Raw genomic sequence first — 41,023 nt, forward strand, 5'->3', positions numbered from 1 at the left:
AGTGCGGTAAAATTCATTTTTTTAGATTATAAACTCCTTATTTTCTGATGTTTGTTTTTTTGGAATTTTAAATTTTTAGCAAATGTCACAACTCAGGAACAATCCATTTTTTGGGGTAAAAATGAAAAAATCAGACGTTGATTTATTATAAAAGTTATGAAAAAATACGGATTAATAAATCATATATTATCATAATTTTTCTGCGTTAATCTGTGTCTGATTTTTTTAACGTTGATAAAAAACTTTACTGAACTTTGAAAGTTTAGTAAAGTACCCCATTGTTCTATATCAAAGGAATTAATAATTCAACTCTTGTGCCCGAAGCGTTTCCGTTGGCATCTTTAAGGTCGGTATATGTTATTTCGATATTCATGTTTTTTATAGCATGAAGAATATCCATGCGCTGCTTGTTTATTGCAGTACCGAATGATTGATGTTTTATGTTTTTTATCCGTTTTAGTTCCATTGCTTTTTCACGTCCTATGCCGTTATCTTCTATACTGCATAAAATATATTCTTTTTCATTAACTTTCTTTAAACTGCATTCGAGCAGTAATTTCTTTTCTCCTTCTTTTGGCACAAGTGCGTGTAGTATGGCATTTTCGATATATGGCTGAATAAGCAAAGGAGGTATTTCATTTTCTTCGGGGTTTATTTTTTCTTCAATTTTTACTTCGAAGCTAAAGCAATCATCAAACCTTAGCGATTCGAGTTCAACATATAGTTTAACGGCAGTTATTTCATCATTTATAGGTACAAGCTGACTTTGGCTGTTTTTTAAAATCAACCGCATTAAGCTTGCAAACTTACTCAAGTATCTGCTCGATTCGAGTTTTTCGTTTTTTAAAATAAAATTATTTATTGAATTTAATGAATTGAAAATAAAATGCGGATTCATTTGCTTGCCCAATGCCTGAAACATAAAATGATTGAGGTTTTTTTCGAGTTTGTTCCGGTTTTTTATATTCCTTATTGTTATAATATATATTGATGAAATTATTATAAAAATTACAAATACAACTATAGTTCTGAACCACCATGTTTGCCAGTATGGTGGATTAATTACAAAATCAATAGTAGCAGGTTTGCTGCTCCATACTCCATCTTCGTTGCTTGCATAAACTATAAATTTATATTGCCCATGTGGTATAAAGGGATATGTTATTGTATTTATAGTTGAATAATGCCAGTTATCATCTATGCCTTGAAGCTTGTATTTATATAAAAGTTTTCCCGCATTTCTGTATGAAAGTCCAACAAATGAAATATTAATGTAATTCTGATTATATTTTAAAGTATAATTACTTTTAATGGAAGTATCCTTTTCCATTATGCGCATTTTTGTGATATAAACCGGAGGCGCAATTTTATTGGTTGAAACTTTGTAATAATTAAATATTGTTATTCCCTGTTTAGTGGCAAGATAAACATTGGAATCATTCACATAAACTTTATTGATTTCATTTGAAATCAATCCTTTTATGGTTGTATAATTTTCAATCTTAAAATCATTTAATTTTACCGTATTCAAAATTATTTTATTCAATCCATTAAGTGTAGCAACCCATAATACTTCTTTGCTATAACATAATGAAGTGATTTTGTTGCTTGTAAGTCCGTTTTTAATTGAGAACTGTTGTTTTAAAGAATCGCCCGATAATACTAATACTCCGTAATCATCTGTTCCTACAAAGACCACGCCATTAATCTCACAAACATCGTTTATTCTATTTTTTAGGAGTTTGTTTTTATTTCCATAGTTAACATATTTATAAGTAATATTTTTATTTGAACCTTTTTCATGTAATTTCCACAACCCGTTTATTGTTGCCAACCATATTCCACCATCTTTGCTTTCGGATAGTGAATATGTTTTTAGTTCAAAATCCTGACATAAATAACTATCATAAATAATAATATCATTATTAACTTTAACTAAACCATGATTCACACCAAGAAATAAATATTTGTTTTTTAATAAAATATTATAAACAATATAAGAAGGTTGATAAAGTGAAATAGTCCTTTTATCTACTTTATGTTTATTAAAGTAACTGTATAAAACATTATCAGTTACATTGCGAATTTTTTTTAATTTTCCATTAAAAAAATAATATAAATATTGTGAAGTTCCAAACCATATTTTGTTGTTTAAAGTATCATTATAGAAACAATATATATCAGATTTAACTTCATCGGGAACTTGTTTATATTTTAATTTGTGTTTATCTATTGACATTAAAATACCATTACTCTTACCTGCTTTAAAAGAATTATTTTTTTTAAAAATAATGCAATTAACATTATTATCGGTATTTTTTTCATCAAAATAATTTTGTATTTTAAGTGAAGGAATATAATAAACTCCATCATCGAGTGTTGTAACCCACATACCCTTTTCATTATCTATTAATGTTGATGAAACAGATTTTCCGGGAAAATAATTTTCAGGAGGATTATCAAAATCACCTTTTCGATAACAATGTAACCCATTTTTATAAATCGATAGCCAAATATTATTTTCAATGTCCTTGCTCAACCATGTAATAAAAGAAGGGTATTTTATTAGTTTATCAAGTTTATAATTTTTAATAATGTGTAAGTGTGAACTATAAGAATATAAAAAAAGATTTGTGTAATTTTCAATAAAAAAACTCAAATTATTAATTTTTTTTTCAGGTGAAAATGGAATTATAAATTTAAAATTGCTATTAATTTTATGTATAGATATTCTTGCTTTTCCTTTTATGACATGGTCAGTTCCCACCTGATAAGTTTCTTCTTTTTTGGGAAGCAACACGCAAGGTCTAATTAATCCAAAATCATTTTTTGTAACATTTCCTTTATCAGTAATTTCAATTAAGCCATAATAATGTACACTAATAAAAACATGTTCATTTTTATTAACTCTAAATCCTAACTTAACATAATTTGGAGTTTCCTTAAAAACTTTTTGCAGTTGTTCATTGTATTTATACTTATATATTTTGCCATTATAGTAATACGAAAGTTTGCACGAAACCGATATAAACCATAATCTTCCTTTGTAGTCCTCGTATATTTCGAGAGTTGAATTTTCAGGCAATCCGTTTGAGGTATTAAAGTTTTCGAATTTATATCCATCAAATCTGCTCACACCATTGTTGGTTGCAAACCACATATAACCCTGCCTATCCTGAATTACATGAAAAACTTCCGACGAAGGCAAGCCGTCTTTTACAGAGTATTGTTTAAAAAGAGGTGTTTGTGAATATGAAAAAAATATAATCCAGATAAGTAATATAAACAGACAAATTCTTTTTGACATAAAGCTAAATTTGGTTCTATAATGGACATTGCAGGTAATAAGAATTGCTACAGATTATTCGCTTTTTTTTTCTTTTTAAGATGCTCATGAGAACGCTTCGGTTAAGTTCTTAGATTATAAAATAATTATTTTTGTTACTAAACTTTTAAAGTTTAGTAAAGCTTAATAAGAAAAATTTAATTTATTTTACAATCCAATGGATTACCACACAGGAATTTTTCAACATCAATTGCAGCCATGCAACCCGAGCCGGCGGCGGTTATTGCCTGACGGTAAATTTCGTCCTGAACATCTCCTGCAGCAAACACTCCCTGTACGCTTGTTTGAGTAGTTCCGTGTTTTGTAATTATGTAGCCGTTTTCATTTGTCTCAAGTTGACCTCTAAAAACTTCGGTGTTTGGATGATGTCCGATGGCAACAAAGAATCCCTGAATATCTAGTTTTACTTCCTTTTTATTTTTTAAATCTTCAAGCAATAACCCTTCAACAGCATGTTCGCCGAGAATATCCTTTATAATATGACTGTAAAGAATTTTAATATTAGGAATTTTTGAAATTTTTTCCTGCATATATTTTGAAGCACGGAATTCATTTCTTCTGTGAATTAAATAAACAGTTTTGCAAATTCCCGCAAGATATGAAGCTTCTTCAGTAGCAGTATCGCCGCCGCCTACAATAGCAACATCCTGTTCTTTGTAGAAAAATCCGTCGCACTGGGCACAAGCAGAAACTCCGAATCCAGCAAGTCTTTTTTCCGATTCAATTCCGAGCCATTTTGCAGTTGCACCGGTAGCAATAATTATTGTTTCTGCTAATATTTGTTTATTATCATCAGTAAAAATCGCAAAAGGTCTTTTAGAAAAATCAACCTTGGAAATTAATCCGAACCGTATTTGAGTATCAAATTTTTCTGTTTGCTTCTGCATAAGTTCCATGAGTTCCGGTCCACCAACACCACGCGGAAAACCAGGAAAATTTTCGACATCAGAAGTTATGGTTAATTGTCCGCCGGGTTGTAATCCCTGATACAAAACAGGATTTAATCCGGCTCTCGCTGTGTATATAGCGGCAGTATATCCGGCAGGTCCGGAACCTATTATCAGGACTCTTATTTTTTCAATCTCTTCGCTCATGATTTTTTACAGTTTAACAATTCAGCAATTTAACAATACAATTTATGTTTTTATTTAACCAATTCATTAAAGTAGCTAAGATATTTATTTTTCTGCGATTCGAAAGAATATTTTTCTTCAACGGTTTTTCTTCCGTTAACTCCGAATTTTTTTCGTAAATCTTCCGAATCTATCAGTAATGAAAGCTTTTCAACCCATTCTTCATTTTCGCATGCAAGATAACCATTAACACAATTTTCAATTATATCAGTATTAACTCCTACGGGCGACATTATTGCAGGTATTTCCAAAGCCATATACTGAAGTCCCTTGAAACCGCATTTTCCTTTTGCCCACTCATCATCGGGAAGTGGCATGATGCCGATATCAAATTCACTCATATCTTCAATTTCTTTTTCTTTGCTCCATTTGCAGAAAGTGAATTCAACTTCGTTTGAATGAAAAGGAACGTCGGAAATCATTTTAAAATAAACTTTATCGTTGTATATTTCTTTTATTTTTTTCAGAAAGGGAACAGCAAGTTGAAGATGTTTCAAAGTAGTTGAAGAGCCAGTCCATCCTATACAAATTCTGTTGTCTTTTTTAAAAATCGATTTTTTTTTATAAAGAAAAGCGTCAATTGTTGTGGGAACAATTTTAACATTTTTGTTTTTTTGCAGTGCAAAATCAGCGAGGTATGAATTACCAACAAAAACCATATCTGAAAGTTGGGTTATTTCAGATGTTTTCATGGGATTTTTCAGCCATGCAAGATTATTGTTGCCTTCGGAAACATCGTTAAGCCATATTGCATCGTCGAAATCAAGAATTATTTTTGCTTTTGATTTTTTAAATTGTTTTTCAAAAAATGTTGTTCCCAGCATAAATGCTTCGCGATAGATGAAAATAATATTAAATTCCGAAGCCCGCTGTAAATCTTTTAACCGGTGAAAAAAACTTTTTAATAATATTCTGAATTTTTGAAAATATTTACTTTTTGAATAAAAAGCAATATCATCTTTTTCGTTAATTATATATGAAATTTCGTAATCGTAACCGTTACTTTTAAGGAAGCTGAGATATTGTTCGAAGCGAAATCGTTGTCCCGGAGACCTTCCCGGACGATGAGGTGCTATATATAAAATCTTCTTCACTCCAAATAATAATTCTGATTATACTTTAATTTTAAGGTTTGCGAGCAGCGATTCGAAAAGAATTCTGCCGTCGGTATTAAATAATTCTTCGTCTGATGCTCTTTCGGGATGGGGCATCATTCCGAAAACATTTCTGTTTTTATTGCAAATGCCTGCAATATTATCGAGTGAACCATTAGGGTTTGAAGCATCGGAGCAGATTCCTTTCTCATCACAATACCTGAATAATATCTGGGCGTTTTTTTTAAGGTTTTCGAGAGTTGTGTCATCAGCGTAAAATCTGCCTTCAGCATGAGCAATAGGTATTTTAAGGGGCTTTTTTAAATCAGTTTCAGAAGTTAAAATTGTATTTTTTGTTTCGGTTTTTATATAAATATTTTTACAAATAAATTTCTGATTTATATTACGCAGCAAGGCACCCGGCAATAACCCCGCTTCACAGAGGATTTGAAATCCATTGCAAATGCCCATGAGATAACCGCCGTTTTTTGCGTATTCAATAATTTTTTCCATTATCGGAGAAAACCTTGCTATTGCTCCGGAACGAAGATAATCGCCATAAGAAAAACCACCAGGAAGTATTATGAATTGGCAGTTTTGAAGGTTTGTATCTTTGTGCCAGAGTTTAACCACTTCTTGCTTCATGATGGTTTCAAGCACATAAATAATATCCTGGTCGCAGTTTGAGCCCGGAAAAATAACAACACCGAATTTCATTTTATTTTAATTTTGTTTCAAAGATAATAAAAATTGAAAATTAAACAATTTAGCAATTCAACAATGCAACAAAAAACCAGTTTTCAAATAAATTTAAAAACAACAACAGCAGACACAATGAGCCATAGTACTGTTTCTGCAAATTTTTTGTTTTTATTTTCCATGAGATATTTAGAAATAAAAATTGTAACAGGAATATAAATCAGCAAGAAATGAGTTATTGATTTTTTATTAAGAAATAAAAAAGTAATTATAAAAAATAAGAAAAACCATATTAATATGGAATGAAATTTCCGGAGTTTTATGATATATTCCGCAACACCCCTGATTTTTTTAATCCACGAAAAAACTATAATTAAAGTTATTATTAAAATAAAAATAAAATAAATATCAGCAATAAAATATATTCTTGAAGTTAATGTTCCGTAGAAATGTGAAGTAAAAAAATAATCAAGTTTATCGAACCAGAAATAATAAGTAAGTACAAAGCAGTAGGGGAGCAGGAATCCGGAGAATAAAATGAACAATTCCCTTAAATTTGTTGAACGCAGAATAATCAAACTTATAAAAGCAACCGGTAAAATAAAAGCCGAGGGAAAATAAAAAAGTGAAGCAATTGAGATGAAAAACGAAGAATTGAAAATGTTTTTATCACTTTTTTCTTCTTTTTCATAAAAAAGTAAAGTGGAATTTAATGCAAGCAGAATAAACAAATTTGCAATAATAACAGGATTGAAATTTATGAATGTATTGTTGCTGCATAAAAGTAAAATATAAATAAATGCTGTGAGATAGCTGTTTTTTATAAATTCGAGATTTGTAGCAATATTATTGATGATTAATGCCTGTGAAATAATTAAAATTATTCCTGTTAACATTGAAACAATTTTAAATGAGTTTATAAAACCGGCTAATATCTCAAAAAACGGCATTGCTCCCGATGTATTTATTTCGGCAGGTTGGGCAAATGACAGCAAAAACAAAATAATAGCAACAAGAGGAATGAAGATAAGAGTAATAGTATGACTTGAAGAGAAAAATTTTAACATTTTAATATTTCAATATATCTAATTTTGTTAAAGGTCGTTTATTTTTGTGCCATATAAAATCTTTCAGATATAAGTTGCTTCTGTCGTTATTTTTGGGTGGATGAAGCACAGCTTTTGGTTTGCTGATGAATTTAATTCTTTTAACCTTTTTGTCTTTAAGATAAATTATCAGGTTAGCTGCTTCGGCTTTGTTAATGCCCATATACAATCCTTTATCATCTTCAACATAATAAATAGTTTCTCCGTTGCCGTTTACCATAACTTTATACAACTGATTATTTTTTACATAACCGAGCATGTTTCTTCCTTTTATCTGGTTATATCTGCCTGTGTCTTTCTGCGAGATTATAAATGCATTTTCATTCATGTATATTGATTCTATCTCTTTATTTTTTAATCTTATTTCGGTGTATTTTGCTGTAAGCTGATTTTCATCTGACCATAAAATAGGAGTAATATAAAGTTTTATTATGGAATCACTGAGTGCATATACAAGCGAATCGCACATTCCCTGCATATCCGATTTGAAAAACTTTGCTTTATGATAGGCAAATAATGTTTTGTGTTTTTTTGTTGAATCGGAAACTGATTTTAAAGTATCGGCATGGAGAAAAAGCGTGTCTTCTTCCATAATCTGACTTAAAAATGTTTTTCCTGTAATAAATAAATTTCCTGTTTTTTCATAATACTCCGAATAATCTCCGGTTACAGTTATTTTCTGCAAAGTATCAATTAGAATTACTTTGCCAATGGCTTTTCCAAAACCTTTATTTCTGTCGAAAAATAAACTGTCGCTTTTTATTGTTTGCTCTTTGCTTATGAGGTATGCATTTTTGTTAAACTGCGATATATCTGTATGTGAATTATACCAACCGTTTTCACAATAAATAAAATCCGAATCGCTCTTAATTGTTGTAGGACCCAGAAAATACGATGTTTTTGTTGCAGTATTATAAAGTAATGTATCACATTTAGTAACGTAATCGGGATTTATGAGCACTACATTTTTTTTAAAATAGAATTCATTTTTACCGGAATAAAAATAGCCGTAAGTGCTTGTCAGGGTATTTTCTTTGTCAACAATCTTTCCGCCGGTTGTGTATATTCCGGTGTTTTTGTTTTCATCAAATGTTAAATGTGTAGTAGTAAGAGTAATTTGTTTGTCTTTTAATATCACGTTACCTTGTATGTCGGCAATTTTTGTGTTGCCGTTATAATGAAGTATGTCGCCATATAAATTTGTAGTGTCGCTTTGCCGTACGTGAACTTTGCTGTATGCTATTAATGTATTATCTTCGCTGTTTAAATGAGCACTGTCGCAGTAAATATATACCTTGCCCTGCCACATAACCACATTCCCAATTAATCTTTTTATATTTTCGCCCATGCTTTTGTCAAATTCAAGCGAGTTTGCATTAAATTCAATTTTTTGCTTGTTTTGCGCAAAAGCCCAAATGCTATGCAAAAATAAAATGACTGTTATAAAAACAATAAAATATTTTTTACTTTTTTCCACTAACAAAATTGCTTTCTGAAAAATGGTTATCAAATCAATTAATAAAAAACAAAGATAATTGAATTTTATTATTTGGGAATATATTAGATTTTTTCGGAACTATTACAAATCTGCTAAACCACTTGCGAATTAAATTACTTGCTTATAACTTTAAATTCGGTACGTCGGTTGAGCTGTCGTCCTTTTTCGTTATCATTGGGAGCAACAGGTTGTGTGAAGCCATATCCTGCAGATGTCAATCTGCTTTTATCAATACCTTTGTTTAGCAAATAATCAACAACTGCTTTTGCTCTGTTTTCGGATAGTTTCTGATTATATTTGGCATTTCCTTTATTGTCGGTATGTCCGGAGATTTCAATTTTCAGAGTAGGCATATCCTGCAGTAATTTCAAAACTCTATCAAGTTCGGGAATTGAGGCTTTGCGAAGTGTTGATTTATTAAAGTCGAAGAAAATATTATTAAGAACGACTTTTGTTCCTGCTTCAATTTTCTTTAATGCAAAATCTTTTTTAACTTCAATGTATTCATAAGACAAAGGAATGTTTACATTTTCAGAGCTGAACATGTATCCATCGGCTTTTACGGTAACGCCGAAATTTTTTCCTGAAGGAATTGTAACAAGATATTCTCCGGTTTTATTGTCCGCCTGAATTGTAGAAATAACTTTATTTTGTTCGTTGTCGGTAATTTCAATTTCAGCTTTTATAGGTTTATTATCTGCAGCATCGGTAACAATTCCTTTAAGTCCTATCATTGATTTTTCCCTTATTTCAACAGGTTTTTCGAGCATAACTTCGCTCACAGGCTGGGCAATTGATGCGATTAAATTATCCTCCTGACTATTTATAACCGGTTTATCGGTGATATAAGTTATTTTATAAATATCGCTTCCGCCGATTCCGTTTTCCCTGTTTGATGAATAATAAGCAAAATTTGTTTTGTTGCCGAAAGCAAAATAGGTAAAATCATCACACGGCGTATTAACAGGAAAGCCCAAATTCTTGGGCTCAGACCATTTGCCATTTTCATTAACCGATTTAAAAACATCGAACCCACCCATTGAATTATGTCCTTTGGAAGAAAAATACAGAGTTTTACCATCAGCAGTAATGAAAGGAAATTCTTCGTCATAAACAGTATTTATAGTACTGCCGAGATTCAAAGGTTTTGTCCATCTGCCTTTTTCGTCTTTTGTACATAAATAAATATCGCTTCCTCCTATACCATCTTTTTTATTACTCACAAAATATAATGTGTTTCCATCAGGTGTGATTGCAGCGGAAGATTCGTGATTACGTTTTGAGTTAATTTCTTTACTCAACCTATCGGGTCTTGTCCAGCGTTTATCTTTATAAAATTCGGAAATATACAAATCACCATGTTTAGAGCCGTCATAAATGAGCATAATTTTTCCATCGCCCGACAAACCTGCAACAGCACTATTATCTTTTGCATTAGATGAATTGTCGTAATTTTCAGCGTTGCTCCATAATTTATTACTCATTTTCGTAACAAAAATATCTTCAAAATATTTATTATCAACCCTGCATATTTTTTCTCTGTTATTTTCTTTTCGTCGTGATGTGAAAAGCAAAGTTGATTCGTCGGAAGTTAGCACGGGAAAATAATCATCATACTTTGAATTTACAACACTGCTAAAATTATCAATAAAACATTTTACGGGAGACTTTGCCAGTATTTTTCCGTTTTCACATTCTGTAATTTTTTTATCAACATTATTGTTTGGATTTGCTACTCCATTTTGGTTTATATTTTTTTTATATAAATTGTATTCTTTAATTGCATCGTCCCACTTCATCGAAAACTGGTATGCTTGTCCAAGGTAATAATGCGCTTCATTTAAAGAAGTTTCATTAAGTTTTATAGCTTTAATTAAAAATTCAGTGGCTTTGCTTTTTTCATTTGTACACAGATATGTTTTTCCTATTTTTAAATTAAGTGCTGCATTGTTGGGATTAAAGTTATTTGCCTGCAAATAACATTCTAATGCATTATCATAATCTATTCCGCCAAGTTGAAAATATTCATCGCCTTTTTTTATTTGCTTTTTAGCTTTTCTTAATTCACCTTTTTTATCATGAAAAATGCTTTTTGTAAATTCTACATTCTGTGATTTTACAAAAAATCCGGTAGTTAATATTGATAAAATAAATATTATTCTGGTAATAATTTTCATCTGTTTAAATTTTGTAAGTAATTAATAATTCTGCTGTTAATTTGCTGTTCTGTTTTTTTAGCTTTTTTAGTTACTCGCTCCCGCAAAAGTCCACCCCCTCAACCCGCTCGTGAATATCCATGCATTTCTTCGTTGAAAATAGCACTGAATTTTTAATCATTTACGGTTTGTGCAACTTTTTTTGATTGCATGGATATTTCATAAAAAAATAATTTAAAGCATTAAAATATAGGACAAATCTATATTAAATTTGTTAAATTAACAAGAACGAAAAAAAATTAGTTCTATAACGTTTTATATAAATAAAAAAACCACAGATTCACGGATTTTAAAAACAATAATTTTAAATCTGTGAATCTGTGGCAAATTTATTTTTTACTTTATTTCAAGCGTACTCCCGCTTTGTATTTCAATATCGTTTTTTAATAAAACATCATTTGCGCTAATTTTTAATTATTTTTTTTGTAACTGATAAATTATTATTTAAAATCCGAACAAAGTAAATACCGCTTTTAAAAGAAGTCATATCAGTTTTATAAGTCGTAATATCTTTTAAATTTATTTTTGATTCAATAATACCAAGCATATTATAAATAATAATACTTCCATCAAATAAACTGTGAAAAGTGAAATTTAATTCTTTCTGCACAGGATTAGGTTTTATTTCAATTATATTATTTTTACTTTTTTCTATAACATTAACTGAAAAATAAAAACAAGTATCTGTTGCCTCTTGAAGTTTATTTTTATAAACATATTTTCCATCCTTGGAAACGCATAATAACAGACGGGGAGGTTCAGAACAAGAATAACCACTTGCCTGAAAAAAAACACCGAAAGTTGGTCCTATTCCTTCAATAAAAGTCAATTTTTGTTCTGGCCAATCAACATAATTAAACCTTATTTTTTTGCAACTATTTTCATAATAAACAGAATCAACAATTGCAATTGAATCTGTAAAAGTATTAGGGTTCATTTTAAATGTATCACCAACATTCAAATTCAAATCCATCGACAAGTATTCTTTTTCCTCATAAGAATCATATAACCACAGTTTACCATTAAGTGTGTCTTCATTTATAAAAAGACATTTATTATAATAAGAAGCTAAACAAATGTTTCCTCCATCTGCAAATACTATTTTTTTATACTTTCTAGTATTTATTATAGTATCAGAACAGATTGTATCTGGACATACGGTAAAACTATATGTTGCGAATCCATCACAAATTTCAACCGAAATATTCCATTCAGTAAAATTTTTTCCGTATATTGATTTATACGTTTGGCTAAACGCATTTATCGAAATCAATAAATTTATTGTAACGATAAGGCAAACAATAAATATTTTTTTCATAATATTTGATTTTAAAATTAATAAAATTATTTAGTTTATATAAAAAAGATGGTATCTTCGGAAAGATACCATCTTTACTAAATTTACGGATTCATTTTTTTAATTTCACCATAAGTTAAATCGCTTAATCCGCCTGCATCAATAGTTATATTATCATCGGTATTTATTTCGAGCACTCCATTGTTTATTAAAGTTAATTTACCTCCCGATTCTACAACAACATTTGCACTGTTTATAGTTCCATTGCCACTATACCGAAATAAGTTTTATTGTTTTATTATTTTTTTTATTTCTACATTCTTATTATTTACAATCTTTATAAAGTAAACTCCGCTCTGTAGTTCACTAATATCAACATCTGTTTTATTGTTTTTAATTTGTTGCTTTATCAATTCTTCACCGTTTAGGTTATAAATTGTAATAATGCTTTGTTCTTCTTTTTTTGGGAGTTCTATTGTTATTTGTGTGCTTGCAGGATTTGGATATATTTTTGAATTTATTCCCATTGAATTAATATCCTCAACGCTTCCTGCAAAATCATTAATTTGAAAATCATCATACATAAGTCCATCCAAATTATTTTGAATAGAATCGCTTACAAAAGAAAACCGAAACAAAATTGTATCTCCATGGGCACCGGGTAAAAGATTAAGACCACTAACACCAAAAGAAAAATGAATCCATCCATTTGAATTACCTGTAAGGACAGGTTTAGGTGGTATGTACATTACATAAAATTTATATAAAGTATCATTAATATTAACCCATGTTGTTCCATTATCATACGAAAACTCAATAGTTCCATAATCTTTTAGTGTATCCGAATTAACTTTATAATAACCTCCAATGAGGGTCATTCCTTCACCAGAAAAACCACCTGCTGGATAATCTAAAATAATAAATGAAGAAATATTGTTTTTCGGATAAGAATACAAAGTATCAGTTACAATTGCATTTGGTATGGAATGAGCACTTGTAAAAACAGTTTTTTGAGGTTCCCCGATTTGCCATAAGTTATTTGGATTACTAATCGTATCTATAAATAAATGTGATAAATTATTTGTGTCATCAAAATTTATATTATAAACAGCATCTCTTTTTTGGCAAAAAACACTTGTAATGCAAAATACAAGTACAATAAAAGTAAATATTTTTTTCATAAAGCTTAGTTGAAACTAAAATCCCCCATACAAAAATATGATTTTATATTTATGTATGGGGGATATTTGGTTTTACTTTAATACACCACCACCTTTTTATTTACAACACTCCCATTTGCAAAAATGCACTGTGCAATATAAACTCCTTTTTTAATTGAATTTAAAGGCAAGCTGCAATTACCATTGCAATTATTCCATTCATGTATTGTTTGCCCCGAAACTGAAATAAGTTTTATTGCTTTTATTTTTTCTGCTCCTGTTATTTGTAACTCCTGCAATTGCCGGTTATATATAATTTGTGGGACTTTATTATTTATTTGTTTATTTGTTATTTTGACTGGTGAACTACCGCAATTTTCACATACACTATTACCGGGTTCATTATAACATAGTAAGGTATTTCCTCCTTCAAAACAAATACCGAAACTCGAATGGATAAAACCTCTGCTGTAGCCAACGCCTTCAATTAAACAAATACTATCATTACGGGAATATTTAACCGGGCCGCACAAATGCGTATATTTATTTGTAACAAATCGTTTATGATACTTACCACATATTTCAATTGAATCAACTAATATTATTATAGCACCATTATGATCATCATCAAAAAGTGTATCTCCTATTTTGCAATTAAAATTATATAAAAGTTTTTCAATCGTATCATTATTTCTAATTACTTTAACCTGTTTATTTAATGTATCATTTCTTATTAATCCCCAGTAAAAAGTATCTTTTTGTATAGGTCCCACCATGGGATTTCCAATATAATAACAAAAAAACTTGAAATATTTTATACTACTTATTATTGTATCTCCATTTTTATAATAAGTATAATAATAATCTGTGGGGTATCCTGCAATACCATTATTGCTATATGTTTCATCTATCCAAATACCACTATCCAAATTTAAAGGAATATAATTTTGGGAAAAAGAATAACTTGAAATAAATATGATTGATAATAAGATTATTTTTTTCATAATATTTAATTTTAAAATTAATAAAATTATTTAGTTTATATAAAAAAGATGGTACCTTACAAAAGATACCATCTTTACTAAATTTACGGATTCATTTTTTTAATTTCACCATAAGTTAAATCGCTTAATCCGCCTGCATCAATAGTTATATTATCATCGGTATTTATTTCGAGCACTCCATTGTTTATTAAAGTTAATTTACCTCCCGATTCTACAACAATATTAGCATTTGTAACAGTATTTCCATCAATTGCAAGCGTCGCACCCGATTCTATTGTTATTGTTGCCTGCGTGGGCATTGTTTGAGCGGCTTGTATTGTTAATGTTCCTGCTGTTATGTTTATATCGTCGCAAATTGTTTGAGTTGTTGTCCATGTGGTATTGGAGGAAATAGTTACAGGTGAACCCGAATAACAATAACCCGGCAAGTTTGTTTTGTATATTCCCCGTCCATGAGTTGCTACGTACAAATCACCTGTTTTCCTGTTAATCTTCATGTCAGCAGCCATAGCTTGCGGAAACTGGCTGTTGTTCATCAGGTGCCACGAATCGTCAGTTAAATGACGGTAATAAACTCCAACATCAGTTCCAAGCAATAATCGCTGATTAGCTTCATCGAATATCATATTTAAACAAGGAATATCGCTCAAACCATTAGAATAATCCTGCCACGAACTGCCACCATCGGTTGACTGATAAACTTTTTTTACCGTTTCATCGTCCATTATGCTTTCGAGGCAAACCCATACATGATTGGGGTCGGATGGGTGGGTTACAATTCCCGTAACTCTTCCTACATAAAGCACCGATTGGTCGAAATTGGCTGTTATATTGCTTACAGTTGCTCCGCCATCGGTGGATTTTTTTAATTGAAAATATGTGTACCATGGGGCACCGGTAGGAAAATAATGAAATTGCAATGCGTAATATATTACATTTGGGTCAGAAATGCTATAACCTACAGCAGAAATGCCATCGACTTGAACTGTTTCATTGTTTATTACTTGCCACTTTTCTTCTTCAGGAATTGCATTTGACCAATTTGCTCCATGATTGGTGCTTTTCTTAATTACCGGCTTATAATAATTTCCATAGGGACCTTCATTTGCTGCAATATAGACCCATTTTGTAACAGGGTTTTCAACAAGAGGGGTATTGATAAAACCTGTAACAATTCCACTACCGCAATTGTGAGTAAAATAACGATAATTGAGACCACCAATTAATGTATAATAAATATTGTCGTGGTCAGTAGGGTCAATATAAGTAGTTCCACCATCGCCTCCGCAAACATAACTCCAATTATTTCCACCGTCAGTGGATTTATCTGTACCATTATCATTTCTTCCTATGGCAATTGTATATGGTGGAGACGATTCTTCGGATATTCCTACAGAATAACATTCACCTATATTCATTCCCTGATTTATATCCTGCCACGAACTGCCATTATTTGTACTTTTCATTATACCACCATCGTTTGCAACATAAACAACATCATTCCCGCCGGTTGTATATGTGGCAAAGCCCCTTATGTCAGCATGCCACCCAGAAATTGAAGGAAAGTTATTATTTGTAAAATTATATTTTGCTAAACCAATAACACCAAAATAAATATTATCTGAGGTAATTGACATTATTAAATTAAATCCAGCATTATAATCATATATAGAACCATTGGAAGCTATATTTGTAAATGAATTCCCATTGTCAGTTGACAATTCAATATCTATTCTTCCTGGACTTGGTAGTAATAAAGAAACTATAAAATCATAAGGATAATCAGGTCTAAATCCAATAGCAAGTCCATCTTGAAATTTATCAGAAAGATCAGCAATATTTTCTGCTAAATTTGCCGACCAGTTATTTCCTGCATCGGTGCTTCTGTATATGTACCCACCGTCGCTTTGGTAACCTTTTCCTCTGGATGAAATAATTATTATATTAGTGTTACCGGGATTCATTATCATGTTGTCGTAATCGCAATAATCACTTCTATCTTGATTCATAGGTAAAGCAGGGGCATTTTTATCCACCCAGTTGTACCCGCCATTTGTTGATTTATAAACAGTGCTGTATGATAAAGCATAAATAATTTGTGTATTATCAGGGTCAATCAAAACTTTAAATATTGCTCTTTCTCTTGCGGGTAAGCTTTGCATGGAATTCGTATTCCAGTTCTGCCCGCCGTTGGTAGTAAAAAAAACACCATACCCAAAGTTCATTCCCGTAAAAGTACTGCCATTGCCTATATATTTTCCTGTGGCAATATAAATATTATCGGCATCATCGGGGTTAACGGCAATATCTTTTACACCAAAAGTAGGAAGCTGGTCGGTAAGGCAAACCCAATTGCCTCCGCCGCTTGTGCTTTTCCATAAGCCACCCGAAGCAGCACCAACATAAACAATATTACTGCCCGAACTTGCCCACACACATTTTGTTTGCCCAAGGTCTTGTACCCATTCATTACCCGTAGAATTAGTAAAAGGTCCAAGAGCAGTCCAGTTTTGTGTTGCACCGTTGTTCACATTACGGGTTTTAACCTTTAATGCATTGTTGCAATTATTTATATAATTATACATTGTTTTGGAATATGCGTCGGAAGTACCGTTTCTGCCGGCACGCGAATCCCAGAACCATGTACAATTATTAAACCTGCCCCAGCTATCGTTGTCGGGCTCTTTTATAGTATCCTTATCTTTATTAAGGTGTTTAAGTGAATCTTCCAATTTTAAATTATTTTCTGCTAATTTACGTAACTGAAAATAATTAGCCCTGTTGTTGTTTTGTGCTGTAACTATTACAACCCAAAACAAAAATAAGAAAATTAATTTGTTTCTCATATTTATAAAGGGTTTTATTTAGTTAAAATCATTTGTTTAGTTTCACTTGCCTGTCCGTCGGTAATTAAAACATAAGCGTAAATACCTGAGAAAAGCTCGCTGCCTTGTATTGTAACGCTTGTATTACCACGTTCGGAAATATTAAAACATTTTACAAGTTCGCCCTGTGTATTGTAAACGCACAGCTTTGCACTATTTATTGTTTGCGGAAGGTAGCATTTAATTACAGTGCTAACGGTATAAGGATTAGGTGCATTCTGGTAAAGAATTACTGAAGTTCCTGCTGTGCTGTTATTTATTTCGTTCACACCTGTTTTATTATCGCCTGAATTTCTTGTTGCACCTATGCTGCAACATGTATTTAATTGCTGTTGGAGTTCGCTTATTGTTTTTTGAGTGGTTTCAATTTGTGTGTTTTGCTGTTTTATTGCCTCAACTAAAATGGGTATGAGCATATCATAGTTAATGCTATAATAGCCATTACTATCGAGCCGTACTGCTTCGGGCAAAACTTCCTTTACTTCCTGAGCAAGAAAACCCAAATTTTTCCCATCATCAAAATGAAAATCTTTAAAATCATCTTTTCTGAGTTCGTAAGTTTTTCCATTCAGCTTTAATAATTTGCTTAATGCGCTGTCAATAGGAGTGATGTTTTTCTTGAAACGCATGTCTGAACTTTGCCATGTACCATTAGACCAAGCTGAGCCATTAACATATAAATAATACGAACCTGTATATTCTGAACCAATTCCAATATGACCACTATTACTAATTGTTAATGCTTTGGTTGGCGTAATTGTAAAAGGAGTTCCAGTACCCGCAGTACCTGTATTAACAAGAAAATTTGTCCTGTCCTGTTGAAATGCAATCCCACTAAAATAACCCCATGCACCCTGATTATAAACAGGATTATTATAATCTCCAGTAATCATTCCATTATATATAAGATATTGCAGGTATGAACCAGTATTATTTACTGTTTGTATTCGTAATTCTCTGTCGCAATTAGAAGGATTGGAGTAATCGTAATTACCAAGTCCTGAAACAAAATTTGTATATGCGCCAGCATCTAAAGTGGAGGGTTCGCCACAAATAGTGCCGTTTACATCAAATTTCGATTGCGGTGATGTTGTTCCAACACCTACGTTTCCGTTTGAAAGCACTTTCATTTGTGCATTAATGTTTGTAAAAATCATTACTGAAATCAGTAACAAAGTTAATTTTAAATTCATTTTTTTCATGGTTTTTTTTAAGTTTAAATGGTTAATAAAAATTGTTTAATTGTTAATTCATTAAATAATTTACTGCACTGTTTTTTGTATGGAATTACTCCATGGAGTAGTGCCATCTTTTGTTATTCCGCAAACGCGAAACGAATATTTTACGCCGCTTTGCAGATTTTTGATTGTAAATTTGGCTTTAGTTGAGCCGCCTGCGAGCAGCCATGCCGAATCGGGAGCATCGCTTGCAGAAGCACTGCTGTACTGCCATATATAAGCATCGGCGCCGCCAATTGCCTTACGGGTTAATATAACTTCGCCCGGCGATTTGCCCAACTCAACATTAAAATCGGGTTTGTCGGCATGCTTGGGTTCATTTGTAGGATTAAAGCCCGATGATAAAATAACCGCAACATTGCCTGCGGCTGTGCGCTCAACATAATCGGCTTCTTTGTATAGCAGCGTTTCGAGTGCAACCCGTGCAGTGCGTTTGAGTTCGGTTTTTTGCCTGCCGCCGTCCTGTGCCGCCACATAAGCCGATTCGAGAACATTTACCGCCGTAGTAACCTGTGCAACCGGCACATCGGGAGTTGTGAAATTTGTATTGCCGGTAGTTTTGGTAACGAAATTTCGTGCAAACTCAATTAAATCGGGTACCGAGAGCTTGATAAAATCAAGCAGAACTTTTACTTTTTTCATAATTATTGGGGTTTAGGTTAATAAAATATTGAAAATTAATTGAAATGTTTCTTTGTAAGCAGCAACCAGTGGGGTTACTATAAGAAAAAGGACAATTGCTATAGGAAAAATGACAATTTTTATAAGAAAAGTTACAATCGCTATAAGAAAAGGGGGAATTATTATAATAAGTGCGACAATTACTATATGAAAAGGAACAACTATTACAGCAAATGCGGCAATTGCTGTATGAACCGTAGCAACTACTGTAATAATAGGAATAATGATAGCAGGAAAAGGAATAAACCGAATAAGAATTATTGCGGTTTATATTCGCAACTAATGAATGAAAATAGTTTTGTTTAGTGTTCTTGCTCTCTCTCTCTCTCTCTCTCTCTCTCTCTCTCTCTCTCTCTCTCTCTCTTACAGCCATAGGGATTTTGGTATTTTCCATAAAAGAATAATGCTTTTGGAAAGCAGTAAAATTGGGGTTTGTATGAGTTATTGTTTTTAACATTAAAATAATTATGGTTTTATTTTATTAATAATTTCGTAGGCATATTCAAAACCGCTTTTAATTATTTCGGAATTTTTATATCCATCATAATAACCAAGTAAATGCAATATTTCGTAAACATCATTTAAGTGATTAGTAAGCTTTTTATCTATTTTAGTAATTGAACTTTGATAATATTCTATATTTTTTCTGCCCTTTTTTTTATCTATTCCTTTCAATAACAAATAAGCATCTAAAGCTATTAATACGCCTTTGTACGCTGTTCCGCATGCTGTGCTTACATATTTAGGGTCATTATAGTATCCGTCTTCCTTTCCTGCTTTCTTCAATGTTTCTTTTGCATTATCCATATAACGAATAGCTTCGCTATAGTATTTATCCCTTATTTCATGTTGTTCTTTTATGCTCATTTTTTTATTTCCTTATAAAAAAATAATTATGGTTTTATTTTATTAATAATTTCATAAGCATATTCAAAACCTGTTTGAATTACTTTAACTGAAGTTACTCCCTCGTAATATCCGCTAATGTGCAATATTTCATAAGCATTATTAATATAATTAAGCAATTTTTTATCAAGTTTCGTTATATTAGATTGGTAGTATTGTATAGATTTTTTACCTTTAGGTGAACTCATATTTTTTAAAATAAAATACCCGTCTAATGCTTTAAGAATACCATTATAAGCAATTCCGCAAGCCGTTTTAACGTATTTGTCATCTTTATAAAATTTGTTTTCTTTACCTGCTTTTTTCAAAGTTTCTTTGGCATTATCCATATAACGAACAGCTTCGTTATAGTATTTATCCCTTACTTCGTGCTGTTCTTTTATGCTCATTTATTATTTACTTATAAAAAAAATTATGGTTTTATTTTATTAATAACTTCATAAGCCTCATTAAATCCTGCAACAATAATGGGAGCGAAGTTTGTTCCATCATAATATCCGGCTAAATGTAATGCTTCGTATGTTGCATTAAGTGAATTCAGTAATTTCCTGTCAATCTTTGTTAATGAACTTTGGTAAAATTCAATATTTTTTCGCCCTTTTTTCTTTTCAATACCTTTTAATAAAAGATAACCGTCTAATGCCAACAATACGCCACTATAAGCAGTTCCGCAAGCAGTTTTTACATATTTAACATCTTTGTAAAAATTATTTTCTTTACCTGCTTTTTTCAATGTCTCTTTTGCATTATCCATATAACGAACAGCTTCGTTATAGTATTTATCCCTTATTTCATGTTGTTCTTTTATGCTCATTTATTATTTCCTTATAAAAAAATAATTATGGTTTTATTTTATTAATAATGGTGTATGCAATTTCAAACCCGGATTTAACGATTTTTTCATTTCTTATTCCATCATAATAACCCGATAAATGTAATATTTCATAAGCATCATTGAGATTGTAAAGTAATTTCCTGTCTATTTTGGTTATATTGCTTTGATAATATTCGATGCTTTTTCTACCCTTTTGCTTTTCAATACCCTTTAATAAGAGATAACCATCTAAAGCTAACAATATTCCATTATACGCTATTCCACAAGCAGTTTTTACATATTTTATATCTTTATAAAAACTATCTTCTTTTTCTGCTTTTTTCAAAGTTTCTTTAGCATTACTCATATAACGAATTGCTTCGTTATAGTATTTATCCCTTACTTCGTGCTGTTCTTTTATGCTCATTGCATTAATTAATAAAAAACGTCAACTATTTCTTTCTTTATTTTATATTTTAAAATACAAACATATAAAATTATTTATTTGCAAACAACAAAGAAACAAAGAAAAAACACGGAAATCAAGTGCTTCCGAGAATTCGCTGGAATATTTTTAGAATTTGCCGGGATTTTTTGAGAATTCGTTAAAAAATAAATTTTGGCTGCAAATATCAAAAAATGTTTCTTCTTTTTTTTCTGTATCGTACCAAATTATATTTTTATCTTTTCTAAACCATGTCAGTTGCCGTTTTGCATAGTGCCGTGTGTTTGTTTTAATTTTTTCTATTGCAAATTCCAAAGAATATTTGTCTTCAAGATAATTAAATATTTCCCTATAGCCAACGGCTTTCAGTGCATTAAAATTTTTATATTCCTGATATTTTTTTGCTTCATCAACTAATCCATTTTCAATCATAAGGTCAACTCTGCGGTTAATAATATTGTACAATTCTTCTCTTTTGCGGTTCAATCCTATTTTAATAATTCCGAACTCTCTTTCTTTTGGAATTTTACTTCTTAAACTCGAAAAAGATTTTCCGGTGGCAATGCAAACTTCAAGAGCACGAAGCAAGCGATTAGGATTTGCCTTATCAACTGTTGAATAATATTCGGGGTCGAGTTTTTTCAGCAATAATCTTAACGATTCAATGCCTTCTTTTTTTAATTGTTCCTTTAATGTATTTCTTAATTCTTCATCAACATCGGGTAATTCATCAATTCCATTGCAAACCGCATCAATATATAAGCCCGAGCCGCCAACCATTACAGCATAATTATTTATTTTAAATATTTTCGTCAAACATTCGAGAGCATCAGTTTCAAATTTAGAAACATTATAATTATCGGCAATTGAAAGGTGTCCGACAAAATGATGTTTAATTTTTTTTAGTTCTTCATCAGTTGGTGCCGCAGTACCTATTTTTAATTCCTTATAAAACTGACGTGAATCTGCGGAAATTATTTCTGTATTTAATTTTGTTGCAAGCAAAATGCCGAATTCGGTTTTTCCAACTGCCGTAGGACCAACAATAACAATTAATTTCTTACCTTTAATCAAAATAATTAAAATTTAAAGGATGCTAAATGTTTAAAAAGTTTGTGGTTTGTTTTTGTTTTAACCACAAACTACAAACAAGTTTTAAGTGGTTTTTTTAAAAGGCACCGAATTATATTTGATTTTCTTCGGTTTCTTCAATTGAGTCGCTTATGCCGGATATTGGTTCGGTATCACCTAATACATCTTCATCCTCCAGTTCAGTTTCTTCGCTAACAATCAATTCTTCTTCAAAAATAGGTTCTTCAACAGTTGGTGCAATTTTTCCAATATTAATTTTTGATTTCGGGAGTTCTCCATAGCTTTTACTCACCCTTGGATACTTTACGCCTTTTTCTTCTTCGGAAAATATTTTTACCAATTCAATAAAAATAGTTTTCATATCCAGAAAATTGTAAACGTAATTCATTCTCTGATGAGGGTCTTCGATGAAACTGGCAAGAACGGAATCTTTCATAACATGACCGCTGTTATTATCGGTCATATCAATAAGTGTGATTTCTGTTCCCCTCCTCCAGAGATGGTCGCAAAGAAAAAATGAAGCTAATTCCTTTTCATCAAGTTTGAATGTTTCCTGAATGATGTTATGGAAATCGGCAAAAGTTTGTTTTGACTTAATTTCAATATCTCTGAAAAAGTCATCGTAATCATCTATTAATAATCTGAATTTATAAATTGCCATTTTAAATAGATATTTTTGATTTAGCTAATTTACTAAAATACAAAAAAAGTAAAAAAAAAACAAAAAAAATAATAAATTTTATTAAATATTTTTTTAATTGGTGTCTGTCTGTAAAATTGAGAGTTTGGTTCAGAATGTTCGAGTTCGAGGCTTTCGAAGTTTTAAAAATCAGGAGTTTACTATAGTAAATGACTGGTTTTTAAAACGAGAATAACGAAGAAATCGGACATTATGGACAAACTCTTAATCCAAGTTCTTTTCCTTTTTCGAGCATAAATTTATATGCATCTTCGCGGTTGTTGCCGATTTTTCCGTCGAGGATTGCTTCGCGAATAGCATTTTTTATAACTCCAACTTCGTAACATGGTGTAATACCAAATGCTTTCATAATGTCATTGCCTGTAATAGGTGGCTGCCAGTTTCTCAATTTATCTTTTTCTTCAACTTCCTTTAATTTTTTCTTTACAATTTTAAAATTTTTGTTATATGCTTTTATTTTTTCGGGATTTTTAGAAGTTATATCGGCAACGCTTAACATCATCAAATCCTCGATGGAATCACCTGCTTCAAACAACAACCTTCTAACCGCAGAGTCGGTAATTGTTTCCTCGGTTAACGCAATTGGGCGTAAATGAAGTGCAACCAATTTCTGAACATATTTCATTTTTTCATTCATCGGCAATTTCATTTGCCTGAATATTTGTGGAATCATGCGGCTTCCTATAACTTCGTGACCATGAAAAGTCCAGCCCGTTTTTTCGTCGAATTTTTTTGTTTGCGGTTTCGCAATATCATGAACTAAAGCTGTCCATCTTAGCCATAAATTATCGGATTTTTCAGCAATGTTGTCAAGAACCTGTATTGAATGATAGAAATTATCTTTATGTTTTTTCCCGTCCATGGTTTCAACACCTTTTAACATAGCGAGCTGCGGAAATATAATTTCGAGCAAACCCGATTCTAAAAGTAAACTGAATCCAACGGATGGTTTTTTTGTCATTATTATTTTATTCAACTCATCGGTGATACGTTCTTTTGAAATTATGTTAATACGTTCTTTATTTTTACAAATTGCATCAAATGATTTTTCATCAATTTCAAAATTCAGTTGAGTTGCAAATCTCACTGCACGGAGCATTCGCAGCGGGTCATCCGAAAATGTAATTTCAGGATTAAGTGGTGTGCGAATGATTTTGTATTCTAAATCAAGTAAGCCATTGAAATGGTCGATTAATTTTCCGAAATTATTTTTGTTAAGTTCAATTGCAAGAGCATTTATTGTAAAATCTCTTCTGTTGAGGTCATCTTCGAGAGTTCCGGTTTCAACAGCCGGCTTGCGCGAATCGGTGCTATACGATTCTTTTCTGGCACCAACAAATTCAATTTCCATATCGTCACACTTCAACATTGCTGTTCCGAAATTTTTAAAAACCGAAAGTTTTGTATTGCCTATTTTTTCGGCAATTCTGGTTGCAAGGTCAATGCCATTGCCAACAATAACTATGTCGATATCTTTTGAAGGGCGTTTTAAAAAAATATCTCTCACGTACCCGCCAACAACATAAGCGGGAACATTCATTTCATCGGCAGTTTCCGAAATAATTTCAAATATTTTATGTTTTAAATGTTCTTTCATATTTTGGAGAGAACCAATATCAATATTCGGTAAATATACCACAAACGGCTAAAGTTTAATTTTTGCTAAAATAGAATTGCTAAATTGTTTAATTGTCAATTTAATATTGATAGTTTTATTTTTAACAATTGAACAATACAACAATTAAGCAATAAAGCAATTTTACTTTCTTAATAATTTGAATTCATCATTGCTTCCGAATTTCATAATTGTAGAAGGTTTATTGGAGCCAACCCTGTCATGAAATAAGCTTATAACATAATCAACATTATTTACAATCAATTTATTTATTTCCTTAAAACATCTGGGATTAGGACCTCCGGCATAATTAGCAGAAGTTGACACAATAGGTTTTCCAAAATCCCTTACAAGTTTTTTGCAAAATTCACTTTTAGGAATTCTTATTCCTATGCTTCCATCTTCAGCAAGAAGATTTTTTGCAACACCTTTTGCATTAGGATAAATAATCGTAATCGGCTTACTGCTATTTTCGATAAAATTCAATGCGTATTTTGGTATGTCTTCAGTATATTTTTTTAGTTTGTGAAAATCATCAAGTAAAATAATCATACTTTTAAAAGCAGTTCTTCCCTTGATTTTATGTATTTTTTCAACCAATTTTTCATTTGTTGCGTCACATCCAATTCCCCATATTGTATCAGTAGGATATAGTATGATACCTCCTTTCGACAGGATTTCTAATGTTTTCTTTATCTCAGTGTTTATATCGTTCATTTAAAAATATTTTTAAAAAATAATAAATATATTATAGGAATTATAAATTGAACAAATATCGAGTCCGTATGACTGAAATTATGAACATCGAAGTTTTTCATAATGACTAATGACTTTTGACTAATGGCTTATTAAACCACAAAGTTACTAAATTTTTGCCAACGGCACAACCGATTGTTCACAAAATTCTTTTTTTAAATATTTATAATAACCCGTAATGGCAACCATTGCGGCATTATCGGTGCAATATTCCTGTTGAGGAACAAATGTTTTCCATCCCGATTTTTTTTCTTCATCTTTCAAGGTTTTCTGTAAAAACGAATTTGCAGAAACTCCTCCTGCAACTGCAATTTCTTTTATTCCTGTTATTTCAGTTGCAAGTTTTAATTTATTCATTAATACTTCAACTATTATATTCTGATAAGAAGCAGCGAGGTTTGCTTTATTTTTTTCAATAAAATCCTTATCTTTTTTAATTTCATCTTTCACAAGATAAAGAAGAGAGGTTTTCAATCCGCTGAAGCTGAAATCCAGCCCCGGAATATTGGGATGGGGGAAATTAAAAGCATTTATATTTCCGCTCTGAGCAAGTTTATCAACAATATGTCCGGCAGGATAAGGAAGTCCTAATATTTTTCCTGCTTTATCAAAAGCTTCACCGGCGGCATCATCAAGAGTTTTGCCGAGAATTTCCATTTTTAGATGAGCATCAACTCTTACGATTTGTGTATGCCCACCCGATACAAGCAAACATAAAAACGGAAATTGCGGAAATTCCTTATTTCCATTTTCATTCTGAATAAAGTGTGCTAAAATATGGGCTTGCAAATGGTTTACTTCAATTAACGGAATATTCATGCCAATAGCAAATGCTTTTGAAAAAGAACAACCAACGAGCAAAGAACCCATAAGTCCGGGTGCTCTGGTAAAAGCAATAGCAGAAATTTCTTTTTTATCAATACCGGCAATTTTCAATGCTTCTTCAACAACGGGAATAATATTTTTCTGATGGTCGCGCGAAGCAAGTTCGGGAACAACGCCGCCATATTTTTCATGGATAGTCTGAGTCGCAACAATATTGGCAAGAATTTTGTTGCCTTTTGCGACAGCAGCAGAAGTATCGTCGCATGACGATTCTATTCCAAGAATAATTATACTCATTACAATAGCATAAAGTCAGAATGACTAAATTTTATTACCTTTGCAAAGGTAACTTAATTAATGAAAAAATAATTAGAGTTTGTCCATAATGTCCGATTTCTTCGTTATTCTCGTTTTAAAAACCAGTCATTTACTACAGTAAACTCCTGATTTTTAAAACCTCGAACTCGGACATTCTGAACGAAACTCTCGACTTTATGGACAGAACTAATTAATGAAATCATAGTTGTTGTGGAAACCATTGAATTTTAGATAATTTTAATTTGTATTTTTATATCCGCAAGCTAAAAAAAATATTACTCTACTCCATTTCAACATTAGTTTTTTTGTTGGCAACTTTATATTTTGTTTTCCGTTCGTCAGCAGTTCAAACTTATGTATGTCAAAGAATAGCTTCATATTTATCAAAAGAACTTAAAACAGAAATAACAATAAGTGGAGTTGATATTTCCTATTTCCTGAATATTGTGCTCGAAAACATCGAAATTAAAGACCAGCACAGAAATATTTTATTCTCTTCAAAAAAGATTTATGTAAAAATTGATAATATTTGGATAAGAAATAAAAAAGTAAAATTTAATAAAATAAGATTTAAAAATGCATGCGTAATTCTCAGAAAATACAAGACAGATTCGACTTTTAATTATCAGTTTATAAGTGATTATTTTTCTTCAAAATCAAAAGTTCCGACAAAAGAAAAACCATGGAAAATATCCTGCGGAAATTTTGAATTTGAAAACAGCACTTTGAAATATAGTATTGATAAAAAAATTATTTTCGGGAATAACACAGAATGCAAGCTTGTTGACTTCAATGATATTGATTTAAAAGAAATGAATTTAAAAATTATTAATATAAAAACTGCCGGTGACACTATTTTCGCAGATATAAAAAATATTTCCTTAATTGAAAAATCCGGATTCAAACTGAATGAATTTTCTTCAACCATAAAATTTTATCAGGATGGGTTTGATGTAAATGATATAAAAATAAAAACTCCTGCAAGTAAACTAAGCTTAAATGCCTCATTCAGTTTCGATAAATACGATGATTTAAATGATTTTGAAAAGAAGGTTAAAATAAAATCAATTATAAAAAAAGCCGAAATAAATTTCGGAGATATTGGCTATTTCGCAAGGGAGTTGTGTGGCAGCAAAAACATTGCAAAATTATCCGGAGAGCTTAGTGGCAAAATAAGCGATTTTAAAGGAAAAAACATTGACATACAATATGGCAGTTCGACACATTTTCGCGGTAATGTTCAATTAACGGGCTTGCCGTATTCCAATGAAACTTTTATGCATTTGACAATTAAGGAGCTTATAACTTCCAAAAAAGACCTTGAAAAGTTTGATATGCCCTCCCGAAGCGGACAATTCCATGTTGCTTTGCCCGATTATTTCAATTCCATGGGAGAAATTAAATATGTTGGAAAACTTACAGGGTTTTTCTACGACTTTGTTTCAAACGGAAAGTTATATACGAATCTCGGAATGATAAGTACCGACCTCGAACTTGATAATGTTTATGAGTCAGATAATATTAAGTATAGCGGTCATATAAAACTTGATGATTTTGATATTGGAAAATTCATGAATTATAAAAAATGGGTTGGAAGGATAAGCATGGATACAAAAATTGAAGGAAAAAGTTTTACTCCCGATAAAATATCTGCTGAAATTACTGCAAACATTGACAACATCGAATTCAACGGATATGATTACAAAAACATTCAGGCAAATGGTGATGTTTCAAAAAGAAAATTTAACGGTAATTTTAATATTCGCGATAATAATATAAATCTTGATTTTTCCGGTCAGATAGATTACAGCCAGCCATTACCGGTTTTTGATTTTAATTCTTCAATAACAAATGCCAATCTCAAAAGGTTGAATTTTATTAAATCCGACACTATAAATCCCATAATTGCAAATTCATCAATACAGTTCAAGTTTACAGGAAATAATCTTGACAACATCAGGGGAATTATTGACATTGAAAAAACAAAATATACACAAAACGGCAGGGATTATGAAATGGCTCAATTATTCATTAAAACTTCCGAAGATAACGGCATCAGGAAAGTTGAAATTTTATCCGATTTTGTAAATGCAAATATTGAAGGAGTGTTCAAATTCAGAAACTTTCCCAATTCAATCGTTAAAGTTTTTAATAAATTTGTTCCTTCATATCATATCAAAGAATTGAATAAAGAAAATTCAAATACGTATGAAGATATTACTTTTAATATTGACATTATAAACGCCGAGCCGCTGTCTGCAATATTTTTCCCTTCATTAAGAGTTGCACCTAAAACAAATATTTTCGGATATTATAATTCACAAACCAACCTTTTGGCAGGAAATATAAAATCTCCTGAAATTATATACAGTCAGCAAAAGATTGTTAATTTAAAAGCTGATATAAATATTAAAAACAATACGCTTTCAATAAATACGAACTGCAATAAACTTTTTTTAAATAAAAATATTTTTGTCGAAAATTTTAGTATCAATTCTTATTCACGGAATGACAGTTTGAGTTTTGACATAAACTGGCAAAAGCACGATTCAACAATGAACATGGGAAATATAAAAGGTATTGCCTGCTTTAAAAGCAAATCAAGAATTGATTTATCGGTTTTCCCGTCGAGTATTATTATAAATGACTCAATATGGCAATTGAAGGAAAAGAAGCTTATTTCCATTGATTCATCATACATACATATTGACAATATAACTTTTTCATCAAATATGCAAAAATTAAATTTTAACGGAACAATTTCGAATAATCCTAATGACAGCTTATTTGTTAATTTCACAAACTTTAATATTGCCAACCTTAATCCGGTTATAAAAAATTCGGGATATGTTTTAAGTGGCACACTTGATGGGAAAACTTCGATATCCAATTTATATACCACTTTTAATTTGAATTCGGATATTACTGTTAAAAACCTTATCATTAATCAGGACGCTCTCGGTGTTGCATATTTAAAAAGTATCTGGAATACGAAAACAAAATCACTGAATGTGGATGCAACAGTTATGAGAGGCAATCTGAAAACATTTAATCTTGCGGGATATTATTACCCATCAGGAGAAAAACTTGATTTTGATATTACCCTCGACAAACTGAAATTGCAGATGTTTAAAAAATATGTTACTGCAGTTTTTTCCGACATGAGAGGTGAAGCAACGGGCAAGCTTCAGTTGAAAGGCACAATATCAAATCCCGATTTATCGGGAAAGTTTTTGTTTCAAAGAACATTCCTGCGTCTTGATTATACCAATACAGGCTATTCTTTCGCAAACGAAATAAGTGTTACAAAAAATAAATTCTTATTTGAAAACATTGAAATTTTCGATTCGCTTGGCAACAAGGCATTGCTGAATGGAAAAATTACACATAATAATTTTAAAAATTTCAAGTTCGATATAAATATTGATGCGAAAAAGTTTGTATGCCTTAATACAAATATTTATCAGAATAATCTTTATTACGGAAAAGGATTTTTTACCGGAATTGTTGAAATCAAAGGAACACCGCAAAATGTTGACATTAATATAACCGGCAAAACCGAAAAAGGAACGCAATTCTTCATTCCATTATCTGAAACTACCGAAACATTCGATAATAATTTTATAACTTTTGAAACGAAAGATAGTTCCGGTAAAGCACAACAACAATATGAAGTTAACCTAGCGGGAATAAAACTGAACTTTGACCTTAACGTAACTCCCGACGCAGAAGTGCAGATTATTTTCGACTCCCGAAGTGGCGATATTTTGAGAGGAAAAGGTTCGGGCGATATTAAATTTCAGATTGACACAAAAGGCGATTTCAATATGTACGGAAACTATGTTATTGAAGAAGGAGACTACTTGTTTACATTACAAAATGTAATAAATAAAAAATTCCATATCGAAAAAGGAGGAACAATAAAATGGAACGGTAATCCTTATGATGCGGAAATAAATCTTGAAGCAGTTTACAAAGTCAGAACCGACTTGAACGCATTGCGACAAGCTCTTGATGACACAGTGAAACACAAAGAACGCGTATCCGTTGAATGTAAAATATTTATGAAAGATAAATTATTCAATCCTACAATAAATTTTGATGTGGGATTCCCAACTTTAACCGAAGATGAAAGCGATAAATATAAAGCAATAATACAGCCCGATATGGATTATCAAATAATTTCATTACTTGTATTGAACAGTTTTGTATCTCCTTCAAATAGCAGGCAGGGAAAACCCGGCGAAAGTCAAACATCAGGAACAAAATACGGTGTGGGTGCAAACTCAAGCGAACTTTTATCAAATCAATTAAGCAATTGGCTTTCGCAGATAAGTAAGGATTTTGATATAGGAATTAATTACCGTCCCGGCGACCAAATTAATAATGATGAAGTGCAGGTCGCTCTTGCTACTCAGATTTTCAACGATAGAGTGAGTATTGACGGCAATTTCGGAGTTGCAGGCAACAAAGATAAAAATGCAAGTAATATTGTAGGCGACGTAAATATTGAAGCAAAACTAACGGAAGAAGGCGGACTGAGGGTAAAGGCATTTAATAAAACAAATTCAAGCAATGATATAATATATAAAAATGCACCATATACACAGGGAATAGGTTTGTTTTATCGAAAAGAATTCGATAATCTTAAAGAATTGCTAAAAAGAAGAAAGAAAAAATAAATATTGTAATGTAAAATTCGATAATGATGAAAGTTTTATTAAAAACTTCGTATTTTAACTTTTTTTAACTGAACTCTAATTTTATTTTAACTTTTTTTAACCGATAAAACCATATTTATATTTTATAGTGAAGTATCTTTGTCTTTCAATTAATTAATATTAATTAACTTAAAATCTTTAAAAACATGAAAAAAATATTCATATTTGCAACAGTTCTTGCTTTTGCAAGTGGAGTTATGTTATCAACAGTATCTGCTCAGGAACCTAAAACAACAGAAAAGAAAGAAGTAAAAACAACTGAGAACAAAGACACAAAAACAACAACTCCTAAAACAAAAACAACAAAAACAACAAAAAAAACAAAAACTACAAAAACAACAACAAAAGAACCAGCTAAAGAAAAAGAAAAACAAACACCAGCTGCTAAGTAAAAGCATCATGCTACAAAACAAAAAAAGCTATCCTCAACAGAGTAGCTTTTTTTATTTTTTAAAACTGATTACACATCCATAAGGTATTTCCTCCCTGAAAGATTCTTTTAAATCAATTTCATTAACAATTGCCATAAAAGCTCTTATAACTCCCGAATGTGTGAAAACAAAAATATTTTTGCAATCAATTTTTGAAATTTCATTATAAAACAAATGAATCCTATTGTATAAATCACAATAAGATTCACCATTAGGGCATGATGTATTTATAAAATCATCATACCAATTTTTTGAATCTATTTTATTTATTTGATTCCATGATTTCATTTCCCAATCGCCAAAATTTAATTCCATTAAACGATTGTCATATTTTATAATATTTTCATCTGTGATTTTTTCGGCAAGCAAACGGCATCTGCTCAAAGGACTTGAGTAAACAGCATCCGGAATAATTCCTTTTAATTTAATTGAAATTTCTTTTACTTCATCATCAAATGTTTCAAAAAGCGGCACATCGGTTTGCCCGTAAAATATGTCTTTCGGAACATCAACTTTTGTATGACGAATCAAATATATTTGCATAAAACAATTAAAGACAAATAAAAAACAATTTCGCAAACCTGTTGAATTGCACCAAGGCAATCACCTGTATATCCTCCGATTTTTTTTCTGAAATACAGCATCATAAGCCACTTTGTGATAAATACAGGAATTATTAAAATAAAAAACAAATATTTTTGAAATAATAAAATTGGCAAAATTCCAATAATCAAAGCAAACAATAAATTCAATACTGTAATTCTCTCATCCGATAATTTCGATTTGCTTGTTTCAGCTGTTCCAATATAAGAATTTGAAAAAGTAACGGTAATTGCTGCAAGACGGCTGATAGTATTTCCCGCAATCAATGCAACCGGTATTGAAATTGAATTTATATTTTCCAATAGAAAAAATTTAAACATCAATATCAAAACAATTCCTATAACTCCGAAAGCACCTATTCTGCTGTCTTTCATTATTTCAAGAATACGTTCTTTTGTGTAGCCGCCGCCGAAGCCATCGCAAACATCTGCAAAACCATCTTCGTGAAATGCACCTGTAATTAATATGCTCGCAGTCATTGATAAAATAATACTTATTGAAACAGGAAGAATTAAATTTGAAAAATAAAAAACAAATGCAGAGAATCCGCCGACAATCCAGCCAATTAAAGGCAAGTATTTAATTGATTTATTAGTTAAATTTTCTGTACAATCTATTTTTATACCCACAGGGATTCGAGTGTAGAAAATAATTGCATGTAGAAAATATTTTAAATTATTTTTTAAAAACATTATTGTAATTGAGTTTGCAAGTGTAAATTACTAATCGAATTCATCGCTTTAATTTTCCACTTTCCTATGAAGTAGAGTACTAATATAAAAATAAATTCCGAAACCCACTGAGCCGAAATGCCCCACCAAATTCCATCAACACCAATACTTTTGCTTAAATAATAAGAAACCGGAATTCGAACAACCCACCAACCAATAATAGTCGAAATCAATGTTAACACTGTTCTTCCTGCTCCATTAAATACGCTGCCAAAAATAAATGTTGTTACACAAACCAAATAAAAACTGCTTACAATCTTCAAGTAACTTACTCCGATATTTATTACTTCTTTATCGTTAGAGAAAAAGCCAATCATCCATTCTCCTTTAAATAATGAAAAAACAGTAAGAATAAAAACAGGAATAAAACAAATTATCCATGCAGCAAGCATACCTTTCTTAATTCTGTCGAATCTGTTTGCACCTATATTTTGTCCTACAAAAGAAGATAGCCCCATTGAAATATCCATTGCAAACATAAACATTATAGCATCAATTCCGGCAGCAGCAGTATATGCCGCCATTGAGTCCGAACCAAATGGATTTAAAAACTTTATTACAAAATTCATTGCAAAAGACAAAATTAATGTTTGAACTCCAATGGGAAGCCCCTTCTTTACGGAAAAGAAAAATATTTCTTTATCAAAAGTTAAATTGAATAATGAAAGTTTAAGATGTTTTTGTTTAAAAAAGAAATAATACGCTAATCCTAAAAACGTTATTAAATAAGATAAAACAACAGCTAACCCAACACCTGTAATTCCCAATTTATAGTAATAAACAAAAAGAAAATCCAACAATAAATTTATTCCATTAGTGATAATTGAAAACACAAACGGTGTTTTCGAATCACCCAAAGAACGAAGCATTGCTCCAATTGTATTTGTAAAGAACATAAAAATTAAACCGGCAAAATATATTCTTGCATATATTACTGCTTGCGGCATAACATCATCAGGTACACCAATAAATTTAAAAATAATTGGGCATAACGCAATACCGATAAATGTTACTAACAGCGAAGAAACAAACAAGAAAACAATATTTGTTTCTATTGTTCTTATTACTTTAAACATATTCTTAGCTCCAAAATATTGTGCTAATAGAATGTTTCCTCCGATTGAAATTCCCGTTACTATGGAAGACATAAAAAATATAAAAGGAAAAACTTCGCCGATTGCCGCTAAAGCTTCCTTGCCAATACTTTTACCTACAATAATTCTTTCAACAATAAATGTAACCTGACCTGTCATACTTCCAAGAAGTATTGGAATAGTGAAGAATAATATCAGTTTAAAAACATTTCCTTTTGTAAGGTCTTTCATTTATTTTGTTGTCGGTTGCTTGTTGTTAGTTGCCAGAATGTTTTTTGTTAATTTTTTAATTTCATTTTTTATTATCAAATTTTCAAATTGGCACATTTTCAAATTAATCTTTATTTGATACTCCTGCGCTTTCGAAGCTTGCCATGTTATTTAAAAAATTCACTGCTGCATGAATAACGGGATATGCAAGAGCAGCTCCTGTTCCTTCACCAAGTCGCAAATCAATATTTAAAATTGGTTTTGCTTTAAAATAATCCAACATTAATCTGTGTCCCTGCTCATTTGATGTATGGCAGAATATGCAGTTATTTATTATATTTTGGTTTAAGTTATACGCAGCTAATAATGCTGATGTAGCAATAAATCCATCAATCATTATAGCCATTTTTAATTCCGCTGCTTTAAGAATAGCTCCTGCCATCATTGCTATTTCAAACCCTCCGAATGTTGAAAGAATTTCTAATGAATCTTTAACTTCGGGATATTTTTGAATGGCTTTTTGCAATACTTCTGTTTTTCTTTTCAACCCATCATTGTCAAGACCAGTGCCTCTTCCTGTGCAAACATCAATTGGCAAATTGCAATATTTACTCATTAACAAAGCTGCTGCCGAAGTATTGCCAATTCCCATTTCTCCAAATCCTATTATGTTGCAATCATTTTTAAATTCATTATCAACAATAATTTCGCCTCTTTTCATTGTTTCCTTACATTCTTCTAAAGTCATTGCAGGTTGAACAATAATATTATTTGTTCCATTTTTTATTTTTAAAACAATTAGGTTTTCATTCTTTTCAAAATCACCATCAACACCTGCATCAACAACTTTCAAATTAATATTATTCTGTTTACAGAAAACATTAATTGCTGCACCTCCGCTTAAAAAGTTAAGAACCATTTGTTGAGTTACAACTTTTGGAAATGGGCTTACACCTTCGTCTGTTATTCCATGGTCTCCTGCAAATACAATAATTGCAGGATTTTTAAGCTCGGGAGTTAACGTTTCCTGTATTAAACCAATTTGCAATGCTATATTTTCCAGCAAACCCAAAGAGCCAAGCGGTTTCGTTTTGTTGTTGATTTTGTTTTGTAAATTTTCTTTTAAAGTCATTTTTATTTTTATAAAGTTTATAATTCAAAGTTATTGTCTCGCAAAGGCGTTAATATGATGATTAATCTCTTTGCGTCTTAGTGTCTTTGCGGTTTATTTTATTTTTAATGATATTCCGGAAACCATCATATACGCTTCATCAGCTTGTTTTGCTATATGCTGATTTATCCATCCCTGCAATTCAATAAATTTTCTGGTTGTTTCTCTTTCCGCAATTGGTCCCATTCCAAGTTCGTTAGAAATTACAATTAATGTAAAATCTTGTTTAATTAATTTATCAAACTCTGCTTTTGCTTCAATAAGTGTTTTTTCGGTAATATATTCATTGTCGTAATGAAAATTATTTAACCATAAAGTAATGCAATCCAAAACGACAACTTTTCCGGTAAAATCATGTTTTGACAAATTCTTTTCTTCTTCAATTGTTGTCCATCTTTCATTGCGCAGTTCTTTATGTCTTTTTATTCTGTCCTTAAAGTCATCGTCCCATGTTCTTGCAGTGGCAAGATAAACCGGATTATCAGAATGTTTAAGAGCAAGCTCTTGAGCAAAGGTGCTTTTTCCCGAACGCTCGCCGCCTGTTATATATATAATCTTTTTCATTTAAAAAGTTTTTTTTCTCGAAGATCGAAGCTCATTGCTCTCAGCCCATTTTTTAACTATTAATTATTCACTAAATCCACGTACCAAAATCCATTCATCGTTTCATCATCTTTCGCGTGTGATTTATATTGTTTGTAAACCTTTTCTCCAATTGCAAAACTGATTGGCTGGCTGAATATTGGTCCATCAAAAACAAAAGAATGAAATTCTCCGTTTTCTCCGCAAGGGTCAACATTTGCAGGTAAATCATTTATAAAATTTTCATCAATAATTCTTCCGGCAAATGATTTATCAAGATATCTTTCATCAACACAAGTAACAATAGATTTAAATCCCAAATTAACAAAATCGTTTATTAAAACTTTTGTATTGATTTTCCAAAGCGGAAATACAGCTTTCATGTTAACTCTTTCTAATTGCGTTTCTCTGTATATTCTGAGGTCTTCCAGAAAAATATCACCGCAAATACAATGTGTATTGCCTTCTTCTTTGAAGCGTGTCAGATATTTTTCTATGGCCTCATCGTACACTTGCATAGATGCAGATTCAGGAAGAACAAGTTTTTGCAAAGGAATACCAATGCTTGTAGTTTGTTTATCAAGCAAGGAAACTCTGACACCATGCATCGAAATTCTATCATGTTCTTCACCCACAGAAGTGAGCAAACACGATATTTCATATTTTTTTTCTGAAAGAATTTTGAACAAAGCAAATGCTGAATCTTTGCCTCCACTCCAATTGAAAATTGATTTTATCATTAAATTATTTGTTATTAGGTTTATTAAAATTTATTTTTAATCCAATCTGATAATTTCTTCCCGGCATCGGATAATACTGCATTACCTGATAAGATTGAGCCCATACATTATTAATGTGAAAATCAATTGTAAAATCATAATCTTTATAAACAAAAACTTTTGATAAAATAACATTTCCGATATTATATTCATCAACAGAAGTAGTATTTGCAGCATCAGCAAATCGTTTGCCAATGTAGTTATGTGAATATGTAACGGCAAATCTTTTATATCCGATTACTAAATTTGCTACAGCTTTATTTTCGGGTACGTAAATAAGCTGCTTGTTTTTTATAGTGCTATCAGCAAGTTTCGATTCGTTTGTTGTTTTCAACACTGTGTACATTCCGGAAAGTTTAGCGAAGAAACTTCCTGTTTTGTATTCAAAATTAAAATTAAACTCCACTCCTCTCGACCAGACAGTATCAACGTTCATTGGAGTCCAAATAAATGAATTCTCAACCGGCTGCCATAAAATCCAATTTGAAACATTACTATTAAATCCGGTTGCGCCAACTTCAAAAAGAATATTTTTTTTATTAATATTATAATTCAAACTTAACTCTTCATTTAACCCTTCTTCATCTTTTAGTTTTGGATTTCCGAACATCATATAAACTGGGTCAAACCAATATAAATCGTTGAATGTTGGAATACGATAACTTTTATTTACATTACCTTTTAAATTCAGTCCTTTTATAATTTCGCCATCAAAGCCAAAAGAATATGTTAGCGGTGAAACAATACTATTAACTATTTCTTCCCTTAAACTCAAAACTGTTTTAAATTTATTATTTAAGGTATTATATTTTAATGAAGAAAAAATTGTTGAGCGGTCTCTTATGTGCGTATTGTCAAGATTTGGAGATTCACCTTTGTCGTGAGTATAATTCAATCCGGAGTTTAATTTAAAGCTTGAACTGAATTTATAATTGTTTTCAAATTCAGTAATTGAAGTGGAAGAATTATAATTAGAAACCGAATTTAATGCAATATCATCATATTTCTGATAATTATTAAAGTATGCTGTTCTTAAAAAAAACTCTGATTTATCGTCAATGCGGTTCCATTCTATTGTTCTCCTGATAGAATTATCGGTCTGTATGGCTTTGCCCGGCATCATATATGAATCAAAAGGAAGTTTGTGTTCGTTATTATTAAACCATATATGAGCTGTTAATTTTTGCTTTTCGTTTAAAGCCAAAGCATAATCTATTAAAGCTCCCTGTTGCTTTGTTGCAGAATTTATTAATTTTTGTTTTGGTGCGCCATTCAATGAATATTCAAAATCGTTTTTCATTGAATGGTCGAAAACTTTTACCGATGCAGAAAATTTCTTTTCACTAATTCTGCATTCCGCTCCATTAAAGTAATTACTAAAACTCCCATACGAAGTAATAAAAGATGTTTTAAGCCCTTTATTAAAAAACAAATTATTGTTAAGATTTATTGCTCCACCAATTGCTCCACTTCCGTATAAAGCACCAGCACCACCTGCTTGTATTTTTACTTCGTCTAAGAAGAACCCGGGAATTTGTGAAAAATCAATGCTTCCAAATAATACATCTTGTATATTGAATCCATTCCATAGAACAGCGGTATGAGCTGCTCCGCTACCTCGAAACGATGGACTTGCTTGCGCTCCTGGTCCATAAGAATTAATCTGCACTTGTGTTTGCGAAGAAATTAATTCCGACAATGAATACGTAGCATTGTTTTTTAATGCAGCAGAATCAATTGTTTGAATTTTGTTGCCAACAGTATAGTTTTGCAAACGGGTAGAAGTAATTGTAACTTCTTTGATTTTCACAGTATCGGAAAACTTTGTTTTCTGGCTGTAACTTTGAAAGCCGGCAATGATACCAGCTAATACTAAAATTTTTTTTGAATTTTTCATTACAAATGAATTTAAGTTTATAAAATCATTTGCAAACAAGCGGTGAAATAAAATAGGAATAATAAATCTCTAAGAATTTATATCCTTGCCTTTTCCCCCGAAAGCAGCAAATATTGTTTTTGAATGGCAGGTCTTCTGACTTACTCTTACTTTAAACGCCTTCCCATCCGTCAGCTGACGGACAGTGGCTAAGATTGTTTAAAGATTTCAACGAGCTTACAGCAGCGGGTACTGTTCGGGTTTTTCACCCGATTCCCTCTTAAATGAAGTTTATGAATAAAACTTCATTACCATTTCAAGTTGCAAAATTAAATTTATTTTTAATAAAAAAAATATTTGTTGGAAAATTGTTTGGATTTATTGTTTTTTATTAAATGCATACTTCATCAACTGTTCCATATTTTTCCAGCTAATCACATGTCCACTGGATGTTGAAAGATTTTTATTTCCACCATAAACCATATATGAATTTTCGGAATTGTTTCCTGATAATTTATTCCAGTAGTTTACCTGTTTGAAATATTCATAGTTAAAAGTTTTTCCAGATTTTATTTCGACGGGAATCAGAACATGTCCGTTTTCTATGAGCAAATCTATTTCTTTTTGCATTTTGTCTCTCCAGAAATAATAAGCAGGTTCTGCTCCATGATGATAAGAATATTTCATGAATTCATTCATAATAAAATTTTCGAATAAGGAACCTATTGCATAATGTGTTGACAACTGATTTGTGCTTTTAATACCTAACAAATAGCACAAAAGTCCTGTATCGTGAAAATATATTTTAGGCATTTTAACTAATCTTTTATTATAGTTCTTATGATGCGGCATCAATAAATAAATGATGTAACTAGCTTCCAATATGGACAACCATTCTTTGCATGTTATCTGCGAAATGCCGCAATCATTGGATAGTGAAGTAATATTCAATAACTGTCCTGCTCTGCCTGCAAGTAATTTAATAAAACGTATAAATGCACTTTGGTCTGTGATATTGCGGATAAGCCTTACATCTCTTTCAATATATGTTTGCAAATAATACGGGTAAAAATCTGCAGGGGAGATTTTCTTATCATACATGCGCGGATAAAATCCTTTGAACAGATAAGTTTCGTAATCCTGCATAGGATATTTTTTAAAAGCAAGCTCTCTCAAACTGAATGGCATTAACTTTAAAACTGCAACTCGTCCGGCTAATGATTGTGTGATTTTTTCCAGTAATAAAAAATTATGCGAACCCGACAAAATAAACATTCCTTCTTTTCCTTTGTCATCAACAATTCCTTGTATGTATGAAAATAATTCGGGCATCTGCTGTGCTTCGTCTATTATCATTCCTTTCTTTCCGGATGATAAAAATTTTCGGGGGTCAGTGGCGGCATACATTCTTGTATCTGGGTCTTCTAATGAATAATATGCATATTCAGGAAACATTTTTTTTAATAATGTTGTTTTACCTGATTGTCGAGGTCCCGTTAATGTAAGTACAGGATACAACTTTACTAGTTCTTTGATTTTTTTTATAATGGTTCTTGAAATCATAGCAGAAATATTTTGGACAAATATACAACTTAATTATGTATTTTGTCCAAATATTTAATAAAATATTATTGTTCGCGGTTTGTCGTTTGTAGTTATTTTTTGTTGAGTTGTTGAATTGTCAAACCTGTCCCGACAATGAAGTTATTCTGAATTGTTGGATTTACTAATGACCAATGACTATTGACTTTAAACTTTTTCATTTTATAACACTCACCCTTCCAATAAACTCATGCTTCGGTCCATCAAGTTCTTTCACGACAACCATGCAAACATAAACACTAACCTACACAAATCACCAGTGTTTTCACATCTTCTGTTCCAAGGTGGGTGTCTTATACTGAAATAGGTTGACCATTTTTCGTTAAATATATTTTACAAAATTAGCACTAAATTCCGAAACATTGATAACTTATTAAAAAACCTTTGAGAGTTTT

General features: G+C 31.2%; 32 protein-coding genes and 1 riboswitch. Of the genes, 2 read left to right on the forward strand and 30 right to left on the reverse strand.

Annotation, left to right across the window (positions count from 1 at the left end):
• Positions 1 to 283: 283 nt before the first annotated feature.
• The 22 genes from WC223_09750 to tsaD form a co-directional block, all read right to left on the reverse strand.
• Positions 284 to 3,307, reverse strand: a complete 3,024-nt coding sequence (locus WC223_09750; GenBank protein ID MFA6924521.1) for a histidine kinase — start codon at positions 3,305 to 3,307, stop codon at positions 284 to 286.
• Positions 3,308 to 3,483: 176 nt separating this feature from the next.
• Positions 3,484 to 4,440, reverse strand: coding sequence for a thioredoxin-disulfide reductase (gene trxB / locus WC223_09755; GenBank protein ID MFA6924522.1), 957 nt, complete (start codon positions 4,438 to 4,440; stop codon positions 3,484 to 3,486).
• 50 nt (positions 4,441 to 4,490) lie between these two features.
• Complete coding sequence (locus tag WC223_09760) at positions 4,491 to 5,573, reverse strand: glycosyltransferase (GenBank protein ID MFA6924523.1); 1,083 nt, start codon at positions 5,571 to 5,573, stop codon at positions 4,491 to 4,493.
• 18 nt (positions 5,574 to 5,591) lie between these two features.
• Positions 5,592 to 6,290, reverse strand: a complete 699-nt coding sequence (gene purQ, locus WC223_09765) for a phosphoribosylformylglycinamidine synthase subunit PurQ (GenBank protein ID MFA6924524.1) — start codon at positions 6,288 to 6,290, stop codon at positions 5,592 to 5,594.
• Positions 6,291 to 6,373: 83 nt separating this feature from the next.
• Positions 6,374 to 7,339 carry a DUF6427 family protein gene (locus WC223_09770; GenBank protein MFA6924525.1) on the reverse strand — a complete coding sequence of 322 codons (966 nt, stop codon included), beginning with the start codon at positions 7,337 to 7,339 and terminating at the stop codon, positions 6,374 to 6,376.
• A gap of 1 nt (position 7,340) precedes the next feature.
• A complete protein-coding gene (locus WC223_09775) occupies positions 7,341 to 8,855 on the reverse strand; it encodes an OstA-like protein (GenBank protein MFA6924526.1) in 1,515 nt (504 codons plus the stop codon).
• 134 nt (positions 8,856 to 8,989) lie between these two features.
• Complete coding sequence (locus WC223_09780; GenBank protein MFA6924527.1) at positions 8,990 to 11,053, reverse strand: OmpA family protein; 2,064 nt, start codon at positions 11,051 to 11,053, stop codon at positions 8,990 to 8,992.
• Between the two features lie 442 nt (positions 11,054 to 11,495).
• Positions 11,496 to 12,410 (reverse strand): T9SS type A sorting domain-containing protein, encoded by a 915-nt coding sequence (locus tag WC223_09785; protein MFA6924528.1) that lies wholly within the window; start codon positions 12,408 to 12,410, stop codon positions 11,496 to 11,498.
• Positions 12,411 to 12,676: 266 nt separating this feature from the next.
• Complete coding sequence (locus WC223_09790; GenBank protein ID MFA6924529.1) at positions 12,677 to 13,570, reverse strand: T9SS type A sorting domain-containing protein; 894 nt, start codon at positions 13,568 to 13,570, stop codon at positions 12,677 to 12,679.
• A 77-nt stretch (positions 13,571 to 13,647) separates the two neighbouring features.
• A complete protein-coding gene (locus WC223_09795; protein ID MFA6924530.1) occupies positions 13,648 to 14,553 on the reverse strand; it encodes a T9SS type A sorting domain-containing protein in 906 nt (301 codons plus the stop codon).
• A gap of 83 nt (positions 14,554 to 14,636) precedes the next feature.
• Complete coding sequence (locus WC223_09800; GenBank protein MFA6924531.1) at positions 14,637 to 17,399, reverse strand: hypothetical protein; 2,763 nt, start codon at positions 17,397 to 17,399, stop codon at positions 14,637 to 14,639.
• A gap of 14 nt (positions 17,400 to 17,413) precedes the next feature.
• Complete coding sequence (locus WC223_09805) at positions 17,414 to 18,631, reverse strand: tail fiber domain-containing protein (protein ID MFA6924532.1); 1,218 nt, start codon at positions 18,629 to 18,631, stop codon at positions 17,414 to 17,416.
• A 69-nt stretch (positions 18,632 to 18,700) separates the two neighbouring features.
• The gene (locus tag WC223_09810) at positions 18,701 to 19,318 is read right to left on the reverse strand and encodes a fibronectin type III domain-containing protein (GenBank protein ID MFA6924533.1); all 618 of its coding nucleotides are present in this window, start codon (positions 19,316 to 19,318) and stop codon (positions 18,701 to 18,703) included.
• Between the two features lie 504 nt (positions 19,319 to 19,822).
• Positions 19,823 to 20,224, reverse strand: coding sequence for a DUF5618 family protein (locus tag WC223_09815; GenBank protein MFA6924534.1), 402 nt, complete (start codon positions 20,222 to 20,224; stop codon positions 19,823 to 19,825).
• A 26-nt stretch (positions 20,225 to 20,250) separates the two neighbouring features.
• The gene (locus WC223_09820) at positions 20,251 to 20,652 is read right to left on the reverse strand and encodes a DUF5618 family protein (GenBank protein MFA6924535.1); all 402 of its coding nucleotides are present in this window, start codon (positions 20,650 to 20,652) and stop codon (positions 20,251 to 20,253) included.
• Between the two features lie 23 nt (positions 20,653 to 20,675).
• On the reverse strand, positions 20,676 to 21,077 hold the full coding sequence (locus WC223_09825) for a DUF5618 family protein (protein MFA6924536.1): 402 nt from the start codon (positions 21,075 to 21,077) through the stop codon (positions 20,676 to 20,678).
• A gap of 25 nt (positions 21,078 to 21,102) precedes the next feature.
• Positions 21,103 to 21,504: a DUF5618 family protein gene (locus WC223_09830; GenBank protein MFA6924537.1), complete on the reverse strand. Its 402-nt coding sequence runs from the start codon at positions 21,502 to 21,504 to the stop codon at positions 21,103 to 21,105.
• A gap of 147 nt (positions 21,505 to 21,651) precedes the next feature.
• On the reverse strand, positions 21,652 to 22,596 hold the full coding sequence (miaA, locus tag WC223_09835; GenBank protein ID MFA6924538.1) for a tRNA (adenosine(37)-N6)-dimethylallyltransferase MiaA: 945 nt from the start codon (positions 22,594 to 22,596) through the stop codon (positions 21,652 to 21,654).
• A gap of 109 nt (positions 22,597 to 22,705) precedes the next feature.
• On the reverse strand, positions 22,706 to 23,275 hold the full coding sequence (locus WC223_09840) for a hypothetical protein (protein ID MFA6924539.1): 570 nt from the start codon (positions 23,273 to 23,275) through the stop codon (positions 22,706 to 22,708).
• Positions 23,276 to 23,504: 229 nt separating this feature from the next.
• The gene (locus WC223_09845) at positions 23,505 to 24,911 is read right to left on the reverse strand and encodes an HD domain-containing protein (protein MFA6924540.1); all 1,407 of its coding nucleotides are present in this window, start codon (positions 24,909 to 24,911) and stop codon (positions 23,505 to 23,507) included.
• 162 nt (positions 24,912 to 25,073) lie between these two features.
• Entirely contained in the window at positions 25,074 to 25,646 is a 573-nt protein-coding gene (locus tag WC223_09850) for an L-threonylcarbamoyladenylate synthase (GenBank protein MFA6924541.1), read from the reverse strand.
• Between the two features lie 147 nt (positions 25,647 to 25,793).
• Positions 25,794 to 26,807 (reverse strand): tRNA (adenosine(37)-N6)-threonylcarbamoyltransferase complex transferase subunit TsaD, encoded by a 1,014-nt coding sequence (gene tsaD / locus WC223_09855; GenBank protein MFA6924542.1) that lies wholly within the window; start codon positions 26,805 to 26,807, stop codon positions 25,794 to 25,796.
• A 326-nt stretch (positions 26,808 to 27,133) separates the two neighbouring features.
• On the opposite strand from tsaD, the gene WC223_09860 reads away from it, so the two are divergent.
• Both WC223_09860 and WC223_09865 read left to right on the forward strand, forming a co-directional pair.
• Positions 27,134 to 31,510 (forward strand): translocation/assembly module TamB domain-containing protein, encoded by a 4,377-nt coding sequence (locus WC223_09860; protein MFA6924543.1) that lies wholly within the window; start codon positions 27,134 to 27,136, stop codon positions 31,508 to 31,510.
• 185 nt (positions 31,511 to 31,695) lie between these two features.
• Positions 31,696 to 31,941 carry a hypothetical protein gene (locus WC223_09865; GenBank protein MFA6924544.1) on the forward strand — a complete coding sequence of 82 codons (246 nt, stop codon included), beginning with the start codon at positions 31,696 to 31,698 and terminating at the stop codon, positions 31,939 to 31,941.
• A gap of 51 nt (positions 31,942 to 31,992) precedes the next feature.
• On the opposite strand, the gene cobC is transcribed toward WC223_09865, so the two are convergent.
• The 8 genes from cobC to WC223_09905 all read right to left on the reverse strand — a co-directional run bounded on the left by cobC (position 31,993) and on the right by WC223_09905 (position 40,589).
• Positions 31,993 to 32,523, reverse strand: a complete 531-nt coding sequence (cobC, locus tag WC223_09870) for an alpha-ribazole phosphatase (protein ID MFA6924545.1) — start codon at positions 32,521 to 32,523, stop codon at positions 31,993 to 31,995.
• The gene (locus WC223_09875) at positions 32,508 to 33,275 is read right to left on the reverse strand and encodes an adenosylcobinamide-GDP ribazoletransferase (protein ID MFA6924546.1); all 768 of its coding nucleotides are present in this window, start codon (positions 33,273 to 33,275) and stop codon (positions 32,508 to 32,510) included. The genes cobC and WC223_09875 overlap by 16 nt, the downstream gene beginning before the upstream one ends.
• Complete coding sequence (locus WC223_09880) at positions 33,275 to 34,639, reverse strand: MATE family efflux transporter (GenBank protein ID MFA6924547.1); 1,365 nt, start codon at positions 34,637 to 34,639, stop codon at positions 33,275 to 33,277. Before WC223_09880 ends, WC223_09875 begins: the two co-directional genes overlap by 1 nt.
• Positions 34,640 to 34,742: 103 nt before the next feature.
• Positions 34,743 to 35,750 (reverse strand): nicotinate-nucleotide--dimethylbenzimidazole phosphoribosyltransferase, encoded by a 1,008-nt coding sequence (gene cobT / locus WC223_09885; protein MFA6924548.1) that lies wholly within the window; start codon positions 35,748 to 35,750, stop codon positions 34,743 to 34,745.
• Positions 35,751 to 35,843: 93 nt separating this feature from the next.
• Positions 35,844 to 36,353 (reverse strand): bifunctional adenosylcobinamide kinase/adenosylcobinamide-phosphate guanylyltransferase, encoded by a 510-nt coding sequence (locus WC223_09890; GenBank protein MFA6924549.1) that lies wholly within the window; start codon positions 36,351 to 36,353, stop codon positions 35,844 to 35,846.
• Between the two features lie 59 nt (positions 36,354 to 36,412).
• A complete protein-coding gene (locus WC223_09895) occupies positions 36,413 to 37,111 on the reverse strand; it encodes a diphthine--ammonia ligase (GenBank protein ID MFA6924550.1) in 699 nt (232 codons plus the stop codon).
• A gap of 4 nt (positions 37,112 to 37,115) precedes the next feature.
• Positions 37,116 to 39,047, reverse strand: a complete 1,932-nt coding sequence (locus WC223_09900) for a TonB-dependent receptor plug domain-containing protein (protein ID MFA6924551.1) — start codon at positions 39,045 to 39,047, stop codon at positions 37,116 to 37,118.
• 107 nt (positions 39,048 to 39,154) lie between these two features.
• Positions 39,155 to 39,357, reverse strand: a riboswitch (cobalamin riboswitch).
• A 47-nt stretch (positions 39,358 to 39,404) separates the two neighbouring features.
• Entirely contained in the window at positions 39,405 to 40,589 is a 1,185-nt protein-coding gene (locus WC223_09905) for an ATP-binding protein (protein ID MFA6924552.1), read from the reverse strand.
• Positions 40,590 to 41,023: the final 434 nt, after the last annotated feature.

The sequence above is a fragment of the Bacteroidales bacterium genome (genome assembly GCA_041671145.1).
In the GTDB taxonomy this organism is placed as follows: Bacteria; Bacteroidota; Bacteroidia; order Bacteroidales; family JAHJDW01; genus JAQUPB01.

Excerpts from the sequence above, each read along its gene's own strand:
- WC223_09750 (MFA6924521.1), bottom strand. The coding sequence starts at position 3,307 with ATGTCAAAAAGAATTTGTCTGTTTATATTACTTATCTGGATTATATTT.
- WC223_09810 (MFA6924533.1), bottom strand. The coding sequence starts at position 19,318 with ATGAAAAAAGTAAAAGTTCTGCTTGATTTTATCAAGCTCTCGGTACCC.
- WC223_09865 (MFA6924544.1), top strand. The coding sequence starts at position 31,696 with ATGAAAAAAATATTCATATTTGCAACAGTTCTTGCTTTTGCAAGTGGA.
- WC223_09795 (MFA6924530.1), bottom strand. The coding sequence starts at position 14,553 with ATGAAAAAAATAATCTTATTATCAATCATATTTATTTCAAGTTATTCT.
- WC223_09790 (MFA6924529.1), bottom strand. The coding sequence starts at position 13,570 with ATGAAAAAAATATTTACTTTTATTGTACTTGTATTTTGCATTACAAGT.
- WC223_09905 (MFA6924552.1), bottom strand. The coding sequence starts at position 40,589 with ATGATTTCAAGAACCATTATAAAAAAAATCAAAGAACTAGTAAAGTTG.
- WC223_09850 (MFA6924541.1), bottom strand. The coding sequence starts at position 25,646 with ATGAACGATATAAACACTGAGATAAAGAAAACATTAGAAATCCTGTCG.
- WC223_09880 (MFA6924547.1), bottom strand. The coding sequence starts at position 34,639 with ATGAAAGACCTTACAAAAGGAAATGTTTTTAAACTGATATTATTCTTC.
- WC223_09785 (MFA6924528.1), bottom strand. The coding sequence starts at position 12,410 with ATGAAAAAAATATTTATTGTTTGCCTTATCGTTACAATAAATTTATTG.
- WC223_09805 (MFA6924532.1), bottom strand. The coding sequence starts at position 18,631 with ATGAATTTAAAATTAACTTTGTTACTGATTTCAGTAATGATTTTTACA.
- tsaD (MFA6924542.1), bottom strand. The coding sequence starts at position 26,807 with ATGAGTATAATTATTCTTGGAATAGAATCGTCATGCGACGATACTTCT.
- cobC (MFA6924545.1), bottom strand. The coding sequence starts at position 32,523 with ATGCAAATATATTTGATTCGTCATACAAAAGTTGATGTTCCGAAAGAC.
- WC223_09820 (MFA6924535.1), bottom strand. The coding sequence starts at position 20,652 with ATGAGCATAAAAGAACAGCACGAAGTAAGGGATAAATACTATAACGAA.
- cobT (MFA6924548.1), bottom strand. The coding sequence starts at position 35,750 with ATGACTTTAAAAGAAAATTTACAAAACAAAATCAACAACAAAACGAAA.
- WC223_09825 (MFA6924536.1), bottom strand. The coding sequence starts at position 21,077 with ATGAGCATAAAAGAACAACATGAAATAAGGGATAAATACTATAACGAA.
- WC223_09875 (MFA6924546.1), bottom strand. The coding sequence starts at position 33,275 with ATGTTTTTAAAAAATAATTTAAAATATTTTCTACATGCAATTATTTTC.
- WC223_09845 (MFA6924540.1), bottom strand. The coding sequence starts at position 24,911 with ATGAAAGAACATTTAAAACATAAAATATTTGAAATTATTTCGGAAACT.
- WC223_09900 (MFA6924551.1), bottom strand. The coding sequence starts at position 39,047 with ATGAAAAATTCAAAAAAAATTTTAGTATTAGCTGGTATCATTGCCGGC.
- WC223_09895 (MFA6924550.1), bottom strand. The coding sequence starts at position 37,111 with ATGATAAAATCAATTTTCAATTGGAGTGGAGGCAAAGATTCAGCATTT.
- trxB (MFA6924522.1), bottom strand. The coding sequence starts at position 4,440 with ATGAGCGAAGAGATTGAAAAAATAAGAGTCCTGATAATAGGTTCCGGA.
- WC223_09840 (MFA6924539.1), bottom strand. The coding sequence starts at position 23,275 with ATGGCAATTTATAAATTCAGATTATTAATAGATGATTACGATGACTTT.
- WC223_09770 (MFA6924525.1), bottom strand. The coding sequence starts at position 7,339 with ATGTTAAAATTTTTCTCTTCAAGTCATACTATTACTCTTATCTTCATT.
- WC223_09890 (MFA6924549.1), bottom strand. The coding sequence starts at position 36,353 with ATGAAAAAGATTATATATATAACAGGCGGCGAGCGTTCGGGAAAAAGC.
- WC223_09815 (MFA6924534.1), bottom strand. The coding sequence starts at position 20,224 with ATGAGCATAAAAGAACAACATGAAATAAGGGATAAATACTATAGCGAA.
- WC223_09800 (MFA6924531.1), bottom strand. The coding sequence starts at position 17,399 with ATGAGAAACAAATTAATTTTCTTATTTTTGTTTTGGGTTGTAATAGTT.
- WC223_09780 (MFA6924527.1), bottom strand. The coding sequence starts at position 11,053 with ATGAAAATTATTACCAGAATAATATTTATTTTATCAATATTAACTACC.
- WC223_09830 (MFA6924537.1), bottom strand. The coding sequence starts at position 21,504 with ATGAGCATAAAAGAACAGCACGAAGTAAGGGATAAATACTATAACGAA.
- purQ (MFA6924524.1), bottom strand. The coding sequence starts at position 6,290 with ATGAAATTCGGTGTTGTTATTTTTCCGGGCTCAAACTGCGACCAGGAT.